The sequence below is a fragment of the Serratia sp. H402Y genome (assembly GCF_051172415.1).
GTDB lineage: Bacteria > Pseudomonadota > Gammaproteobacteria > Enterobacterales > Enterobacteriaceae > Serratia > Serratia ureilytica.
Map to the genome: position 1 here is coordinate 2,705,088 of NZ_JBPIYZ010000001.1, position 54,865 is coordinate 2,759,952.

General features: G+C 60.9%; 58 protein-coding genes (1 of these 58 running past the window's edge). 15 read left to right on the forward strand and 43 right to left on the reverse strand.

The window, feature by feature from the left end; all coding sequences use genetic code 11:
- The 4 genes from ACSBQS_RS13030 to yfbV form a co-directional block, all read right to left on the reverse strand.
- Nucleotides 1–597, reverse strand: the beginning of a protein-coding gene (locus ACSBQS_RS13030) for an SLC13 family permease (protein WP_033643862.1). It extends 1,236 nt beyond the left edge of the window; the window shows 597 of its 1,833 coding nt (coding positions 1–597); the start codon lies at nt 595–597; its stop codon lies off the left edge, out of view.
- Nucleotides 598–694: 97 nt separating this feature from the next.
- Complete coding sequence (locus ACSBQS_RS13035) at nt 695–1,351, reverse strand: sugar phosphatase (RefSeq protein WP_033643863.1); 657 nt, start codon at nt 1,349–1,351, stop codon at nt 695–697.
- A 17-nt stretch (nt 1,352–1,368) separates the two neighbouring features.
- Nucleotides 1,369–1,863, reverse strand: coding sequence for a YfbU family protein (locus tag ACSBQS_RS13040; protein WP_033643864.1), 495 nt, complete (start codon nt 1,861–1,863; stop codon nt 1,369–1,371).
- A 140-nt stretch (nt 1,864–2,003) separates the two neighbouring features.
- On the reverse strand, nt 2,004–2,459 hold the full coding sequence (gene yfbV, locus ACSBQS_RS13045) for a terminus macrodomain insulation protein YfbV (RefSeq protein ID WP_434990741.1): 456 nt from the start codon (nt 2,457–2,459) through the stop codon (nt 2,004–2,006).
- Nucleotides 2,460–2,817: 358 nt separating this feature from the next.
- Between yfbV and ackA the strand changes: the two genes are divergently transcribed.
- Nucleotides 2,818–4,020 carry an acetate kinase gene (gene ackA / locus ACSBQS_RS13050; protein WP_434990742.1) on the forward strand — a complete coding sequence of 401 codons (1,203 nt, stop codon included), beginning with the start codon at nt 2,818–2,820 and terminating at the stop codon, nt 4,018–4,020.
- Between the two features lie 74 nt (nt 4,021–4,094).
- Nucleotides 4,095–6,254, forward strand: coding sequence for a phosphate acetyltransferase (gene pta / locus ACSBQS_RS13055; protein ID WP_004936066.1), 2,160 nt, complete (start codon nt 4,095–4,097; stop codon nt 6,252–6,254).
- A gap of 111 nt (nt 6,255–6,365) precedes the next feature.
- On the opposite strand, the gene ACSBQS_RS13060 is transcribed toward pta, so the two are convergent.
- From ACSBQS_RS13060 to ACSBQS_RS13095, 8 genes are all read right to left on the reverse strand, one after another.
- Nucleotides 6,366–6,812 (reverse strand): hypothetical protein, encoded by a 447-nt coding sequence (locus ACSBQS_RS13060; RefSeq protein WP_047025468.1) that lies wholly within the window; start codon nt 6,810–6,812, stop codon nt 6,366–6,368.
- Nucleotides 6,790–7,182, reverse strand: coding sequence for a polymorphic toxin type 44 domain-containing protein (locus ACSBQS_RS13065; protein ID WP_071997811.1), 393 nt, complete (start codon nt 7,180–7,182; stop codon nt 6,790–6,792). Before ACSBQS_RS13065 ends, ACSBQS_RS13060 begins: the two co-directional genes overlap by 23 nt.
- Before the next feature lie 132 nt (nt 7,183–7,314).
- Complete coding sequence (locus ACSBQS_RS13070) at nt 7,315–7,791, reverse strand: putative T6SS immunity periplasmic lipoprotein (RefSeq protein WP_116403467.1); 477 nt, start codon at nt 7,789–7,791, stop codon at nt 7,315–7,317.
- 223 nt (nt 7,792–8,014) lie between these two features.
- Nucleotides 8,015–8,974 carry a transketolase family protein gene (locus ACSBQS_RS13075; protein ID WP_434990744.1) on the reverse strand — a complete coding sequence of 320 codons (960 nt, stop codon included), beginning with the start codon at nt 8,972–8,974 and terminating at the stop codon, nt 8,015–8,017.
- Nucleotides 8,967–9,818, reverse strand: a complete 852-nt coding sequence (locus ACSBQS_RS13080; protein ID WP_033643868.1) for a transketolase — start codon at nt 9,816–9,818, stop codon at nt 8,967–8,969. Before ACSBQS_RS13080 ends, ACSBQS_RS13075 begins: the two co-directional genes overlap by 8 nt.
- Nucleotides 9,819–9,831: 13 nt before the next feature.
- Nucleotides 9,832–11,211 (reverse strand): PTS ascorbate transporter subunit IIC, encoded by a 1,380-nt coding sequence (locus ACSBQS_RS13085; protein WP_004936074.1) that lies wholly within the window; start codon nt 11,209–11,211, stop codon nt 9,832–9,834.
- A gap of 23 nt (nt 11,212–11,234) precedes the next feature.
- Nucleotides 11,235–11,516 carry a PTS sugar transporter subunit IIB gene (locus ACSBQS_RS13090; RefSeq protein WP_025303676.1) on the reverse strand — a complete coding sequence of 94 codons (282 nt, stop codon included), beginning with the start codon at nt 11,514–11,516 and terminating at the stop codon, nt 11,235–11,237.
- Between the two features lie 92 nt (nt 11,517–11,608).
- A complete protein-coding gene (locus ACSBQS_RS13095) occupies nt 11,609–12,052 on the reverse strand; it encodes a PTS sugar transporter subunit IIA (RefSeq protein ID WP_099782589.1) in 444 nt (147 codons plus the stop codon).
- A 310-nt stretch (nt 12,053–12,362) separates the two neighbouring features.
- On the opposite strand from ACSBQS_RS13095, the gene ACSBQS_RS13100 reads away from it, so the two are divergent.
- Entirely contained in the window at nt 12,363–13,382 is a 1,020-nt protein-coding gene (locus ACSBQS_RS13100) for a LacI family DNA-binding transcriptional regulator (protein ID WP_033651947.1), read from the forward strand.
- Between the two features lie 53 nt (nt 13,383–13,435).
- On the opposite strand, the gene yfcD is transcribed toward ACSBQS_RS13100, so the two are convergent.
- Nucleotides 13,436–13,981 (reverse strand): NUDIX hydrolase YfcD, encoded by a 546-nt coding sequence (gene yfcD, locus ACSBQS_RS13105; protein ID WP_004936086.1) that lies wholly within the window; start codon nt 13,979–13,981, stop codon nt 13,436–13,438.
- A gap of 100 nt (nt 13,982–14,081) precedes the next feature.
- Nucleotides 14,082–14,633 (reverse strand): phosphodiesterase, encoded by a 552-nt coding sequence (gene yfcE, locus ACSBQS_RS13110; protein ID WP_033643871.1) that lies wholly within the window; start codon nt 14,631–14,633, stop codon nt 14,082–14,084.
- 233 nt (nt 14,634–14,866) lie between these two features.
- On the opposite strand from yfcE, the gene yfcG reads away from it, so the two are divergent.
- The 3 genes from yfcG to ACSBQS_RS13125 all read left to right on the forward strand — a co-directional run bounded on the left by yfcG (nt 14,867) and on the right by ACSBQS_RS13125 (nt 16,910).
- The gene (gene yfcG, locus ACSBQS_RS13115) at nt 14,867–15,496 is read left to right on the forward strand and encodes a GSH-dependent disulfide bond oxidoreductase (RefSeq protein WP_016926886.1); all 630 of its coding nucleotides are present in this window, start codon (nt 14,867–14,869) and stop codon (nt 15,494–15,496) included.
- Nucleotides 15,497–15,607: 111 nt separating this feature from the next.
- On the forward strand, nt 15,608–15,979 hold the full coding sequence (gene folX / locus ACSBQS_RS13120; RefSeq protein WP_025303682.1) for a dihydroneopterin triphosphate 2'-epimerase: 372 nt from the start codon (nt 15,608–15,610) through the stop codon (nt 15,977–15,979).
- A 16-nt stretch (nt 15,980–15,995) separates the two neighbouring features.
- Entirely contained in the window at nt 15,996–16,910 is a 915-nt protein-coding gene (locus ACSBQS_RS13125) for a TIGR01777 family oxidoreductase (RefSeq protein WP_197749435.1), read from the forward strand.
- A gap of 7 nt (nt 16,911–16,917) precedes the next feature.
- Here the strand turns inward: ACSBQS_RS13125 and hisP are convergent, their stop codons facing one another.
- The 15 genes from hisP to ACSBQS_RS13200 all read right to left on the reverse strand — a co-directional run bounded on the left by hisP (nt 16,918) and on the right by ACSBQS_RS13200 (nt 31,238).
- Complete coding sequence (gene hisP / locus ACSBQS_RS13130; RefSeq protein ID WP_004936098.1) at nt 16,918–17,691, reverse strand: histidine ABC transporter ATP-binding protein HisP; 774 nt, start codon at nt 17,689–17,691, stop codon at nt 16,918–16,920.
- Between the two features lie 21 nt (nt 17,692–17,712).
- Nucleotides 17,713–18,417, reverse strand: coding sequence for an ABC transporter permease (locus ACSBQS_RS13135; RefSeq protein WP_033643875.1), 705 nt, complete (start codon nt 18,415–18,417; stop codon nt 17,713–17,715).
- Nucleotides 18,414–19,100 carry a histidine ABC transporter permease HisQ gene (locus ACSBQS_RS13140; protein WP_033635345.1) on the reverse strand — a complete coding sequence of 229 codons (687 nt, stop codon included), beginning with the start codon at nt 19,098–19,100 and terminating at the stop codon, nt 18,414–18,416. The genes ACSBQS_RS13135 and ACSBQS_RS13140 overlap by 4 nt, the downstream gene beginning before the upstream one ends.
- Before the next feature lie 82 nt (nt 19,101–19,182).
- Entirely contained in the window at nt 19,183–19,965 is a 783-nt protein-coding gene (gene hisJ, locus ACSBQS_RS13145) for a histidine ABC transporter substrate-binding protein HisJ (protein WP_033643876.1), read from the reverse strand.
- A 304-nt stretch (nt 19,966–20,269) separates the two neighbouring features.
- Entirely contained in the window at nt 20,270–20,842 is a 573-nt protein-coding gene (locus tag ACSBQS_RS13150) for a UbiX family flavin prenyltransferase (protein WP_033643877.1), read from the reverse strand.
- Nucleotides 20,843–20,981: 139 nt separating this feature from the next.
- Nucleotides 20,982–22,499, reverse strand: a complete 1,518-nt coding sequence (purF, locus tag ACSBQS_RS13155; protein ID WP_033632500.1) for an amidophosphoribosyltransferase — start codon at nt 22,497–22,499, stop codon at nt 20,982–20,984.
- Nucleotides 22,500–22,520: 21 nt separating this feature from the next.
- Nucleotides 22,521–23,021 carry a colicin V production protein gene (gene cvpA / locus ACSBQS_RS13160; protein WP_004936119.1) on the reverse strand — a complete coding sequence of 167 codons (501 nt, stop codon included), beginning with the start codon at nt 23,019–23,021 and terminating at the stop codon, nt 22,521–22,523.
- Between the two features lie 234 nt (nt 23,022–23,255).
- On the reverse strand, nt 23,256–24,008 hold the full coding sequence (gene dedD / locus ACSBQS_RS13165; RefSeq protein WP_033643878.1) for a cell division protein DedD: 753 nt from the start codon (nt 24,006–24,008) through the stop codon (nt 23,256–23,258).
- A complete protein-coding gene (gene folC, locus ACSBQS_RS13170; RefSeq protein ID WP_033643879.1) occupies nt 24,009–25,274 on the reverse strand; it encodes a bifunctional tetrahydrofolate synthase/dihydrofolate synthase in 1,266 nt (421 codons plus the stop codon).
- A gap of 191 nt (nt 25,275–25,465) precedes the next feature.
- The gene (accD, locus tag ACSBQS_RS13175; RefSeq protein ID WP_033643880.1) at nt 25,466–26,374 is read right to left on the reverse strand and encodes an acetyl-CoA carboxylase, carboxyltransferase subunit beta; all 909 of its coding nucleotides are present in this window, start codon (nt 26,372–26,374) and stop codon (nt 25,466–25,468) included.
- Between the two features lie 232 nt (nt 26,375–26,606).
- Entirely contained in the window at nt 26,607–27,269 is a 663-nt protein-coding gene (locus ACSBQS_RS13180) for a DedA family protein (RefSeq protein ID WP_004936130.1), read from the reverse strand.
- 78 nt (nt 27,270–27,347) lie between these two features.
- The gene (gene truA, locus ACSBQS_RS13185; protein WP_033651950.1) at nt 27,348–28,169 is read right to left on the reverse strand and encodes a tRNA pseudouridine(38-40) synthase TruA; all 822 of its coding nucleotides are present in this window, start codon (nt 28,167–28,169) and stop codon (nt 27,348–27,350) included.
- Nucleotides 28,169–29,179 (reverse strand): aspartate-semialdehyde dehydrogenase, encoded by a 1,011-nt coding sequence (locus ACSBQS_RS13190; RefSeq protein ID WP_033643883.1) that lies wholly within the window; start codon nt 29,177–29,179, stop codon nt 28,169–28,171. Before ACSBQS_RS13190 ends, truA begins: the two co-directional genes overlap by 1 nt.
- A gap of 110 nt (nt 29,180–29,289) precedes the next feature.
- Nucleotides 29,290–30,411, reverse strand: coding sequence for a 4-phosphoerythronate dehydrogenase PdxB (gene pdxB / locus ACSBQS_RS13195; RefSeq protein ID WP_033651952.1), 1,122 nt, complete (start codon nt 30,409–30,411; stop codon nt 29,290–29,292).
- A 53-nt stretch (nt 30,412–30,464) separates the two neighbouring features.
- Nucleotides 30,465–31,238: an AraC family transcriptional regulator gene (locus tag ACSBQS_RS13200; RefSeq protein WP_033643885.1), complete on the reverse strand. Its 774-nt coding sequence runs from the start codon at nt 31,236–31,238 to the stop codon at nt 30,465–30,467.
- 117 nt (nt 31,239–31,355) lie between these two features.
- Between ACSBQS_RS13200 and ACSBQS_RS13205 the strand changes: the two genes are divergently transcribed.
- Nucleotides 31,356–32,276, forward strand: a complete 921-nt coding sequence (locus tag ACSBQS_RS13205) for a DMT family transporter (RefSeq protein ID WP_033651953.1) — start codon at nt 31,356–31,358, stop codon at nt 32,274–32,276.
- Here ACSBQS_RS13205 and ACSBQS_RS13210 read toward each other — a convergent pair.
- The 3 genes from ACSBQS_RS13210 to ACSBQS_RS13220 all read right to left on the reverse strand — a co-directional run bounded on the left by ACSBQS_RS13210 (nt 32,273) and on the right by ACSBQS_RS13220 (nt 34,849).
- Nucleotides 32,273–33,691 carry a sensor histidine kinase gene (locus ACSBQS_RS13210; protein WP_033651954.1) on the reverse strand — a complete coding sequence of 473 codons (1,419 nt, stop codon included), beginning with the start codon at nt 33,689–33,691 and terminating at the stop codon, nt 32,273–32,275. The genes ACSBQS_RS13205 and ACSBQS_RS13210 overlap by 4 nt on opposite strands.
- Nucleotides 33,678–34,352, reverse strand: a complete 675-nt coding sequence (gene tctD, locus ACSBQS_RS13215) for a transcriptional regulator TctD (protein ID WP_033643888.1) — start codon at nt 34,350–34,352, stop codon at nt 33,678–33,680. Before tctD ends, ACSBQS_RS13210 begins: the two co-directional genes overlap by 14 nt.
- Before the next feature lie 167 nt (nt 34,353–34,519).
- Nucleotides 34,520–34,849, reverse strand: coding sequence for a hypothetical protein (locus ACSBQS_RS13220; protein ID WP_047025296.1), 330 nt, complete (start codon nt 34,847–34,849; stop codon nt 34,520–34,522).
- 274 nt (nt 34,850–35,123) lie between these two features.
- Here ACSBQS_RS13220 and ACSBQS_RS13225 point away from each other — a divergent pair, with 274 nt between their 5' ends.
- The 3 genes from ACSBQS_RS13225 to ACSBQS_RS13235 are packed head-to-tail and all read left to right on the forward strand — an operon-like array spanning nt 35,124 to nt 38,080.
- Entirely contained in the window at nt 35,124–36,104 is a 981-nt protein-coding gene (locus tag ACSBQS_RS13225; RefSeq protein ID WP_033651957.1) for a Bug family tripartite tricarboxylate transporter substrate binding protein, read from the forward strand.
- 15 nt (nt 36,105–36,119) lie between these two features.
- Nucleotides 36,120–36,551, forward strand: coding sequence for a tripartite tricarboxylate transporter TctB family protein (locus tag ACSBQS_RS13230; RefSeq protein ID WP_033643891.1), 432 nt, complete (start codon nt 36,120–36,122; stop codon nt 36,549–36,551).
- 11 nt (nt 36,552–36,562) lie between these two features.
- On the forward strand, nt 36,563–38,080 hold the full coding sequence (locus ACSBQS_RS13235) for a tripartite tricarboxylate transporter permease (RefSeq protein WP_016926872.1): 1,518 nt from the start codon (nt 36,563–36,565) through the stop codon (nt 38,078–38,080).
- A 34-nt stretch (nt 38,081–38,114) separates the two neighbouring features.
- Here ACSBQS_RS13235 and ACSBQS_RS13240 read toward each other — a convergent pair whose 3' ends face one another.
- Nucleotides 38,115–38,744, reverse strand: coding sequence for a CatB-related O-acetyltransferase (locus ACSBQS_RS13240; protein WP_369605901.1), 630 nt, complete (start codon nt 38,742–38,744; stop codon nt 38,115–38,117).
- Between the two features lie 156 nt (nt 38,745–38,900).
- Nucleotides 38,901–39,896: a DMT family transporter gene (locus ACSBQS_RS13245; protein WP_434990762.1), complete on the reverse strand. Its 996-nt coding sequence runs from the start codon at nt 39,894–39,896 to the stop codon at nt 38,901–38,903.
- Nucleotides 39,897–40,068: 172 nt separating this feature from the next.
- Between ACSBQS_RS13245 and ACSBQS_RS13250 the strand changes: the two genes are divergently transcribed.
- Nucleotides 40,069–41,535, forward strand: coding sequence for a PLP-dependent aminotransferase family protein (locus ACSBQS_RS13250; RefSeq protein WP_434990764.1), 1,467 nt, complete (start codon nt 40,069–40,071; stop codon nt 41,533–41,535).
- Here the strand turns inward: ACSBQS_RS13250 and ACSBQS_RS13255 are convergent.
- The 4 genes from ACSBQS_RS13255 to ACSBQS_RS13270 are packed head-to-tail and all read right to left on the reverse strand — an operon-like array spanning nt 41,532 to nt 45,186.
- On the reverse strand, nt 41,532–42,032 hold the full coding sequence (locus ACSBQS_RS13255) for a protein disulfide oxidoreductase (protein WP_176589555.1): 501 nt from the start codon (nt 42,030–42,032) through the stop codon (nt 41,532–41,534). The genes ACSBQS_RS13250 and ACSBQS_RS13255 overlap by 4 nt on opposite strands.
- Nucleotides 42,025–42,741 carry a DsbA family protein gene (locus ACSBQS_RS13260; protein ID WP_099782568.1) on the reverse strand — a complete coding sequence of 239 codons (717 nt, stop codon included), beginning with the start codon at nt 42,739–42,741 and terminating at the stop codon, nt 42,025–42,027. The genes ACSBQS_RS13255 and ACSBQS_RS13260 overlap by 8 nt, the downstream gene beginning before the upstream one ends.
- Nucleotides 42,738–44,774 carry a protein-disulfide reductase DsbD family protein gene (locus ACSBQS_RS13265; protein ID WP_434990768.1) on the reverse strand — a complete coding sequence of 679 codons (2,037 nt, stop codon included), beginning with the start codon at nt 44,772–44,774 and terminating at the stop codon, nt 42,738–42,740. The genes ACSBQS_RS13260 and ACSBQS_RS13265 overlap by 4 nt, the downstream gene beginning before the upstream one ends.
- 49 nt (nt 44,775–44,823) lie before the next feature.
- Nucleotides 44,824–45,186, reverse strand: coding sequence for a hypothetical protein (locus ACSBQS_RS13270; RefSeq protein WP_033639760.1), 363 nt, complete (start codon nt 45,184–45,186; stop codon nt 44,824–44,826).
- Nucleotides 45,187–45,391: 205 nt separating this feature from the next.
- On the opposite strand from ACSBQS_RS13270, the gene flk reads away from it, so the two are divergent.
- Entirely contained in the window at nt 45,392–46,420 is a 1,029-nt protein-coding gene (gene flk / locus ACSBQS_RS13275; RefSeq protein ID WP_047025290.1) for a flagella biosynthesis regulator Flk, read from the forward strand.
- 4 nt (nt 46,421–46,424) lie between these two features.
- On the opposite strand, the gene ACSBQS_RS13280 is transcribed toward flk, so the two are convergent.
- Nucleotides 46,425–46,880 carry a rhodanese-like domain-containing protein gene (locus ACSBQS_RS13280; protein ID WP_033643902.1) on the reverse strand — a complete coding sequence of 152 codons (456 nt, stop codon included), beginning with the start codon at nt 46,878–46,880 and terminating at the stop codon, nt 46,425–46,427.
- Nucleotides 46,881–46,973: 93 nt separating this feature from the next.
- On the opposite strand from ACSBQS_RS13280, the gene ACSBQS_RS13285 reads away from it, so the two are divergent.
- Nucleotides 46,974–48,407 carry a PLP-dependent aminotransferase family protein gene (locus ACSBQS_RS13285; protein WP_175403940.1) on the forward strand — a complete coding sequence of 478 codons (1,434 nt, stop codon included), beginning with the start codon at nt 46,974–46,976 and terminating at the stop codon, nt 48,405–48,407.
- Between the two features lie 27 nt (nt 48,408–48,434).
- Here the strand turns inward: ACSBQS_RS13285 and ACSBQS_RS13290 are convergent, their stop codons facing one another.
- The gene (locus ACSBQS_RS13290) at nt 48,435–49,331 is read right to left on the reverse strand and encodes an endonuclease/exonuclease/phosphatase family protein (protein WP_016926861.1); all 897 of its coding nucleotides are present in this window, start codon (nt 49,329–49,331) and stop codon (nt 48,435–48,437) included.
- 217 nt (nt 49,332–49,548) lie between these two features.
- Here ACSBQS_RS13290 and pepT point away from each other — a divergent pair, with 217 nt between their 5' ends.
- On the forward strand, nt 49,549–50,796 hold the full coding sequence (gene pepT / locus ACSBQS_RS13295) for a peptidase T (RefSeq protein WP_047025287.1): 1,248 nt from the start codon (nt 49,549–49,551) through the stop codon (nt 50,794–50,796).
- Here pepT and ACSBQS_RS13300 read toward each other — a convergent pair.
- Entirely contained in the window at nt 50,793–51,905 is a 1,113-nt protein-coding gene (locus tag ACSBQS_RS13300; RefSeq protein WP_197665939.1) for an SLC13 family permease, read from the reverse strand. The two genes, pepT and ACSBQS_RS13300, sit on opposite strands and share 4 nt — an antisense overlap.
- Nucleotides 51,906–52,058: 153 nt before the next feature.
- Between ACSBQS_RS13300 and apbE the strand changes: the two genes are divergently transcribed.
- The gene (apbE, locus tag ACSBQS_RS13305; protein WP_342164017.1) at nt 52,059–53,090 is read left to right on the forward strand and encodes an FAD:protein FMN transferase ApbE; all 1,032 of its coding nucleotides are present in this window, start codon (nt 52,059–52,061) and stop codon (nt 53,088–53,090) included.
- Nucleotides 53,091–53,141: 51 nt separating this feature from the next.
- Here apbE and ACSBQS_RS13310 read toward each other — a convergent pair whose 3' ends face one another.
- Both ACSBQS_RS13310 and fabB read right to left on the reverse strand, forming a co-directional pair.
- Nucleotides 53,142–53,363 carry a hypothetical protein gene (locus ACSBQS_RS13310; RefSeq protein WP_004936201.1) on the reverse strand — a complete coding sequence of 74 codons (222 nt, stop codon included), beginning with the start codon at nt 53,361–53,363 and terminating at the stop codon, nt 53,142–53,144.
- Nucleotides 53,364–53,575: 212 nt separating this feature from the next.
- Nucleotides 53,576–54,796 (reverse strand): beta-ketoacyl-ACP synthase I, encoded by a 1,221-nt coding sequence (gene fabB / locus ACSBQS_RS13315; protein ID WP_016926857.1) that lies wholly within the window; start codon nt 54,794–54,796, stop codon nt 53,576–53,578.
- Nucleotides 54,797–54,865: the final 69 nt, after the last annotated feature.

Consider the following 54,865-nt stretch of genomic DNA (forward strand, 5'->3'; position numbering starts at 1 on the left):
CCAACGCCGGGCGATCAGCATGTAGCCGACCCCCAGCGCCAGCACCACCAGGCCGATCGGCGTCACGCTGAAGAAACCGAAACCATGGATGCCTTCGCGCACCAGCTCGCTGTTGACCACCATATTGGGTGGCGTGGCCACCAACGTCATCATGCCGCTGATAAGCCCGGCAAAGCTGAGCGGCATCATCAGCCGCCCCGGCGCGATCTTCATTCTGGCCGTCACGCTGAGCACCACCGGGATAAAGATCGCCACCACGCCGGTCGAGCTCATAAATGCCCCCAGCCCGGCGACCGTCACCATCAGCAGCATCAACATTTTGGTTTCGCTGCTGCCGGCCACTTTCACCAACCAGTCGCCCACCTGATAGGCCACCCCGGTGCGTACCAACCCTTCGCCGATCACGAACAGCGCGGCGATCAGAATCACGTTGGGATCGCTGAACCCGACCGTCGCCTCCTGCAGGCTGAGCGTGCCGCTCAGCACGAAGGCGATGATCACCAACAGCGCCACCACGTCCATGCGCAGCTTGTTGGTGGTAAACAGCACGATGGCAATCAGCAGTAAACTCAGCACCCACAGTAATTCGCTGTTCAAAACGGCCTCATCCGGCAAATGTCCAAGGGCTTAAAAAATAGCATAAAAAAACCCCGCAAAGGCGGGGTCTAATCAATTAGGGTGAAGATAATGCCACTCAGGCCAGTAGGCGAACGATCGCGCCCTGCGCCGTTTTATCAACGGCGATCTGCGCCAGCGAATCCAGCCGCAGGTCAACCTGCTCCAGCTTCGGCGCGTCGGCCGGGGCGTTGACCGCAATCACCTGGCAGCCCGCCGCCAGCCCCGAAAGAATGCCGGCCGGCGCGTCTTCAACCACCACGCACTCGTGCGGCGCCAGCCCCAGACGTTCGGCGCCCAGCAGGTAGGCATCGGGCTGAGGCTTGCCGTGTTTAACCTGCTCGGCGGTGATGAACACCGCCGGCTGCGGCAAACCGCCGGCCTGGCGGCGAGCGCCGGCTACCGGCACCGAACCGGAGGTGACGATCGCCCAAGGGATGCCGAGCGCGTTCAGGCGCTCCAACAACGCGATGGCGCCCGGCAGCGCGCGAACGCCTTCGGTATCCTGCGCTTCCACCTGCTCCAGCAGTTGGAACTCGCGCTGAATTTCCGCTTCGCTTTCACCCGGCATAAAGTGGCGCAGAGAAGTAATGGCCTGTTTACCGTGAATGAAGTCCAGCACCGCTTGCGGATCGACGCCGCGGCGCTCGGCCCAGTGCGTCCAGGCGCGCTCTACCGCCGGCAGCGAATCCACCAGGGTGCCATCAAGATCGAACAGAAAACCCTTACACTCCACAGAAAACCTCTTTTTAATCAAGCATTGATGATTTGCGCTATCTCAACGGCGCTCAAGTGATACTGGCGCGGGCAGGCCAGCCAGATCGCCAGCATACGCTGGTATTTTTCCCACATTTTGGTCTGGGCGTTGAAACCGTGGCTGCCGGAATCGAAGTGAGTATAGCGCCCCTCGGTGTTGACCAGGAAACGCACATAGCTCAGGTAGCGCGCCTCGGTGGCGGCGTCGAAGCCGAGAAACGCCAGGCGGCGCTCGTCCAGCCCCTGCTTCTCTTTCAGATTGCCCCAGGAAACCTGCAGCGCATGGTGCATCTCCATCACGTTGATGATGGTGCGGCATACCTCTTCGCTCAGTTCACCAAAGTCACGATCCAGCTCGCGCATTTGCAAACCGAAGCCGCGTTCGACGATGGTTTGCAACCGGCGATAACGATCGCTGTTGTCCGGATCGAGTAGCGTCATCATCTTGTACTGATTCGACAGGATCAGGCGCTGGGCATGGGTCATTTCCATCAGGATTTCCTCATTTCTGTATGATGGCGGGAGCATCGCACAGCGCAAGAACGCAGGAAATCACAACTCGACCGTTCTTTGATTTAAACCGGGGTTATTGGCGCTTTCACGAGAAAGGCCGCATCAGCGCGGCCTTTTCATTACAGATCGTCGAGGAAGGTTTTATCCAACTGCTTGAAGGCGCGCTTAAGCAGATCGGCCAGCGTCTGATAGGTGGGCGTGCCCTCGAGCGGCGCCACCGCCTGCCCGGCTTCCGTCAGCTTGTTGCGCACCTCATGGAACCATTGCAGCAGCGTCGGCGGCAGCGGCGTAACAGAACGGCGCCCCAGCCACCACAAGCCCTGCATCGGCAGGCTGCAGGCGAACAGCGCGGTGGCGATAGCCGGGCCGAGCTGGCCGCCCAGCGCGATCTGCCAGGTCAGCGTGAAAATCGCCAACGGCGGCATGAAACGGATAGCGAAACGGGTGGCACGCGCAACGCGGTTCTCCGGAAAGACCGGTGTCAGACGTTTGTCTGACGGCCAGGTTTTCATATAATGCTGCCCGCGCTGGAAGACCTGAAACCAGCTTACGGAACCGGACGGTTTGCTCGTCATTGCGTACCTCAACGTCACGTAAAGAAACTAAAAGCGTGCTGCCAGAGCCCATACTAAAAAATTTGAAGCTTTAAATTTATTTTGTGTTTGCACCGGGCTATCGGTATCCTAAGCCGGCCTTGTGGCCGGTAGAAGATGACGTAAATTTTGTCAACTTTTAGCCCTATAAAAATCAAGATTATTTAAACCGCAGAGAAATCATCGGTTTTTCCATCATCCTGTGATTTGTGCACTTCACATGATGTTAATCATAAATGTCATCGGCACTATGCGCTACGCTTGTTGTCTGATTGACGATTAATTCACCACGTGTGTTCGATTTTCTTTTAACAACACGACTATTTAAGTAGGTACTTCCATGTCGAGTAAGCTAGTACTGGTTCTTAACTGCGGCAGTTCTTCTCTGAAATTCGCCATCATCGATGCCGTTAACGGCGACGAATTCCTCTCCGGTTTGGCCGAGTGTTTCCACCTGCCTGAAGCTCGCATCAAGTGGAAAATGGACGGCGCCAAACACGAAGCTGCCCTGGGGGCCGGCGCTGCACACAGCGAAGCGCTGAACTTCATTGTTAATACTATTCTGGCACAAAAACCAGAGCTTTCTGCGCAGCTGACCGCTATCGGCCACCGCATCGTGCACGGCGGCGAGAAGTTCACCGCTTCCGCCGTGATCAACGACGAAGTTCTGCAGGGTATCAAAGATTCCGTGCCGTTTGCACCACTGCACAACCCGGCTCACCTGATCGGCATCGCGGAAGCGCTGAAATCCTTCCCTCACTTGGCTGACAAGAACGTTGCCGTGTTCGACACCGCGTTCCACCAGACCATGCCGGAAGAATCTTACCTGTACGCCCTGCCGTACAGCCTGTACCGCGACCACGGCGTTCGCCGCTACGGCGCACACGGCACCAGCCACTTCTACGTGACTCAAGAAGCCGCGAAGATGCTGAACAAGCCGGTGGAAGAAGTGAACGTAATCACTTGCCACCTGGGCAACGGCGGCTCCGTCACCGCAGTGCGCAACGGCCAGTGCGTTGACACCTCCATGGGTCTGACCCCGCTGGAAGGCCTGGTGATGGGCACCCGCAGCGGTGACATCGATCCGGCTATCATCTTCCACCTGCACGATTCTCTGGGCATGAGCGTTGACCAGATCAACAAGATGCTGACCAAAGAATCCGGCCTGCTGGGCCTGACCGAAGTCACCAGCGACTGCCGTTACGTTGAAGACAACTACGACAGCAAAGCCGACGCCAAACGTGCCATGGACGTGTTCTGCCACCGTCTGGCCAAATACGTCGGTGCCTACAGCGCGCTGATGGAAGGCCGTCTGGACGCGGTGATCTTCACCGGCGGCATCGGCGAGAACGCCGGCATGGTGCGTGAGCTGACCCTGAACAAACTGGGCCTGCTGGGCTTCGAAATCGACCACGACCGCAACATGGCCGCTCGCTTCGGCAAATCCGGCACCATCACCAAAGACGGCAGCCGCCTGGCGCTGGTGATCCCGACCAACGAAGAGTTGGTCATCGCGCAGGACGCATCCCGCCTGACCGCGTAATGCTCTCAAAACACCGTCAGCCCAGGCTGACGGTGTTGTTTTAGCCTCATGTTAATCGTGAAGAGGACTATTCTGTGTCACGTACTATTATGTTGATCCCCACCGGCACCAGCGTCGGCCTGACCAGCGTCAGCCTGGGTGTCATCCGCTCCATGGAGCAAAAAGGCGTTCGTCTGAGCGTGTTCAAACCTATCGCTCAACCGCGCACCGGCGACAACGCACTCGACCAGACCACCACCATCATCCGCAGCAACTCCACCATTCCGGCGGCCGAACCGCTGCGCATGGACTACGTTGAGGGCCTGCTGAGCTCCAACCAGCAAGACGTGCTGATGGAAGAGATCGTGGCGCGTTACCACGAGAACACCAAAGACGCGGAAGTGGTGCTGATCGAAGGCCTGGTGCCAACCCGCAAGCATCAGTTCGCCAACGCGCTGAACTACGAGATCGCCAAAACCCTGAACGCCGAGATCGTCTTCGTGCTGGCGCTGGGCAACGACTCCCCGGCGCAGCTGAAAGAGCGCATCGAACTGGCGCGCACCAGCTTCGGCGGCAGCAAGAACAAAAACATCACCGGCGTTATCATCAACAAGCTGAACGCGCCGGTCGACGATCAGGGCCGCACCCGTCCTGACCTGTCCGAAATCTTCGACGACTCCACCAAGGCCAGCATCGCCCACGTCGATCCTGCACAGCTGTTCGCCAACAGCCCACTGCCGGTTCTGGGCTGCGTGCCGTGGAGTTTCGATCTGATCGCCACCCGCGCCATCGACATGGCTCGCCACCTGAAGGCCCGCGTGGTCAACGAAGGCGACATCATGACCCGCCGCGTGAAGTCCGTGACTTTCTGTGCGCGCAGCATCCCACACATGCTGGAACACTTCCGCCCAGGCTCCCTGCTGGTGACCTCCGCAGACCGCCCTGACGTGCTGGTCTCCGCCTGCCTGGCCGCGATGAACGGCGTGGAAATCGGCGCCATCCTGCTGACCGGCGGCTACGCCATCGACGAGCCGATCAAGAAGCTGTGCGAACGCGCCTTCCAAACCGGCCTGCCGGTGTTCATGGTTGATACCAACACCTGGCAAACCTCGCTGAGTCTGCAGAGCTTCAACCTCGAAGTGCCGGCGGACGACCACCAGCGCATCGAGAAAGTGCAGAACTACGTGGCCAGCCACATCAGCACCGAGTGGATCGACTCGCTGACCGCTACCTCTGAGCGTTCACGCCGCCTGTCTCCACCGGCGTTCCGTTACGAACTGACCGAGCTGGCGCGTAAAGCCGGCAAGCGCATCGTGCTGCCGGAAGGCGACGAGCCGCGCACCGTGAAAGCGGCGGCCATCTGCGCCGAACGCGGCATCGCGGAATGCGTGCTGCTCGGCAACCCGGACGAGATCCAGCGCGTCGCGGCAGCCCAAGGCGTTGAGCTGGGCAAAGGCATCGAAATCGTCGATCCGGTCGCCGTGCGTGAAAACTACGTGCCGCGTCTGGTTGAGCTGCGTAAGAGCAAGGGCATGACCGAAGTGGTCGCGCGCGAGCAGCTGGAAGACAACGTGGTGCTCGGCACCCTGATGCTGGAACAAGGCGAAGTCGACGGCCTGGTCTCCGGTGCGGTTCACACCACCGCCAACACCATCCGTCCGCCGTTGCAGCTGATCAAAACCGCACCGGGCAGCTCGCTGGTGTCCTCCGTGTTCTTCATGCTGCTGCCTGACCAGGTACTGGTCTACGGCGACTGCGCGATCAACCCGGATCCGACCGCCGAGCAGCTGTCTGAAATCGCCATCCAGTCTGCGGATTCCGCCGCGGCCTTCGGCATCGAGCCGCGCGTGGCGATGATCTCCTACTCCACCGGCAACTCCGGTGCGGGCAGCGACGTAGAGAAAGTGCGCGAAGCGACCCGTCTGGCGCAGGAAAAACGCCCGGATTTGATCATCGACGGCCCGCTGCAGTACGACGCCGCCATCATGGCCGACGTCGCCAAGTCCAAGGCGCCGAACTCACCGGTGGCCGGCCAGGCGACCGTGTTCATCTTCCCGGATCTGAACACCGGCAACACCACCTACAAAGCGGTACAGCGCTCCGCTGACCTGGTCTCCATCGGGCCGATGCTGCAAGGCATGCGCAAGCCGGTGAACGACCTGTCGCGCGGCGCACTGGTTGACGATATCGTCTACACCGTCGCGCTGACGGCGATCCAGTCTTCCCAGGCTGACGCTGCCGCCGCCAAGGCGTAATAAACCGTTAAAAAAAGCCAGTCAGGTAATCCTGACTGGCTTTTTTATGCCTGATATTCTTGATGATGATGCTGTTTTAGACAATACCCGCCAAATCCGCAGCACCCACCATCATCGCCAAGCGCTGACGCCCCGTGCAGAAAAATCAATGGTAGGCATGATGGGGGTTTGGCTGTTCGTGGCATAGAAAAATGCCGAATTCGTAAAGGAATACACCTTCCCGGAAAAATTGATGGTGACGCGGTTGCCCTCGCCGCGGATAGTTGCATCAGCCCGATCCGCCGTCAAAATTGGCGCGCTTTGACTCAGCACGTTGATAGGGTCGCCATCCAAGCTTCCGTTCAAATAGTAACGATACACATCCGTGTCGGTGGCCCCCGCATTCTGGTACTCGGTGACATAGAGCCAAATCTCGTCGGTCAACTGCTTTTTGCTGTAGAGCTTATCGTCATAAGTCGCGCGGGTGGCATACCAATACCCCGCAAAGCCAACGACAATAACCAACAAAACCGTCGTCAATAGCCGATGAGCCCATTTAGTAACCATGCCGAGTTGCATAATCAATTCCTTGTTTGATCCAATATTGATCCCGAGGGTCATCACCATACGGCGGGCGTTGATACCAATGACTCCATTCTAACCGCGATGTTCCTGCACGTGACTGAGCAAATCCAGCGCCCATCAACAAAATATCTGCGGGAATTCCAGCCGCGGTACCGGTTGCACCATAATTGAAATTACCAAAGTTAGCCAAGGCGCGATTTTGCTGTTTGTAATCCCAGGGGCCCCGATTTTTTACCTGATGGTAGAACCAATAGTAAGTACCAGGCAACGCCATGTTGCGCGGTTGCCCCTGCCTGCGCGCCTCGCGCAAGTTTCTGGCAAGAACAGTAAAACCGCCTGGCGGCAGTAATGGAACCACGGCCATAATCTCCTCCTTGAGAGCCGAATGTAATTTATGGTGCAGAAACCCAACGGCACTCTCTCAAGCGTTATGCCTATCACTTCGCTTCACACACATTGCCGTTCTTGTCATTTCATTCATCCCTCTTTGGCTTTATTACTCCGCGCTGGCAATAACCTGCAAAATCTTGCCGTCGCTGATTTTCAGCGAGAAACTGCGCTGCCAGAAACGTTTGGAATCTGCATCCTGAGGATCTACGGTGCTGATTGCCACGGTGTAGGGCACATTGCTCTCAAATGCCTTGAACGAGTATGGGATACATTGGCCGGGCGTAATAGTCTCAACGGGCTTCGGTGGTAGAGTGCTCCTGCGCCAGAGTTCATGCGTTTGGCTATCCAACCGTTGTTCAATAGCGATACTGACCAGACTGACCCTGCCACTCTGTGTTGGGTAGGTTTGCGGTAAAGAAAAACAGAGATCATTTCCCCGCAGCGTAATATCCGTAGTGTAAAAACGTTGCTTTTCAAGCATACAGCCACTGAGCAACATCATCATGATGAGGGTATAGAGAGAGCGGGATAGCGTGATCTCGCCTAGCGTCAGCCTTCTGAATGAGCCTCTTGCTGTTATCATTATTCACTCCATGAATATAACTCATTGTATTTATTGCGATATTTTTATTATCTCTTTTTACCCAAGCATTGGCCACCTATTATTCACCGAAAACAAAAAGCCCCCTAAGGGGCTTATCCGTTAATAATACGTGAGTCATGACTCAAATTCCGGGTCGGAAGGTATATGCTTTCTCCAGAGCACCGAGCCTCATTCGTTACAGCAGTTGTTATTGACTCAAGAACTACTTTTGCAGCAACTGCCCGGCAGCCTCCAGAATGTGCTCGGCGGTCAGGCCGTACTCCTGCTGTAAAAACGCCTGGGTGCCCACCTGGCCGTAACGCTCCTTCACCCCCACGCGCCGCATCGGCGTCGGGCATTCCTCCGCCAATACCTCCGCCACCGCCGACCCCAGCCCGTTATGAATGCTGTGGTTTTCACAGGTGACGATGCGTCCGGTCTTGGCCGCGTAGATTTTGATCAGTTCACGGTCAATAGGCTTGAGGGTGAACATATCGATCACCGCCGCGCTGAGGCCCTGCCGCGCCAGCATCTCCGCCGCCTTCAGCGCCTCCGCCACCATGATGCCGTTGGCGATCAGCGTGATATCGTCGCCGTCGCGCAGCAGATTGCCCTTGCCGATGGTAAAGCGCGAGCCGTCCTGGTAGATGCGCGTCGCCTGCTTGCGGATGGTGCGCACCCAGTAGAAGCCGCGCAGATCCATCAGCTGGCGCAGAATGTCGGCGAACATGGTGGCGTCGGTCACTTCCAGCACCACCGAGTGCGCCAGCCCGCGCACGATGCCCATATCCTCGAACGACATGTGGGTGCCGCCGTTGTGGCAGGCGCTCACCCCGGCGTCGGAAGCGATCACCTTGACGTTGTTTCGCTGATAATCCAGCGACATGAACAGCTGATCGAAACAGCGGCGGCTGGCGAAGGCGGTAAAGGTGTGCACGAACGGCACCCGGCCGGTCAGCGACAGCCCGGCGGCGACGCCGATCACGTTGGCCTCCATGATGCCGCAGTTAATCACGTGCTGCGGGTGATCCTTATGCACGCCGTCCATCGCCATGGAGCTCATCAGATCCGCCTCCAGCGCGATGATCGGCGCGCCCGCTTCAATCTGCCGCCGGACCGCGCCGGCATAGACTTTGCGCATTTCGACGGCGTCGTTTTCCAACTGCGTCACTACGTTAAACATGGGCGGCCTCCAGTTCGGCGATGGCTTTTTCAATCTCCTGCTGCACGTCCGGCGTCAGGCGCAGGTGGTGTGAGTTCGACAGGTTTTCCAAATAGGTCACCCCCTGTCCTTTGATGCTGTCGAGCACGATCGCCAGCGGCCGCTGTTCTCCGCCGCGCGCCGGCCTCACCGCCGCCAGCAGCGCCGCAATGTCGTCGCCCTTGATGGTTTGCACCTCAAAGCCGAAAGCGCGGAACTTGGCGGCCAGATCGAACGGTTGGATCACCTCGTCCAGCGCGCCGTCCAGCTGTTGTTTGTTGTAATCGATAAACAGCGTCAGGTTGTTCAGATTGTGGTGGGCGATAAACTGGAACGCCTCCCAGCACTGCCCTTCGTTCAGTTCACCGTCGCCGAGGATGCTGAACACCCGATTGCGGCGCCCCGCCAGCCGATGGGATAGCGCCATGCCGGCGGCGATCGACACGCCCTGCCCCAGCGAGCCGGTAGTGGCGTCCACGCCGCGCGTGCGCAGCCGGTCCGGATGGCTCGGCAGGCGCGTGCCGTTCTGATTGAGGGTTTGCAACTCCGCCAGCGGGAAGTAGCCCTTGATCGCCAGCGTGCTGTACAGCGCCGGGCCGGCGTGCCCCTTCGACAGCACGAAGTCATCGCGCTCCGGCCAGTCCGGATCCGCCGGATCGATGCGCATCACGCCGCCGTACAATACCGCCAGCGTCTCGACCACCGACATGCAACCGCCGTAGTGGCCGAACCCCAGCCCGGTCAACGCCTTCAATGTTTCCAGGCGGATGGCGCGCGCCAGGGCGCGCAGCTCTTCAATTTCCGTTTCGCTCGTTGTGTCGTTCATCACTCTGCCCTCATTATTTCTCGACGCGGTCAGCGGCCGGCGCGCCTTTGCGTTTTCCCAGGAAGTTATGCGCCACCAGCAGCGCAAACACGGCGACAATCGCCAGCATGATCATCTCTTTCGACATAAAGCGCGCCATGTTGCCCAGCAGGATGCCGATCGCGCCGAAGTCGGCGTCGGAGAAGGTGGTGTTGGCAAAGCCCAGCGCCCCCAGCACCGGCAGTAGCAGCACCGGCAGGAAGGTGATCAACAGACCGTTCGCGAAAGCGCCCAGCATCGCACCGCGCCGCCCGCCGGTGGCGTTGCCGAACACCCCGGCGGTAGCGCCGGTGAAGAAATGCGGCACTACGCCGGGCAGGATCAGCACCATCTTCAGTTGCCCCAGCAGGAACAGCCCGGCCAACCCGCCGAGGAAGCTGAACAGGAAGCCGATCAGCACCGCGTTGGGGGCATAGGGGTAAACCACCGGGCAATCCAGCGCCGGCCGCGCGTTAGGCACCAGTTTTTCCGAGAAGCCGGTGAACGCCGGCACGATCTCCGCCAGAATCAAGCGCACGCCCTGCAGGATAATGAATACCCCGGCGGCGAAGGTGATAGCCTGGATAATCGAATACACCAGGTAGTTCTGGCCGCCGCTGAGCTCGCTTTCCACATAGGCCCGCCCGGCGCAGATCGCCAGGATCAGGTAGATGACGATCATGGTCATCGAGATCGAAATGGAGCTGTCGCGCAGGAAACTGAGGTTTTTCGGCAGGTTCATCTCTTCGGTCGAGCGCGAGTTTTTCCCCACTTTCGAGCCGATCCAACCGGACAGCACATAGCCCAGGGTGCCGAAGTGGCCGAAGGCGATATCGTCGTTGCCGGTGATGCGGCGCATATAGCGCTGGGCGATCGCCGGGAAGAACGCCATCACCAGCCCCAGGGTCAGCGCGCCGGTGAACACCAACTGTACGCCCTCGAAGCCCGCTACTGTCAGGATGATGCCGATCATGCAGGCCATGTAGAAGGTGTGGTGGCCGGTGAGGAAGATGTATTTCAATCGGGTAAAGCGCGCCACCACGATATTCGCCACCATGCCGAACGCCATGATCAGCGCGGTGGAAGCGCCGTATTTCTCCAGCGCGATGGAGACGATGGCTTCGTTATTCGGAATGATGCCCTGAATATTAAACGCGTGTTCGAACATGCCGCCCAGCGGATTGAGCGATCCGACCAATACCGTGGCGCCGCCGCCCAAAACGATAAAGCCGAGAATGGTTTTTACCGTGCCTTTCACCACGTCGGAAAACGATTTCTTTTGCGCCAGCAAACCGATCAGCGCAATAAGCCCGACCAGTACCGAAGGCACCTTTAATATATCCACCACAAACTTAAGCGTTTCCTGGATAAACATATCCACCTCGCCAATCGTTTTATTCAGATGATTGAGTGGGCTTCGAAGTAAGCGCGCAGCTTGGCTTCCAGCTCATTAATGTCGATGATGTTGCTGATCACCACCAGCTGCTCGGCCGGTACACTGGCGCTGTCGGCGATGTCTTTCGCCATCACGAACACGTCGGCGGCGCCGGGAGTGGCGGACGACAGATCGGAGTGTTCGACCTCGGCCTCCACCCCCATCTTTTTCAGCACCTTTTTAATGTTCATTTCCACCATAAAGCTGCTGCCGAGACCTGAACCGCAAATCGCCATGATTTTCATGATATCCACCTGTTGAATTTAGCGTGTAGGGTAGCGCCGCCGGGAATATTCCCGACGTTATGGGCATTAATAATGTTCCTGGTGATTAAACGTTAATAGCGGGCGATAATATCCTCAATTTGCCGTTTGTCTGTGGCGTGAAATAACGCCTCCATCGCCGTGTTATCGGAAAATAATTCCGCCAACTGCGAAATCATTTCAATGTGACTGTTGCCGTCGGGTGCGGAAAGCATCACCACCACCTGAACCGGATCGTTATCCGCAGAATGAAAATTCACGCCCTGGTGGATCTTCAACAGCGACAGCCCCAGCGCGTTGGCGCCCTGCTCCGGCCGCGCGTGCGGCATGGCGATGCCCGGCGCCAGGACGAAGTAGGGGCCAAGCTGCTCCTGCTGATGAAAGATGGCCGTCAGGTAATTCGGCGTAATCACGCCGCGTTGCAGCAGCGGTTGCGCGCTCAGCGTTACCGCCTGGCGCCAGTCCTCCACCCGTTTGCACAGCTGGATATGGTCGGCGGTCAGCCATTCTTTCAGCACGTTACCCTCCCAAGCGTTGATGGTTTCGGCCGGTGATTAATTCACCGACGACGGTAAAACTTTAATCAACCCCTCTCGGCTGCACAGTGATTGGCATCACAAAGATAGCGCTACCAAAGCGCTATCATGCAGAACTGTGATAGCGCTATCAAAACACCATGCCGCGGCGCGGCGTTAACCACAATTTTTTCTCGCTCTTCCGGGTTACGGGGTAGAATGTGCCGCATACTGGGATCGTCGAAGCCGCGCCGTCGGCTTCCCACCATCACAATCTTTATGCGCCGCGCGCGCATTTCAGTCGGGATTAGGCATGTCGATCGGTAAAAAACGCCGCAGCACAGGCAGGGTGACGTTGGCTGACGTAGCGCAGCTGGCGGGCGTCGGCACCATGACGGTGTCGCGCGCGCTGCGCACGCCGGAACAGGTTTCGGACAAACTGCGCGAGAAGATAGACGCGGCGGTAAACGAGCTGGGCTATCTGCCCAACCTGGCCGCCAGCTCGCTGGCCTCGGCCTCGTCCTACACCATCGCCATGGTGGTGCCCAGCCTGTCCGAATCCGGCTGCGCCGAGATGTTCGCCGGCCTGCAGAAAGTGCTGCAGCCCGCCGGCTATCACATCATGCTGGCGGAGTCGCAGCACCACCTGGAACGCGAGGAGAAACTGCTGGAGACGCTGCTCTCTTACAACCTGGCGGCGGCGGTGCTGCTCAGCGTCGAGCATTCGCAAAATGCCCGCAACGCGTTGATCGCCGCCAACATTCCGGTGGTGGAGATCGGCGCCGTACGCGCCGATCCGATCGACATGAGCATCGGCATCGATTACGTGGCGGCCATGTATCAGCTGACGCAAACGGTGATCGCCAGCGGTTACCAGAATATCGGGCTGCTGTGCGCCAATCAGGAGCAGTGGATTTTCCAGCAGCACCTGCAGGGCTGGCACAAGGCGCTGCTGCGCAACCATATGTCGCCGCATCGGGTCATCAACGCCGCGCAGCCCGCCAGCTTCAGCACCGGCGCGCAGCAGCTGCCGGAATTCTTGCTGGCCTGGCCGGAGCTGGACGCGCTGGTGTGCGCGTCGGACGAACTGGCGGGCGGCGTGCTGTATGAATGCCAGCGGCGGCGCATCAAGGTGCCGGATAATCTGGCGGTGGTGGGCTTCGGCAACAGCGAGTTCAGCCGGGTGTGCCAGCCGCCGCTGACCACCATGACCATTCCGCATCGCGACATCGGCATTCAGGCCGGCCAGGCGCTGCTGGCGCGGCTGAACGAGCATCCCTGGCAGCCGCCAGGCTCCCTGCCCGCCACGCTGTGCCGCCGCGACAGCTGCTGAATCCGCCCGTAAAAAAAGCCGGTCGATGACCGGCTTTTCCATGCGCAGGCGGCTCAGTGATTGTCGAGCGGCTTGCCGTAATCCTGTTCATTGTTGCGCGTCAGCCACAGCGACAGCGCCTTCAGCGAATCCGGGGTAAACTCGTCGCAGCGGGCGGTGATCTCTTCCGGCGTCAGCCAGCACACCTCGGCCACTTCTTCTTCCTGCAGCGCGAACGGCCCGTGCGATACGCAGCTGAACAGCGCCCCCCACACCCGGCACTGCTCTTCCTCGAAGTAGAACAGACCGTGCTCGGCGAAAGGCACGCCGGCGATACCCAGCTCCTCTTCCGCCTCGCGGCGCGCCGAATCCAGCACGTTTTCACCGCTTTGCACTACGCCGCCCGCCGTCGCGTCCAGCCAGCCCGGGTAGAAGTCCTTGATCTCGGTGCGACGCTGCACCAGAATTTTTCCCATCCCATCATGCACCACAATATAGGTAGCACGATGACGCAGCCGCTCCGCCCGCATCTGTTGACGACTGGATTGAGCAATCACCTCGTTTTGCTCGTCGACGATATCAACCCACTCGGTATCTGCAGCCTGACCCTGTTCCGCCATCCTCTAAAACCTTCTATTTTGGCGCGATGCAATCCCGCGCGCTGGTTAATCAATGAGTGTTTTTCAAAGATTTTTATTGTGTGTGTATAAATTAGTGCGTTTAGCGTGTTAACGCCACCTCCGCGACGACCTTGCCGTCGTCGAGCGTCAGCACGCGCAAAGTGCCGCTTTCCAACATGCCGTAGCTGGCGGGAAAGCCCCCTTTCGGGATGCTGACCGAGCCCGGATTGAAGCAATAGATCTCACCCTGCCGCTCCGCCTGCGGCAGATGCGTATGGCCATAGGCCAAGACGTCACCGCAGGATAACGGCGGCAGTGCCGAGGGATGATAAAGGTGACCGTGGGTCAAAAACAATCGTCTTTTTTGCAGTAAAACCTGTTGCCAGGGCGCCTCGATGGGAAACGTCAGCAGCATCTGATCGACCTCGCTGTCGCAATTGCCGCGAACAGCGATGATCTTGTCGCTATAGCGATTCAATCGTTCGGCAACCTGAGCGGGCTGATACCCGGCGGGCAGCGCGTTGCGCGGGCCGTGATTCAGCAAATCACCCAGAAGAATCAACCAGTCGGCGCCGTGTTGTGCGAACAATTCCAGCACGCGTTCGGTCGCCGGCAGCGAACCGTGGATATCCGAGGCGAACATCAGCTTCATAACCTTGTCCTATAGAGGGAAATAAGCGCCATTTTACCGCGCCGGCGCCGTGCGGCAAACCGCCGCCCGCCCCGGTGGAGAATTGTGATCCAACTGCGCAGATAGCATCGGACGAATCCCACATAGCCTGCTATCCTTAGCTGCTATTGTTGGATCTCTGATATACCTTTGTGCGCGGCGAAGACCGCAGCAACGTGTAATGAATTACAGATCACCTTACCGCAGGAGGCAACATGATTGACCTGTATTACGCGCCTACTCCCAATGGTCACAAGATCACCTTGTTTTTGGAAGAGGTCGGCTTACCCTACCGTATCCATCGCGTAAACATCAGCGCCGGCGAGCAGTTCAAACCGGACTTTCTGAGCATTTCTCCCAACAACAAAATCCCGGCGATCGTCGATCAGCAACCGGTGGACGGCGGCGCGCCGATCAGCCTGTTCGAATCCGGGGAAATCCTGCTGTATCTGGCGGAGAAGACCGGCAAGCTGCTGAGCAAGGGCCTGCGCGAACGCGCCGCTACCCTGCAGTGGCTGTTCTGGCAAGTGGCCGGATTCGGGCCGATGCTCGGGCAGAATCACCACTTTAACCACTACGCGCCGCAGCCGGTGCCTTACGCCATCGAGCGTTACCATCTGGAGACCAAGCGGCTGTACGGCGTGCTGGAAGCTGAACTGCAAAAACACCCGTACCTGGGCGGCGATAACTACAGCATCGCCGATATCGCCACCTACCCGTGGGTCGTATCGCATCCGCGCCAGCGCATCGATCTGGCGGATTACCCGGCGGTGCGCAACTGGTTCGAGCGCATCAGCAATCGCCCGGCGACCGAGCGCGCCTACAAACTGGCCGAACAAGCCTAAGTGCCTCCCCCGACTCCCCGTCGGCCGGGGAGTCACATTGTCCCTGCGTTATCATTTCCCTACTTTCCGTGTATTCTGAACGCTAATAATCAGACCTATGGAGAATCTCTGATGTCTTTCAGTCAACCCGACGCCGTTATTCGCATTAAAAATCTGCGGCTGCGCACGTTCATCGGTATCAAGGAAGAGGAAATCAACAACCGACAGGACGTCCTGATCAACGTGGTGATCCACTACCCGGCGGACAAGGCGCGCAACAGCGAAGATATCGCCGATGCGCTCAACTACCGCACCATCACCAAAGCGATCATCCGCCATGTGGAAGATAACCGTTTCGCGTTGCTGGAAAAATTAACGCAGGATGTGCTCGATATCGTAAAAGAACACGCCTGGGTGACCTATGCTGAAGTGGAGATAGATAAACTTCTGGCCCTGCGCTACGCCGACTCGGTTTCCATGACCATGAGCTACCGCCGGGACTAATTCAGGGAGGTCGACCATGCGGATCCTGATCACCGGCGCAACGGGATTGATAGGCAGCAGCCTGACGGCAAGACTGCTGGCGCTTTCTCACCACATTACGGTGCTGACCCGAGACGAACGGCGAGCCCGAGTCCGGCTGGGCGACCGGCCGAGCTATTGGCGAACGCTGGACGACCGGCAATCGCTGGATGAATTTGACGCGGTGATCAACCTGGCCGGCGAACCTATCGCCGACAAGCGCTGGAGCGCGCAGCAGAAAGAGCGGCTGTGCCGCAGCCGCTGGGATCTGACCGAACGCTTGGCGAAGCTGATCAAGGCCGGCAGCACGCCCCCCGGCGTGTTGATTTCCGGTTCCGCCGTCGGCTACTACGGCGATCAGGGGCAGGCGGTGGTGACCGAAGAGGAGCCGCCGCACGACGAATTCACCCACCAGCTGTGTCAACGCTGGGAAGCGCTGGCGCTGCAGGCGCAAAGCGACGCCACCCGCGTCTGCCTGCTGCGCACCGGCGTGGTGCTGGCGCCACAGGGCGGCGCGCTGGCCAAAATGCTGCCGCCGTTCCGCTTCGGGCTCGGCGGCCCGATCGGCGACGGTCGCCAATACCTGCCGTGGATCCACCTCGAAGACATGGTCAACGGCATTATTTATCTGCTGGATCACGCCACCCTGAGCGGCCCGTTCAACATGGTCGCTCCCTACCCGGTGCACAACGAGCAATTCGCCGCCCAATTGGCCAACGTGCTCGATCGCCCGGCGTTTCTGCGGGTGCCGGCGTTCGTCATGCGGCTGTTGATGGGGGAAGCGGCGGTGCTGGTGCTCGGCGGCCAGCGGGCGGTGCCGAAGCGCCTGGAAGAGGCCGGTTTCCACTTCCGTTATCTGGAGCTGGAACAGGCATTGGATGACGTTGTCAATCAGCGGGCCGAAGCCCGCTGATCTGAGGTTACTTCAACGCGCCGGACAGGAACTGCTGCAGGCGCGGGCTTTTGGGATTGCCGAACAGCTCGGCCGGCGGGCCCTGCTCTTCGATCAACCCTTTGTGCAGGAAGATCACGTGGTTCGAAACGTGGCGCGCAAATTCCATTTCGTGCGTCACCACCACCATGGTTTTTCCCTCCTCCGCCAGCTTCTGCATGATGCGCAGCACCTCGCCCACCAACTCGGGATCCAGCGCCGACGTCGGTTCGTCAAACAGCAGCACTTCCGGCTCCATCGCCAATGCGCGGGCAATGGAGACGCGCTGCTGCTGGCCGCCCGACAGGTGCACCGGGTACTTGCCGCGCGCCCGCTCGTCGATGCCCACTTTATCCAGGTAGCGCACCGCGCGCTCGTGCGCGTCGGCCTTGCTCAGCCCCAGCACCTGCACCGGCGCCTCCATCACGTTCTCCAGCACCGTCATATGGCTCCACAGGTTAAAATGCTGGAACACCATGGTCAGGCGGGTGCGCAGCAGCTGCAGCTGCTTCTTGTCGAATACCTTCAGCTGGCCGTCCTTGTCGCGCACCATGCGAATATCTTCGTTGTTCAGGCTGATCGAGCCTTCGCTCGGCTTCTCGAGGAAGTTGATGCAGCGCAGAAAGGTGCTTTTGCCGGAGCCGGAGGAGCCGATGATGCTGATCACATCCCCGGCGTTGGCCGCCAGCGAGACGCCCTTCAGCACCTCGTGATCGCCATAGCGTTTGTGCAGTTCCGTGACGGCTAATTTATTCTCAGACATGGTTTTTCTTCCCGTCATTTATCAGTGACTAACGTGTGCCATCCAGCGTTTTTCAGCTTTGCGGAACAGGCTGATTAACACGTAGGAGATGATCAGGTACAACACCGCCGCAATGCCGAAAGCGTAAAACGGCTGATAGGTCGCGGCATTGATGTCGCGCGCAATCTTCAGCAGGTCCGGCACGGTGGCGGTAAACGCCAGCGCGGTGGAGTGCAGCATCAGGATCACTTCGTTGCTGTAGGCCGGCAGCGCGGTGCGCAGCGCCGAAGGCAAAATGATGCAGCGATACATCTTGAAGCGCGAGAAACCGTAAGCGTTGGCGGCCTCGATTTCACCGTGCGGCACCGAGCGGATCGCCCCGGCGAAAATCTCGGTGGTATATGCGCAGGTGTTGAGCGTCAGCGCCAGGATGGTGCAGTTGAGCCCGCTGCGGAAAAACGCGTTGAGAAACTCGCTGCCGCGCACGATTTCCAGGCTGTACATGCCGGAGTAGAACACCAGCAACTGCACGTACAGCGGCGTGCCGCGAAACACGTAGGTGTAGAGCCACACCGGGAAACGCACCCAGCGAAGGGAAGAGACGCGCGCCACCGCCATCGGGATCGCCAGCAGCCCGCCCATCACCACGGAGGCGATCAGCAGCCACAGCGTGACCGCCACGCCGGTGAAACGGTAGCCGTCGCTCCACAGCAGCGACTGCCAATACTGTTGCAAAATCTCGATCATAGCTCGGCCCTCTTGACGCCCAGTGAGTAACGCCGTTCAAGCCACAACAGCACGCCGTTGGAAACGGTAGTGAAAATCAGGTAAACCACGCCGGCTACGATGGCGAAGAAGAACGGCTGATAGGTGCCTTTCCCCGCCAACTGCGTGGCTTTCACCACGTCGTTCAGGCCAAGGATAGACACCAGCGCCGTTGCCTTCAGGATCACCTGCCAGTTGTTGCCGATGCCCGGCAAGGCGAAGCGCATCATCGCCGGGAACAAAATGCGCCGAAAGATCTGCGCGCCGCTGAAGCCGTAGGCCGTCGCCGCCTCAATCTGCCCTTTCGGCACCGCCAAGTAGGCGCCGCGGAAGGTTTCGGTAAAGTACGCGCCGTAAATAAAGCCGAGGGTAATGATGCCGGCGCCGAGCGGGTCAATATCGATCTGCGAGAAACCGAGCAGCGTGGTGATGTTGTTCAAGGCGATTTGCAGGCCATAAAAAATCAGCAGCATCAGCACCAGATCGGGCACGCCGCGGATCAGCGTGGTGTAAGCGCCGAACAGGCCGGAAATAAGGGGGTTGTGGGAGAGTTTGCCGCCGGCGCCGATCAACCCGATCACCACCGCCAACAATACGGAACTGAGGGCCAACTCCAGCGTCACCAGAGCCCCCTCGAAAATCAGTTGGGAATAGCCTTGCAGCATCTACTTCACCCTGTCGTCTAGGATCCGAACCATCGGAGCCGGCGCACCGGCCCCGCAGTCACAGCATGGAACGGTTAGCGGATTAGCCGCCGTAGACGTCGAAGTCGAAGTACTTTTTCGCGTATTTATCGTAGGTGCCGTCTTTGCGCATCTCGGCGAAGGCTTTGTCCAGCGCCGCTTTCAGCTCGGTATCGGTTTTGCGCAGCCCCATGCCGGTGCCGACGCCAAAGAATTTGTCATCCTTCACCGATTCGCCGGCGAACGCATAGTCTTTGCCCGGCGGCTGTTTCAGGAAGCCATCGCTGCCCGCCACTTCATCCTGGAAGGCGGCGTCGATGCGCCCGGAGGCCAGATCGGCGTAGACCAGATCCTGGTTCTGATAAGGCACCACGGTGACGCCCTTCGGCTGCCACATGGCGTTGGCGTAGGCTTCCTGGGTCGTGCCCTGCAGCACGCCCACGCTCTTGCCTTTCAACGCATCCACGGTAGGCAACAGCTTAGACCCCTTCGGCGCGATCAGGCGGGCGTTGGCGGCATACAGCTTGTCGGTAAAGGCGATTTCCTGCTGGCGTTTTTCGGTGATGGACAGCGAAGAGATGATAGCGTCGATCTTTTTCGCCTTGAGGGATGGGATCAGCGCGTCAAAGTCGCTCTCCACGAAGGTGCATTGGGTATTTATGCGTTTGCACAGCTCTTTGGCCAAATCGATATCGAAGCCGACCAGCTCGCCTTTGGCGTTTTTGGATTCAAACGGCGCATAAGTCGGATCGGTGCCAATCTTCAATGTCGATGGGATAGCGGCGAATGCGCTGTTTGCGGCCGCCAAAGCCAAGACTAAAGGAAGAACCTTAACCAGCTTTTTCATAAATTACCCTCAAATTGATTTTTTTGATGCCACTACGGGCATTACTTTTCCCCACCAAATCAATTTGCAGTAATCGTGCCACATTAGGTGCTACGGGCGGAGGGAACGGCTCCGGCCTTCACAATACTGTTTCCTGGGACGATAACCGCAAAATTAAATCGGCCGCTCGGGGCCGCGCCACTGGCAGCCGCGACAGGACGGCGCCATGAAACAGTGAACGTGATGAAGTGGGATCATTATGGTGCATGCGCCGCCCTAATTCAGTGCGGTGTTGCACAAATGTACCAATTTGGGGATGAAAATGTTAATCAGCACCCTGCCAACGGGTGAACAGATCGGCCGGCAATTCGATATCAAACTGATCGATCACCCGATTGACGGTCTGATCGATGATGTCTTCCACGCTTTTCGGCTGGTGATAAAACGCCGGCACCGGGGGCATGATCACCGCGCCCATTTCCACCGCCTGCGTCATCAGCCGCAGGTGCCCAAGGTGCAACGGCGTTTCACGCACGCACAATACCAGGCGGCGGCGTTCTTTCAGCACCACGTCGGCGGCGCGGGTCAGCAGTCCGTCGCTGTAGCTGTTGACGATGCCGGACAGCGTTTTGACTGAACAAGGCAAAATCGCCATGCCCAGGGTTTTGAAGGAACCGGAAGAGATGGCGGCGGCGATATCGCGCGCATCGTGAACCACATCGGCCAGCGCCTGCACTTCACGCAGACTGTACGGCGTTTCCAGCGCCAGCGTCTGCCTTGCAGCGTTGCTCATCACCAGATGAGTTTCCACCTCTGCGACGTCGCGCAAGACCTGCAACAGGCGCACGCCGTAGATCGCGCCGCTGGCGCCGGAAATGCCGATGATGAGTCGTTTCATGAAGAATGGCCTCTGCCGTAAAAAGTAAAAAATAAGATCAGGCAGACTTTGCCGCAATGGCGAGGGATAAGCAAGTTCACAGGAGCAAGGCGCACCGCCGCAGACGCGACGATGCCCCCTGATGGATCAACACAGGCGGTTAGCCTTCGTTATGCAGTTCCAGATTTTCCGCTTCGGTTTGTCCCCGCAGCGCCTTGGCGTCGTCGTTGCGCAGCGACTCCAGGTATTCCAGATAGCTTTGATCGACGTCTTTGGTCACGTAGATGCCGTTGAATACCGAGCATTCGAACTGGGTGATGTCCGGGTTTTCTTCACGCACCGCTTCGATCAGATCGTCGAGGTCCTGGAAGATCAGCCCATCGGCGCCGATGATTTGGCGGATTTCATCCACTTCGCGCCCGTGGGCGATCAGTTCGTTGGCGCTCGGCATGTCGATGCCGTAGACGTTAGGGAAACGCACTTCCGGCGCGGCGGAAGCCAGGTACACGCGCTTGGCGCCCGCTTCGCGCGCCATCTCGACGATCTGCTCTGAGGTCGTGCCGCGCACGATGGAATCATCCACCAGCAGCACGTTCTTGTCGCGGAACTCGGCGCGGTTGGCGTTCAGCTTGCGGCGCACCGACTGACGACGCGCCTGCTGGCCCGGCATGATGAAGGTGCGGCCGACGTAGCGGTTCTTCACAAAGCCCTGGCGGTAGGGTTTGTCGAGAATGCGCGCGATCTCCAGCGCGATGTCGCAGGAGGTTTCCGGAATCGGGATCACCACGTCGATGTCCAGATCTTCCCATTCGCGGGCAATCTTCTCGCCCAGCTTCTGGCCCATGCGCACGCGGGCGCTGTAGACCGAGATCTTGTCCATAAAGGAGTCCGGGCGCGCGAAATAGACGTATTCGAACAGGCACGGATTGGTTTTCGGATTCTCTGCGCACTGGCGGGTGAACAGCTGGCCTTTGGTGGTGATGTACACCGCTTCGCCCGGCGCCACGTCGCGCAGGAATTCAAAGCCCAGGGTATCCAGCGCCACGCTCTCGGAAGCCACCATATACTCGCTGCGGCCATCTTCCAGCGTGCGTTTGCCGATCACCAGCGGACGAATGCCGTACGGGTCGCGGAACGCCAGCAGGCCGTGGCCGATAATCATCGCCACGCAGGCGTAAGCGCCGCGCAGTTGCTGATGCATGGCGGCGACCGCGGTAAAGATGTTGTCGGCCTCCAGCGGATAATGCGGGAAGCGATCCAGCTCGCTGGCCAGCACGTTCAGCAGGATTTCCGAGTCGGAGGTGGTGTTGACATGGCGGCGGCCGCTTTCGAACAGCTTTTGGCGCAGCTCATGGGCGTTGGTCAGGTTGCCGTTGTGGGCCAACGTAATGCCGAACGGCGAGTTGACGTAGAAAGGCTGGGCCTCAGAGGCGCTCGAGCTGCCGGCCGTCGGGTAACGCACATGGCCAATGCCCATGTTGCCCTGCAAGCGTTGCATATGGCGCGCCTCAAATACATCCTTCACCAGGCCGTTGGCTTTGCGCAAACGGAACCCGTTGTGGGCGTCAATGGTGACGATGCCTGCGGCATCCTGGCCACGGTGCTGAAGCACCGTCAGCGCATCATAAATCGACTGGTTTACCGGCATAAAACCGGCGATACCGACAATACCGCACATGTTGTCTTTTCCTCATCAGCGCTACCGCCCCGGCAATTGGGTCGGCAAGAAACTCGACGTGCTCTGCAGGTAGTCAAAGAACCACCTGATGACGTAACTGAACTGGGGAATCAGCTGCGACTGTTTCCAGTCGGCACTTTGTGAAAAGCCGGTAAAGGTATCCAGGAAGAACAGGATCGCCGCAACGATCAACACGCCGCGCAATGCGCCGAAGCAGATGCCCAGCACCCTGTCGGTGCCCGACAGCCCGGTTTTCTCTACCAGTGAGCTAATCACATAGTTAACAATAGCCCCTACGATCAGGGTCGCGATGAACAAAATCGCGATCGCGATGCCGTTTCGCACCAGTTCATCTTCAAAACGAGTGAAATAGACCGCAAGGTAAGAGTAGAAATGGCTGGCAACAAAAAACGCACATCCCCATGTCACAAGTGACAATGCTTCGCGAACAAACCCTCGGATCAGGCTCACCAGAGCCGAAAATCCAATCACCGCTATAATGACGTAATCAATCCAGACCATGAACTATTCCAATGATGAATCGCCCCTGCATCCAATTCGCGGCGAATTCTAACAGAAAAAGAAAACGTTTGCGTAGGGGATTTCCTACCACGTTACAAATAAAAAGCGGCGATTAAAAAATTCCCAATCGCCGCGCCTACATAGGTGATTTCGCCTGTAAAAGGCGCGGTTTCTCTCGAGATCTCTCCACCACTCCTTAATTCAGGGGCGCATCCTGCTGCGCCCCTGCGGGGTTTAACGACCGTACGGCTTCACCTGCCCGCTCAGCCCGCTGATCGAGTTCAGCGACGGCAATGCCGCCTGCAGCTTCTGCTTGGAAGCATCCGGGCCGACGTAGATGCGGGTGATCTGCCCTTGCACCGGCGTTGACGGCACAGTGAAGGCGCGATAGCCCGAAAGACGCAGCGAAGCGACAATCTCGTTCGCCTTGGCGGCATTCTTCAACGCCCCGAGCTGCACGACATAGGCTTGCCCGGCCGGCGCTTTTTCTTCCGCCGGTTTCGGCTGCGGTGCCGGCTCAGGCTTCGGCGTCGGTTCAGGTTTCGGCTCCGGCTTAGGCGTCGGTTTCACTTCCACCGGCTTCGGCTGCGGCGCCGGTTTCGGTTTCACCTCTACCGGTTTGGTTTCCACCGGTTTCGGCTTAGGCTGCTGCTGCACCGGCTGAGGACGCGTCTCGACCGGCGGCGGCGCCACCTGCGTCGGTTGCTGAGCATTCTGTCGCACCGCCTGTTGCGCCGCCGCTTCGTTGGCCGCCTGCTGCTCGACCAGCGCCCCCGCCCCTTCCGGCGGCTGCGCCGGCAACGGCTGCGTCACCGGCGGCAACACGTCGTTCTCTTCGACGTCGCCCGCCTTCGGCACCAAAGGAATGGCCGCGAATTCATCCTCGTAATGCTTCTTTTTGCCGTCCAGCAACCCTGGCAGGATGATCACCCCCAGCGCCACCAGAATCACGGTTCCGACCAGTCGGTTCTGAAATTTACTCGCCACTCACACTCCCCGCATCTCGTCTGACGCCGCCATCACCTGCGCAACGGTGTGGAACGATCCACAGACGATCACAATATCCTGTTTATCAGCATCCTGCATAGCCTGCCGCCAGGCAGTTTCGACATCATTAAAGCGTCGCGGTTCCGCCAGATGTTGCGCCAGCAGTTCGACGCTGGCGCCGCGCGGGCCGTCGAGCGGTGCGCAGTACCATTCATCCACCTGCTCGCTCAGGCAGGCCAGCGTACCGGCGATGTCCTTGTCCGACAGCATGCCCACCACCGCGCGCACCTTGCCGCCGTCGCGCGGCAGCTTGGCCAGACGCCCGGCGAGATAGCCGGCGGCGTGCGGGTTGTGCGCCACATCGAGGATCAGCATCGGCTCCCGCCGCACGATCTGGAAACGCCCCGGCAGCGTCGCCTGCTGCAGCCCAGTGAAGATCGCGCGCTCGTCGATTTCCAGCGGGGAACAGTTCAGCGCCGCCAGCGCGGTAGCGGCGTTGGCCAGCGGCACGTTCGGCGTCGGCAGATCGGTCAGCAGCGTGTCGCCGCCCTGCCACTGCCAGCGATCGCCCTGCTCGCTGAAGCTCCAGGCTTCACCACGGCGATACAGCGGCGCGCCCAGCGTTTCGGCGACCTGGCGAATGCTGTCCGGCATGTCGGGTTCACCCACTACCGCCGGCTTGCCGCTGCGGAAAATGCCGGCCTTTTCTCGGCCGATGCTTTCGCGATCGTTGCCCAGCCAGTCGGTGTGATCGAGCGCGATGCTGGTGATCACTGCCACGCTCGGATCGACGATGTTGGTGGCGTCGAGACGCCCGCCCAAGCCGACTTCCAGGATCACCACGTCCAGCCGCGCCTGTTTGAACAGCTGCAGCGCCGACAGGGTGCCGAATTCGAAATAGGTCAGCGACGTTTCGCCGCGGCCGGCTTCAATGGCGGCAAACGAGCGGCTGTGCTCCGCTTCGCTCAGCTCTTCCCCCTGAATGCGCACGCGTTCGGTGTAGCGCACCAGATGCGGTGAGCTGTAAACGCCGACGCGCAGGCCGGCGGCCAGCAGAATGGCTTCAAGGGTGCGACAGGTCGTGCCTTTGCCGTTAGTGCCGGCAACGGTGAACACCGTGGGAGCGGGGGTCAGTAAGTCCAGATGCGCCGCGACGCGCTGTACGCGCTCGAGGCCGAGTTCGATCGCCTGGCTGTGCAGACGTTCCAGATAGTAAAGCCACGAGCTCAATGGCGACGTGGCTTGGGGAATTTGGTGGTTTTGCATGAGTCCCATCACTGAACTTGGGTTCATTAATCCATCAGGGCACCACCCTCACCGCGGTAAAGGCGATGCGCTTCGTCACTGCCGCCCACCTGCAAACCGCAACGTCATAGGCTGCGGCCGGCAGGGAACGGGCATCAGCCGTCACTTAGCCACAAAGTGGCGGCTGAACCCGGGCGGGATCCGTCTTTGCCTCAGGCGTCGGCCTGCTGCTCCGGCTCAATGACCGGCGCGGCCTCATCGAAATGCGGCTGCGGCTGGTTGGTCAGCTTGGACAGAATGCTCGCCAGCGTTTGGCGCATTTCCGGGCGGCGAACGATCATATCGATCGCGCCTTTTTCGATCAGGAACTCGCTGCGCTGGAAGCCCGGCGGCAGTTTCTCGCGCACGGTCTGCTCGATCACGCGCGGGCCGGCAAAGCCGATCAGCGCTTTCGGCTCGGCGATGTTGATGTCGCCCAGCATCGCCAGGCTGGCGGAGACGCCGCCCATGGTCGGGTCGGTCAGCACGGAGATGTACGGCAAGCCGCGCTCCTGCATTTTGGCCAACGCCGCGCTGGTTTTCGCCATCTGCATCAGCGACATCAGCGCTTCCTGCATGCGCGCGCCGCCGCTGGCGGAGAAGCACACCAGCGGACAGTTGTCCTCCAGCGCCTGCTCAACCGCACGCACGAAACGCGCGCCAACCACGGAAGACATCGAACCGCCGATGAAGGCGAATTCAAAGGACGCCGCGACGATCGGCATGCCGTACAGCGTGCCCTTCATCACCACCAGCGCATCTTTCTCGCCGGTCGCTTTCTGTGCGGCGACCAGACGATCTTTATAGCGCTTGGAATCCTTGAATTTCAGAACGTCTTTCGGCTCCAGATCGCTGCCCAGCTCCACTTCGCTGCCTTCATCCAGCAGGGTATGCAGACGCGCGCGCGCGCTCATACGCATATGGTGGTCGCACTTCGGACACACTTCCAGATTACGCTCCAGCTCGGCGCGGTAGAGAACCTGGCCGCAGCTGTCGCATTTGGTCCAGACCCCTTCAGGAATGCTCGCCTTACGGGTTTGTGTGATATTGCTCTTGTTAAGAATTCGTTCAATCCAGCTCATCGATGACCTTTCTGTTTGAACCTGGCACACGCCAGTCCGCTGTTCATGCTTTAACAATCCCCCTGAAAACACCCCCAATGAAAAAATGCCCGTTCGCCGCGCGGCAAGCGCGCGACCGAGGCATCGGCTTCAGGGTTGTTCGCAGGAACAGACCATAATGTCGCTCATTAAACCATATCGGCCCGACGCTGTGGACAAAAAACTGGTCGAACCGACAGGTTGAGCGATGTTTTTATTGTTTTTGCTGGCGGGCGGCGGCGCGCTTGTGGCGCCAAATTTCAATCACGCCCGGCAGAATCGAAACGATGATGATCCCGACGATCAGCAGTTTCAGGTTCTCCTGTACCACCGGCAGATCGCCGAACAGGTAGCCAGCATAAGTGAAGAGCAGCACCCAAACCAGTGCGCCAATCACGTTGTAGGCGGCGAAGTGGCGATAGGACATATGCCCCATGCCGGCGACGAACGGCGCAAAAGTACGCACGATCGGCACGAATCGCGCCAGAATAATCGTTTTCCCGCCGTGCTTCTCATAAAACTGATGCGTTTTATCCAGGTAGCTGCGGCGGAAGATTTTCGAATTCGGGTTGCTGAACAGCTTCTCGCCGAACAACCGCCCGATAGTGTAGTTCACCGCATCGCCGATGATCGCCGCCACGGCCATCAACGCCACCATGGTGTGCACGTTCAGATCGTTGGTCGGCAAAGCCGCCAGCGCGCCGGCGACGAACAGCAAAGAATCCCCCGGCAGGAACGGCGTCACCACCAAACCGGTCTCGCAAAACAGGATCAGGAACAGAATAGCGTAGACCCACATGCCGTATTGTGCGACCAGTTCGGCCAGGTGCACATCAATATGCAGAATGAAATCAATAATAAACTTGATGATGTCCATAAATTCTCTCATTGATACCGGGCGTTTCAATCACCCGGCAGAAGCACAAGGGAGCGACGCTTTCAGGCGTGCCGGCGTTTAATCGTCGGGTAAAAACAGCGGCCCCATCGGCGGCCGCGGGATGCCAAAGTGGTCGGGATAGTCCACGGAAACCAGATACAGCCCCTCGGCTCGCGCCGTCGCCGCCGCCAGATTGCGATCCTTCAGCGCCAGCAACTCGGCCATCCAGTTCTCATCCTGATTGCCGCAGCCGATCTCCATCAGGCTGCCGACGATGTTGCGAACCATGTGATGCACGAAGGCATTCGCCTTGATATCTACCACAATATATTCGCCGTAGCGCGTAACCTTAACGTGTTTTACGCAGCGCCACGGGGTGCGCGACTGGCATTGCACCGCGCGAAACGAGGTAAAGTCGTTCTCGCCCAGCAATGCCTGCGCCGCCCGATGCATGCGGTCCGCGTCCAGCGGGTGATAAAAATGCGTCACCCCCTGTTGCAACACCGCCGGCCGGTAGCGATGGTTGAAAATAATATAGCGGTAACGGCGCGCGGTGGCGCTGAAACGCGCGTGAAAATCATCGGCGACGGGGCTCACCCAGCGCACCGCGATGTCCGGCGGCAAATGGGTGTTGACGCCCATCGTCCAGGCGGCGTCCTTGCGGCGCGCGGTGGTTTCGAAGTGCACCACCTGCCCGGTGGCGTGCACCCCGGCGTCGGTGCGCCCGGCGCACAGCACGTTGATCGGCGCATCCGCCACCTTGCTCAACGCCTGCTCCAGCCGTTCCTGCACGCTGGCCACTTCTTGCTGCCGCTGCCAGCCGTAGTAACGGCTGCCGTCATATTCGATGCCCAGCGCTACCTTCAGCGTCGGCTGAGCGGGCGAGACCACCTCAGACATCAGTACATCTGCTCCTGCACCAGACGCTCGGCGGTTTCGATCGCCATCAACGCGCCGCCGAAGCGGACGTTGTCCGCCACCGTCCAGAACTGCAACAGCTCGGGGATGCCGTAATCGTTGCGCAGACACCCGATGCTGAGCGCATCGCTGCCGGAAGCTTCGGTGACCTGAGTCGGGTAATCATCCTCTTCACTCAGTTGAACGTCTTCGACCTCTTCAAGCTCGCTGCGCGCCTCTTCGGCGGACAGCGGACGCAGCGCTTCCAGATGCACGACCTGGGCGTGGCCATAAAACACCGGCGACTGGATACAGCTCACCGAAATCGGCAACCCTTCGTCCTGCAGCACCTTGCGCACCTGATCGACGATCAGGCGCTCTTCGCGCACGCTGCCCTGCTCGTCGGCGACAAGCGGCAGCATATTAAACGCCAGCTGTTTAGTGAAAACGCCTTCTTCGGCCGGGATGCCGTTCAACAGCCGCGCGCTCTGGCCGGCCAGATCGTCCACCGCCGCCTTGCCGCGCGAGGATACCGACATCAGCGTCGTGACGTGCAGGCGCGACAGCCCCGCCTGTTCGGTCAGCGGTTTGATCGCCGTCAGCAGTTGGCTGACCATGCTGTCGGCCACCGCGACGATGTTGCGGTTGCGGTAATCCGCCAGCACCTGCGGGTTAACGCCAGGCACCACCAGCGGCACATCCGGTTCCATGGCGAACAGGCCGCTAGTGTCGATCACCAGACAGCCCATGTTGCCGGCCTCTTCGGCATAGCGCGCTGAAGCGTCGCTGCCGGCGACGAAGAAGGCCAGCTGCGCCTGCGACCAATCGAACTCTTCGGCGTTTTGCACCAGAAGAGACTTGCCGTTGAAGCGCACATTGGCGCCCGCGCTGCGTTCGCTTGCCAGAGGATAGAGCTCACCCACCGGGAACTGGCGTTCCTGCAACAATTCCAGCAACGCTTCACCTACCGCGCCAGTGGCGCCGAGCAGCGCGATATTCCAGCCGTCAGACATTGGGTTTTCTCCAGAGTATTTCATTCATAAAAGCAGACGGGCAGTGCAGCCACCGCCCGATAATCTTTGCCGCTCACTGTAGCGGCGTTGGCTTAAGACAACCTTACGCGCTACGCGATGCTGAAGCCCAACTTGCCGAGCAGCTCGGCGCTGGCGCTGTCATCGCATTGCACCGCCAGCGAAGACCACTCGCGGCGTTCCTGGTAGTGCTTGCGCAGGCGATCGAACTCGCCCGGTTGCCCGGCGACTTTGCGCAGCGGCGCATCATCGCGGCGCACATCATACACCAAGTGCATCAATCGTTTTAACCGCGCTTCATCCAGCGGGCCGTTGAGACGGATCTGGCTGAACTCCGGCACCGGCAGCAGCGAGGCCAGCGCCACCTGTTGCGGCTGCCCCAGATGGCGGCTGAACGCTTCGAACACCTGGGTGGTGCCGCGCGCCTTGCCTTCCAGCGTATACCCGGCGATGTGCGCGGTGCCGATATCCACCCGCGCCAACAGCGGCAAGGCGAGATCCGGCTCCGGTTCCCACACGTCCAGCACCGTGCTCAGCTTTTTGCCTTTTTCCAGCGCCTGCAGCAACGCGGCGTTATCCACCACCGGCCCACGACAGGCGTTGATCAGAATGCGATTGTCCGGCAACGCCGCCAGCAGCTCGGCGTCCGCCAGGTGCAATGAATGATACGGGCCGGATTTATTCAGCGGCGTATGGAAGGTCAGCACGTCGGCCTCGGCCACCAATTTCTCCAGTGGCCAGAATTCCCCGGCGTCGCCGCGATCGGCGCGCGGTGGATCGCACAGTAGCGTGCGCACGCCCAGCGCTTTGAGGCGCGCGTCCAGACGCGAACCGACGTTGCCCACGCCGACGATGCCGACGGTTTTATCCCGCAATTGGAAGCCGTCGCGCTCGGCCAGCAGCATCAATGCGGAGAACACATACTCGACCACCGCGATGGCGTTGCAGCCCGGCGCGGCGGAAAACCCGATGCCCTGCCGTTGCAGCCAGGCATCATCGACGTGATCGGTGCCGGCGGTAGCGGTGCCGACAAAGCCGATGCGGCTGCCGGCCAACAAGGCTTCATTGACCTTGGTGACCGAACGCACCATCAGCGCGTCGGCATCCGCCAGCGCCTCAAGCGGGATCGGACGCCCCGGCACCGCCCGCACGTCGCCCAGGCGGCTGAACAGCTCGGCCGCATACGGCATATTTTCATCAACCAGAATTTTCACTGCGTTCTCCGACGGTTTACGGCTATTTGTCTGCGAAATAGTGTGCCACTGAATCAGGCACGGCGAAAGCGCTCAGGGGTGGTGCCGGCGATCTGCTGGAACATGACGATAAAGGCCGACGCGGAGCTGTAACCGACCTCCAGCGCCACGTCCTGCACGGTTTTGCCCTGTTCGAGCAGCGACACGGCGTGCAGGAAGCGCAGGCGCTGGCGCCATTCGCTGAACGGCATGCCCAAATCCTGCTGGCAGCGGCGAGACAGCGTGCGCTCGGTGGTGTATACCCGCTTCGCCCACGTCGCCAGCGAAGTGTTGTCCGCCGGGCAATGTTCCAGCGCTTCCAGCACCGGCGCCAAAAATTTGTCGTCCGACGACGGCAGATAGGTTTGCTGGCGCGGCGACAGATGCAGTTGGTCGATCAGCACCTGGCAGAGGCGCAAATCCGCCTCCGCCTGCGGAATGTACTGTTTGCGCGCATAGAAATCCTCGGCGATGGCGCGAAAGATCGGCGTCACATTGACCAGGCAAGGATCGGCCGGCATGCCGGCGCACAGCGCCGGCGCGATGTCCACCATGCGGCACTGCGCCAACCGCTGGTTGTAACAGGAATGTTCGATGCCCGCCGGCGTCCACAGCACGTACTCCGGTGGCGCCAGAAAGCGCTGCCCGCCGATGCGCAGCACCATCACCCCGGCTTTGACCCACATCAATTGGCCCCAGGTATGGCTGTGCGGCTGGAATTCGGTGCGGACGTTGAACTCCTCGCAACGAAACTGCACCGGGTTTGGCGCCGGGATCAGCGACTCGGGAAAATGGCGGATTTCTGGCATGGTTTCGTCTCGTGATTTGTCTTATTTACGCCGATTTTTGTCTGAATATCGTTATATATGATAAACCGGACACGCGTAGACTAGCCAGCATGTTGGACGCTATTGAGAATAATTGTCATGAATATGCTTTTCCCCCTGCTGGCCGTGCTGATTTGGTCGATTAACGCCGTCGTCAGCAAACTCTCCGCCACCGCCATCGATCCGGCGGCCATCTCGCTCTACCGCTGGCTGCTGGCGCTGATCGCCCTGACGCCGTTTGTGCTGCCGGGCGTGCTTCGCAACTGGGCGCAGGTGCGCGCCAACTGGTGGAAGCTGATGATCCTCGGCTTGCTCGGCATGGTGCTGTATCAAAGCCTGGCCTATTACGCGGCGCACAGCGTCAGCGCGCTGTTTATGGGCATCATCGTGTCGCTGATCCCACTGCTGACCATCCTGATCAGCATCGTACTGCTGCGCATTGCGCCGACCGTCGGCGTGCTGCTCGGCAGCATTCTCTCCTTCTGCGGTTTGATCTGGCTGGTCAGCGGCGGTCAGCCCGGCGCGCTGTTGCAGCACGGTATCGGCAAAGGGGAATTGATGATGCTGCTCGCCACCGCCTCTTACGCGCTGTATGGCGTGTTGACCAAACGCTGGGCCATCGCGCTGCCGAACTGGCAATCGCTCTACGTGCAGATCCTGTTCGGCGTGCTGTTGCTGCTGCCGAATTTCCTGATGGCGCAGGATGTCGGCTTGAACGGCCATAACCTGCCGCTGGTGCTGTTCGCCGGCATTCCGGCCTCGATCATCGCGCCGTACCTGTGGATTCAGGGCGTCCTGCGCCTGGGCGCCAACACCACCTCGATCTTCATGAACCTGGCGCCGGTGTTTACCGCCGCTATCGCGGTGCTGTTCCTGCATGAACAATTGCACGGTTACCACCTGATCGGTGGCGGCATCACCCTGCTGGGCGTGATCCTGTCGCAGCGGCTGCGCACGCCGCTGACGCGTAAAGCCAAAGCCCCGGCGGCAGGCGCAGATTCCTGCAAAGAACAGGCCTAAGCCAACAACCTGAAACGCACCCGCACCAACAGGCCGCCCAGCGCGGCGGAGCTCAACAGCTCCGGGCGGGTGCCGTGATACGCGGTGATGTCCTTCACCAACGCCAATCCCAAACCGGCGCCCGGCTGATCGCCCACGTTGTCCAAACGATGAAACGGCTGCAGCGCCAACGCCTTGTCCTGCAAGGCGATGCCCGGGCCGCTGTCTTCTATCTCCAGCACCCCTTCCCCCGTAGCCTTGTCCCGCGTAAGGCGGGCGGTCACCACGCCCTGACGCGGCGTGTATTTCAGCGCGTTGTCCAGCAGATTGGCACACAGCTCGGCCAACAGCAGCGGCTCCCCCGCGACCTGACATGCCGCTTCACCCTCGAAACCGAGATCGATCTGTTTGCTGCGCGCCTGCGGCAAGCGAGAGAAACAGGCGTCGCGCAGCACCTGCGCCAAATTGACCGGCTGCAGCTTGCGATCGGCGCTGTGCTCGCTGGCTTTCAGGCGCGAGAGGTGCAGCAGACGGTCGGTGAGCGCCACGGTGTTATCCAGCGTCGCGCTCATCGCCTGCAGACTTTCGCGCCACTGCTGCGGCCGATCGCTGGCCAGCGCCACCCCGACCTGGGTCTTCAGCACCGCCAGCGGGGTGCGCAGCTGGTGAGAGGCGTCGGCGCTGAAGCGTTCCTGACGCGCCACCATCAGCCGCAGCCGTTCGATGTAACGATTAAAGGCCACCAGCAGCGGCTGCATCTCCGACCAGGGAAGAACCCGCGGCAAAGGCGTCAGTTCGCCCGGATCGCGCCGCAGCATGATGCCGGAGAGTTTACGCATCGGCTTCAACACCCGCTTGAGCAGCGCGAACGCCAGGATCAGGGTCAACACCACCACCGTGCCCTGGCTCAACAGCGCCGCGATCATCATCTGCCGCGCCAGGTAACGACGCGATTCCAGGGTTTCCGCCACCAGAATGGTCGCCATGCCGCTCACGCCCGACTCGTTGACCGGTTGAAACAGCGCCGCCACGCGGATCGGCCGGCCAAGGTATTCCGCATCGTAGAAATGCACCAATGCCGGATAGAGGGTGGAGCGTGGAATGTGGGGCGGCAACGACGGCAAATCGTCATAGCCCGAGATGCTTTTCCCCTGTGGCGAGATCACCTCGTAATAGAGCTGATCGTTCATGTTGCGCTCGAAGCTGTCGAGCACCACATAAGGCACATCGACCGCCAGCTTGCCTTCGCGCACCACCAGCCGCTCCGCCACGGTGCGCGCCGACGCCAGCAGCGTGCGGTCGTAGGCCAGGGTGGCGGCGCTCATGGCGCTGAAGTAGTGGGTGTAGATAGAGATGCCGCCCAGCGCCAGCAGCGGCAGGCCAAAAAACAGCAGCAGTTGATAAAACAGCGAACGCGGCGCGTTAAACCACCGCATTGCACAGTTCCAGGCTGTAGCCCAGACCGCGCAGCGTGACGATCGCCACGTCGCTGCCCTGCAGCTTTTTCCGCAAACGGTGTACGTAAAGCTCAATGCTCTCCGGATTGGCCTCGTCAGACAGCGTAAACACCTGCTCAAACAGCTGCTGCTTGGCCACCGGGCGGCCGCGCCGGTGCATCAGCGCGGTCAGCACCGCCAGCTCGCGCGGCGTCAGCGCCAGCGGTTTGCTCTCCAGCAGGAAATAACCTTCGTCATGATAGGTCAACGCGCCGTATTGCAACGCCGGCTGCGCGGCGCCGACGCTGCGGCGCAGCAACGCCCGAATGCGCGCCTCCAGCTCGTCCAGTTCGAACGGTTTGGTCAGGTAGTCGTCCGCCCCCAGATTCAGGCCTTTCACCCGGTCGGTCACGTCGGTGCGCGCCGTCAGCAACAGCACTGGCAGATCCTGCCCGCGCTTGCGCAGGCGCGCCAGCAAATCGAGACCGTTCAGACGCGGCAACGCCACATCCAGCACCGCCAGCGCATAGCGTTCATTAAGCAACAGGTGGTCGGCGGCCACGCCGTCCGGCGCGACGTCGACGGCAAATCCGGCGCCGGTCAGCGCCTTTTGCAACCAGTGAGACAGCTCGGGGTGATCTTCAACCAATAACAGTCGCATGTTCCCATTCCATTGATTTACCTGAACAACCAGACACCGATGCGGCGTCTGTTAACAGGTCGATAACAGAGAATGGCATGGAAAATAAGGGGATAAAAGAGCGCCGCGCCGCCAGTTTTGGGAGCTGGCACACAATTATGCGTACTGGGGCGCGCTCGTGTGACGCCTCAGATCAGCGTGATGGGGCTATCGGCGAGAGCAAGATCCAACACCGGACGCAGCTTGTCGGCGGTAAACGGCGAAGAAACCAGCACGGAGCGGTTGTTGGCGGCAAACACCAGATCGATGCCGGTCACGCAGGCGGTCATCGGGCAGACATACTTTTCACCGTCGGCGTTGACGAAATGCAGCTCAAATACGCCAATCTCAGGGCGCAAGCGCTTCACACGACACTGCCCGGCTTCTCCCGCCATCTCGGCGTAGACCTCTGGCAAGCGTTTAATCGCACATACCTTGGCGCTGTCCCTGCCGCCAAACAATTTCCCTAACGAAAACATATCACTGCATCTCTATTCATTTTATTACAGATGATTTTAACGTGAATGACTATCGGCAATCCTGACATTACGCAGGGTTTTGGCCGGTTTTGCGCGCTGTTCTCTGCGCCCATTCTATGTTAGCGCACCCGCCGTTCGCTCGCGACAAGAGACCCTAATCACAGACTGGAAACTTTTCCGGCCACTGAAAGGTAAATGAAAGGTTGTTGTTTTAACAATTCCGCAACCGCATTCGGCGGGATTCACCATCAGACAATACCGAGGGTAAGTCACAATGAAAAAAATAATGACCCGTACCTTTACCGCCGCCGCCCTGTTGCTGGCGGCCTCTCAGGCCTTTGCCGTGGAAGCGCCCAAACGCACCGAATGCATTGCGCCGGCCAAACCCGGCGGCGGCTTCGATCTGACCTGCAAACTGATTCAGGTATCGCTGCAGGACACCAAGGCCATTGATAAACCGATGCGCGTCACCTATATGCCCGGCGGCGTCGGCGCGGTGGCCTACAACGCCATCGTCGCGCAACGCCCGGCGGAGTTCGGCACCGTGGTGGCCTTCTCCGGCGGTTCGCTGCTCAACCTGGCTCAGGGCAAGTTCGGCCGCTACAACGTGGACGACGTGAAATGGCTGGCGGCGGTCGGTACCGACTACGGCATGATCGCGGTGCGCGCCGACTCGCCTTACAAAACCTTGAAAGACTTGATGGACGCTTTCCAAAAAGATCCCAACAGCGTGGTGTTCGGCGCCGGCGCCTCGATCGGCAGCCAGGACTGGATGAAAACCGCGCTGCTGGCGCGCGAAGTCGGCGTGGATCCGCGCAAGATGCGCTACGTGGCGTTCGAGGGCGGCGGGGAACCGGTCACCGCGCTGCTGGGCAACCACATCCAGGCGGTATCCGGCGATCTGAGCGAAATGGTGCCTTACCTGCAGGGCGACAAGATCCGCGTGCTGGCGGTGTATGCCGAGCAACGTCTGCCGGGCCAGTTGGCCGATATTCCCACCGCCAAAGAGCAAGGATACAGCCTGGTGTGGCCGATCATTCGCGGCTTCTACGTCGGGCCGAAAGTCAGCGATGAAGAGTATCAGTGGTGGATCGACACCTTCCAGAAAATGATGGCGACCGACGAATTCAAGCAGCAGCGCGATCTGCGCGGCCTGTTCGAATTCAACCTGACCGGCAAAGAGCTGGACGCCTACGTGAAGAATCAGGTTGCCCAATACCGTGAGCAGGCGAAAGTGTTCGGCCTGGCCAAATAACCGCAGGGGAAAACCATGAGCGATCGTATTTTTGCCGGCTTTTGGCTGCTGCTGTGTATCGGCGGGCTGTTCATCGGCTGGGGCATCCAGAGCGAATACAGCTATGAACCGCTGGGGCCGCGCCCTTTCCCGCTGGCGATCCTCAGCCTGATGGCGCTGTGCGCGGCGCTGCTGTTGCTGCGCCGCCCGCAGGCGGTGGAATGGCCGCACCACAAGGTGATGCAGCGGCTGCTGGTGCTGGTGATCACCCTGGTGCTGTATGCCTGGGGGTTTGAATGGCTCGGCTTTCCGCTGGCGACCGCGCTGCTGACGTTCAGCATCGGCCTGCTGTTTCAGGCCAGCCTGCCGGCGGCGGCCATCTCCGGCGTCATCATGGGCGCAGCGTTGTACTACGCCTTTGACCAACTTCTCGATGTCACACTGCCGCTCGGCGCCTGGCTGAGCTAACGGGAGCGATGATGGATACCTGGATGTATTTGACCCAAGGGTTTGAAGTGGCGCTGGTGCCGCAAAACCTGATTATCGCCCTGATCGGCTGCTTCGTCGGCACCATCGTCGGCCTGTTGCCGGGGTTGGGGCCGATCAACGGCGTGGCGATCCTGCTGCCGCTGGCGTTCGCCCTCAAACTGCCGGCCGAATCGGCGCTGATCCTGCTGGCGACGGTGTATATCGGCTGCGAATACGGCGGGCGCATCTCGTCAATTCTGCTCAACGTGCCGGGCGATGCGGCGGCGATCATGACCGCGCTGGACGGCTACCCGATGGCGCAGCAGGGGCGCGCCGGCGTGGCGCTGTCCATCTCGGCGGTCAGCTCGTTCGTCGGCTCGATGATCGCCATCGGCGGCATTATTCTGTTCGCGCCGCTGCTGGCCCGCTGGTCGCTGGCCTTCGGCCCGGCGGAGTATTTTGCCCTGATGGTGTTCGCCATCGCCTGCCTCGGCAGCATGATGAGCCAAAACCCGCTGAAATCCCTGCTGGCGGCGCTGATCGGCCTGGGGCTGGCGACGGTGGGCGTCGACGCCAACACCGGCGTTTACCGCTTTACCTTTGACAGCGTGCACCTCTCCGACGGCGTGCAGTTTATCGTGGTGGTGATCGGCCTGTTCTCGGTCAGCGAGATCCTGCTGATGCTGGAAAGCACCAGCGCCGGGCAAAAGCTGGTGCGTAAAACCGGCCGGTTGCTGTTCAACCGCAAAGAGGCGGCGCAGTGCGCAGGCCCTACCCTGCGCTCGTCGGTGATCGGCTTCTTCGTCGGCATTCTGCCGGGCGCCGGCGCCACCATCGCCAGCGCGCTGACCTACATGACCGAAAAGAAAATCAGCGGCAACAGCGACACCTTCGGCAAGGGCGACATCCGCGGCGTAGCGGCGCCGGAAGCGGCCAACAACGCCTCGGCCTGCGGTTCGTTCATTCCGATGCTGACGCTGGGAGTGCCGGGTTCCGGCACCACGGCGGTGATGATGGGCGCGCTGACGCTGTACAACATCACCCCCGGCCCGGCGATGTTCACCGAACAGCCGGATATCGTCTGGGGGCTGATCGCCGCGCTGCTGATCGCTAACGTCATCTTGCTGATCATGAACCTGCCGCTGGTTGGCCTGTTCACCCGCATGCTGACCATCCCGCTGTGGTTCCTGGTGCCGGCGATCGCCGCGGTATCGGCGGTGGGGGTTTATGCGGTGCACAGTACCACCTTCGACCTGCTGCTGATGGTCGGGTTGGGCGTGTTCGGCTACATCCTGCGTAAAATGCACTTTCCGATGTCGCCGCTGATTCTGGGCTTCGTGCTGGGTGAGATGCTGGAGCAGAATCTGCGTCGCGCGCTGTCGATCAGCAACGGTGAATTCGGCATCCTGTGGAGCAGCAGCATCGCGCAAACGCTGCTGGTGCTGGCGGTCGCGGTGCTGGCGCTGCCGCCGCTGCTGCGCCTGATGCGCAAACGCCGCCAACCGGCGGCCGAGGCCAAGGCCGAGTAACGCGTAACGGGCGGGAATTTCCCGCCCGTTGTGTTTAACGGCCCAGGGCCGCGATCCCCCTTTCCAGCGCCCCGATATCGTCATCGACGAGCAGGGGCTGAATCACCGCAAAGTCCGCCTCAGGCAACTCATAGAGCCGCAAGGCGAGCAAGCGCGCGATAACTTCCGGCGCGAATCGCCAACGGATAAACCTCGCCGGATTGCCGCCGACGATGGCATAAGGTTCAACGTCGCCGGTCACCACGCTGCCGGCGGCGACGATCGCCCCTTCGCCTATCGATACCCCTGGCATCAACATCGCCCGCATGCCAATCCAGCAACCGTCACCCAGCCGGGTATCGCCTTTGGGGCGGTACGCCTGTTTGATGGTTGCCATAAACGGGTACAGGCTCAACCAGTCGATGCGATGGGTGTGATTGCCCCCCATCAGGATCACCGCTTCGGCCGCGATGCACACGTAATCGCCGATCAGCAGGCGATCTATTTCGCCCAGCGGCTGCCATTGCCGGCTGACCGCGTCGCCGTGCAGATAGCGCACCACCGAGCGTTCGAAACCGTTATCCCAGCAGTCGCTGTAGTAGCTGTGGGTGCCTTTGACGATAATATTCGGGTTAGTCACCGTCTGATGCAGCAGCTCGGTGTTGGACCAGTGTTTTTCGGACATGGCGTATTCTCTTGTTACGGGAATAAAAGCCACGGAACGGAATGTCTGTGGCCGTGTTGTCGTTCACTCAACACGGCCATTCAAGCGATAAGCGCTCGTTTCAATCTCGGGTTATTCATGATTACCGCCTCTCTTGCGAGGCGAAATGGTAACCGATCACGCCTCGGCGGTCTTGCTTTTCAACAGCAGCACCCCACCCATGACCAACGCGCTGCCCAGCAGCTGCAGCTGATTCATGTTTTCCCCCAGCAGGAAATAGGCGATCACCGCGGTGAAAACCAGCTCCAACGACAGGATCAGGTTGGCTACGGCCAGCGGCAGCGTTTTCAGGCTGATGTTATACAACCCGAAGCCCAACAGCGTCGGCCCGGCGGCCAGCGCCAGCAGCAACAGCCAGCCGCTCCACTGAATGCCCTGCGCGCCGTGCGACAGGAACCACAGATCGCCGGCCATGCCGTGGAACGCCGCCAGCGGGAACGCCACCAGCGCCGCGTTGAACACCAGCTGATACAGCGCCGAAAAACCGAAAACGTACAAAATGGTGTTCCACACCGGATAGCCCCGTTCGCTGGCCACCCGCCCGCCGAGGGTATACAGGGTATAGCCGATGCCCGACAGCATCCCCACCAGCAGCCCCAACAAGTCGAAGTGCTGGTTGCCCATGCTGTCGCCGTTGCTGACCAGGAAACAACCGCCCAGGCTGATGGCGATCACCAGCAGTTGGCGCAGCGTCAGGCGTTCGCTGTACATCACCCAGCCGAGGAACACGGTAAAGCCCACCGAACAGTAGGTCAGAATAGTCGCCACCGATGCGCCGTTCAGCGCCACCGACAGCGTCCACAGGCTGTTGAACAGCGCCAGCAGCAGCCCGTAAAGCGCGTAGAACAATACCTGTTCACGGCGCAGGCGCGCCCACTGCGGTTTCACCAGCAACAGCAGCGGTAACAGCACCAACGCCACCAGCGCCGCGCGCCAGAACGCCAGCACGAAGGTCGGCAGGTGATAGTATTCGGTCAGCGCGCGGATGATGATGGCGGTAAAGGCCAGCAGCATGGCGCTGATAATGGCGATGACGTAACCCTGGCGGCTGCCCTGAAAGAGACGCGCGCCGGGCAGCAAAGGCCGGGCGGAAACGCCTGACGGTAATGACATGAGATCCTCGGGAAAATGGCGACATAAATGCTCAGGCGCACAGTGTAACGCGGCCATTTTTTCTCACTATAGCCACTTTACGGCGTTGTCATGCAGGCCACTTTTCTGCGCTTGAAGCCCTGTTGACATGGGGTATAGTAAAAAGCTCTCTCCATAACCGGGCCAATTTCGCATGCATATCCCGTTGGATCGCGAGCAGGACGTTCCGCTCTATTTACAGATCGAAGAAGCGCTGCGGCGCGCCATCCTCACCGGCGTGTTCGTGGATGGCGACAAGCTGCCCTCAACGCGCACGCTGGCGGCCGAACTGGCGGTCAGCCGTTTGACGGTGGATAACGCCTATGCCGAACTGGCGGCCAAGGGCTTTTTGCATCAGCGGCGCGGCAGCGGCGCCTACGTTGCGCACCCGCAGGCGCAAACGCGCCCGGCCCGGCCGACCAGCGATGCCCCCTTCCCGCAGGAGAGCTTCACCACCCTCACCTCGCGGCTGGACGGCTACACCGACGCCCCGCTGCCGGAGGGGCTGATCAACTTCGCCGCCGGCGTCGGCAGCCCTAAGGTGTTTCCGCTGGAGGCGTTTCGCAAAGTGCTGCTGTCGGTGCTCAGCCGCCACGCGGAAGAGGCCTTCAGCTACGGGGAATACTGCGGCTACTACCCGCTGCGCGATACGCTGAGCCGCATTCTCAGCGCGCAGGGCATCCCCACGCAGGCGGAACAGGTGCTGATCACCAACGGCTCGCAGCATGCCATCAGCCTGGTGGTGCAAAGCCTGCTGGCGCCGGGCGATACGGTGATCGTCGAAGAACCGACCTACGCCGAAGCGCTGGGCCTGCTGCGCCAGCACCGCATCAATATCGTCACCGTGCCCGGCGATCGCCACGGCATGCTGGTCGAACGATTGCCCGAGTTGCTGGAACGCCACCGCCCCAAATTGATCTACACCATCCCCAACTTTCACAATCCGACCGGCCGTTGCCTGAGCGAAGCTCGCCGGCGGCGCCTGCTGGCGATCGCCCAACAGGCCGGCGTGGTGATCCTGGAAGATGACTTCGTCGGCGATCTGCGTTACCAGGGCAAACAGCTGCCGTCGCTGCGTGCGCTGGCGCAGCCGGGCGCGGTGATCTACGTCAGCACCTTCTCCAAGATGCTGCTGCCCAGCATGCGCATCGGCTATCTGGTGGCGGACAGCGAGCACTATCAGCGCTTCGCGCGGCGCAAGCACGTTGACAGCTTCACCAGTTCCAGCCTGATCCAGCGGGCGCTGGACGCGTTTGTCACCGTCGGCCGTTACGACAAGCAGCTGCGCCGCGCCGGGCGCGTCTATCGCCTGCATCTGGAAGTGATGATCGACGCGTTGCAACGGCGGTTGCCGCCGGGATGCCGTTTCGAAACGCCGCAAGGCGGCTTGTTTATCTGGCTGACGCTGCCCGCGACGGTGACCACCACCGAGCTGATGCCGGTGGCCTGGCGGCACGGCGTCACTTTCGCGCGCGGCGAATGCTTTTATGCCCAGGAACAGCTGGGCGCGCACAGTCTGCGGCTAAACTTCGCCGCCAACTCGCCGCCGCAGATTGAAGAAGGTATCGCCCGGCTTAGCCGGGCGATTGAGGAAGTGATAGCAGAGAAAAACGCCGGTTAGACGGCGGCCCACCACAGCCGCAGCTTCATCCCCCAGTAGCTGGTCCAGCCGGTGGTGCTCTGCACCACCTTGCCCTGCGAGACCACCACGAAGGTCGGCGTCACGCCAATCTGCCACTGCGCCGACAGCGTACCGGCCGGATCGTTGACCACCGGCAGCGCCAGCCGTTTGCGTACCAGCCACTGTTTCACCTGGGTATCGTCGCCCGATCGCAGCGCGACGGTCAGCACGTTGCCGCCCGCCGCCTGCAAACGGGCGACGTCCGGCGTGGTGAAACGACAAACGCCGCACCAGCTGGCCCAGAAGTAAACAAGCAGCGGCCGCTCATGACTGAGCTGCGCCAACGACACGCGCTCGCCGTCCAACGTGGTCAGCGTCTGGGCATCGAAGGCCGGCGGCGCCTGCGGCGCGTTCAGCCAATCCATCACCGTGATCACCGCCAGTGCGATCAGCGCCAGCAGCAGCAACTCGCGCCCCCAGCGCTTGAGCTTAGCCATGGTTGGCCTTCGCCAGCTGCTGCTTCACCATCGTTTCCAGCTCTTCATAGGACACCGCCCCCGGCAGCATCCGATCGCCGATCAGCGTCGCCGGCGTCCCTTGTACGCCCAGTTGTTCCGCCAATTCCATATTGGTGCGCAGCGTGGTCATGCTCTGTTCGCTCGGCGCCACCGCCTTGACGCCGGTTTTCTCCTGCGCGGCGGCGATACTGGCCTTGTCGTGGAAGCCCTTTTTCGCCATCAGCCGCTGATGCAAGGCCCAGAATTGCTCCGGGTGCTGCTGCCAGGTGGTGAGCGCCACGCGCGCCGAACTGACCGAACTTTCGCCCTTGAACGGCAACAGCTTCACCACCAGCGCCACATCCGGGTATTGCTTGACGATTTTCTCCAGCATCGGATCAAACCGCTTGCAGTACGGGCAGTTATAGTCGGTAAAGGTCACCAGCGTCAGCTTGGCGTTGGCGGCACCGAGGCGCGGGCTGGCCGGATCCTGATACAGCGTTTTGGCATTCTGCTTGATAGCCTGGCTGATTTGCTGGCTTGCGGTTTGCTGCTGCCAGGCGTCCACCGCCTGCGCCAGAATGTCCGGGTTGGACACCAGCGTTTCGCGGATCATCTCTTTGATACGCGCCTCTTGCGCCGGGGTGAAAGGCTCGGCGGCCCACACTGGGGCGGCGATGATCATCAGTAAAATCAGTAGCTTTTTCATTGTTCGGTTCCTTTGGCATGGGAGAGCGTTTGCAGCACGGCGTCACGGGTCAACAGCGGGGATAACACCTCGCCGTCCGGGCTGCCGGGGCCATAGATTTGGTTGAAAGGCACGGCGACGCTGCCGCGCTTTTGCAGGAAGGCGCTGATGTCGGCCGACGGGCGGCTCCAGTCGCCGCGCAGCGCGACCACGTCATCGGCGCTCAACGCCCGCTGTACGTCATCGCGCAGCAGCACATTGAATTTGTTGGCTTTACAGGTCACGCACCAATCGGCGGTCACGTCGACGAACACCCGCTTATGTTGCGCCAGCGCCTCGGCGATCGCCTGTTCGCTCAGCGGTTGCCACTGCACCCGATCCTGCAACGGCTGGTGCCACAGACCGGCGGTCAGCGAACCGGCCAGCAAGGCCACACCCGCCAGCACCATAGTGCCCGCCGCCAGCTTGGCCGCCAAGCGTGCCCCCTGCCGGCGCCACACCGCCAGCAGCAGTGCCAGCAGCGCCAACCCCCCCAGCCACAGCGTAGCCTGCACGCCGATATGATTGCTCAGCAGACTCAGCAACCACAGCGACGACGCCAGCATCAGCAATCCCATCGCCAGCTTGACGGTATTCATCCAGCGGCCGGGGCGCGGCAACCGCAGCGCCAGCGAAGGCCAGGCGGCGATCAGCAGCCACGGCAGGCTCATGCCGATGCCGAGCGCGATGAACATGCCCCACAGCACCGGCAGCGACGCCGCCAGCGCGAAGGCCACCGCCGTGCCGAGAAACGGCGCCGAGCACGGCGTCGCCAGCAGCGTGGCGAAGGCGCCCTGCCAGAAATGGCCGCTCAGGCCGTGCCCGTTATGGGTGGCCAGCGAGGTATTCAGATCGGAAGAGAGGCGCAGATGGAACAGGCCGAACAGGTTTGCGCTGAACAGCAGCGTCACCAGCACCATAAAGCCGATAAACCACGGATTCTGGAACTGAATGCCCCAGCCGAGCGCGTGGTTGCCGAGCCGCAGCAGCGTCATCAGCAGGGCCAACGCCATAAACGAGGCGACGATGCCCAGCGACGATGCCAGGAACTGCAGCCGTACGCAGCGCCGATCGCGCCGCTCCACCTGCAGGATGGAACCGAGCTTGATGCCCAACACCGGCAGGACGCACGGCATCAGATTGAGGATCAACCCGCCCGCCAGCGCCATCAATACCGCCTGCCATAACGGGAACGCCGCACCGGCCGGCGCGGCCAGCGGCTCGCCGATCGGCAGCGTTATCTGCTGAGCCATGCCGCCGTCGTCGATCACCAGCGTCAGCGTTTTGCCGCGCAGATCCGGCGCCGCCTCTCCCCAGCCATCGCTGACCGGGACTCGCGCCAACAGCTGAGCGCCGTCGGTTTCAACCTGCGGCTTGCCGAGATCGGCATCCGCCAGCGTATCGAAGAACAGCGCGGGCCGCTGCCAACCGTCGGCGCGTTCGGCGGCAATCTGCAGCTCGCCGCTGCGATACCCGGCCTTGACGTTATCCGTCAACCCGGCGGCGATCGGCACTTGCCCCATCGCCTGCGCGAAGTCGTGATTAAACTGCGGATCGTTCGGCGCCGTCAGATCCAGACTGAACGGGTAGTCGGTCAGAATGCAGACGTTGCTGCAGGTGGACAGCGTCAGGGTACCCGCCAGCGGGCCGGATACCGGGCCTGGCATCACAATCGGCAGCGTGACCCGATCGTGATAGCCCTGGGTGGAAATGCCGGCCACCTCAAAACGCTGCGGCGTCGGCCAGTGCCAGGTCGCCGGCGGTGGGTGGCCTTGCCAGACGATAGCCGGCGCGATGCCGCCTTCGCCCGGGGAACGCCAGTAAGTTTTCCAGCCTTTTTGCAGCTCGACCGACAGCAGCAGACGGGTCTCTCCCGGCTGTGACGTGTCGGCGCGCAGCCGCACCTTGGCATGATCGTTGGCCGGATTTTGCAGCCAGCCGCTGTCCGCCGCCTGCAAGGCGGGCAGCCACAGCATAAACAGGCAAGCACAGGCCAGCCTGATAATTTTCAACATGTTAATTCTCCATAAATGATTAATTCACCGCGAAAAACGGGCGATTAACTCATTCACGGAAGACGCATAATCGAAGGTGCACCCTGAGGGTGGGCGGAGAAATGGCGCGAGGAGGAGGAATGCGCAGACGCGCGGCAATGGTCGGCGCCAACAGCGCCAGCAGCAGGCCCAGACCGAACAGCACGGTTTCGAACATTACCGGCGGCGCGGCCAGCAATGATTTGGCGCTCAGTTCACAGGGCGTCGGCTGCGCTTCGGCGGCGGCGTCGCTGGATTGAACGGCGGTGGCGGCCGGGATCCCCAGCGTTTGCTGCAACGCATGCAGGCCCGCCATGCGCTGGGTCATGCACGTCAGCACCACCAGGCAAGCCAGGCATAAAAACCATTTTGCAATCCGCTGCCGTTTAACCATGCCATCCTCATGTTCAGATCTGGGGTTATCTTAGCGGCGCAGACGCGATTAGCAACGTTTTGTCGGTAAAGAAATGTCTGAGCGGCGGTATTGATGGCGGCGAATTACAGGTATCATAGAGGGTAAGCCTGCGCTTTTCGCCGGGTACGATGACGATTCTCTCCTCCAGACACACTGCGGGGATACACAGCGAAGGACTGGTGATATGCAACCTTTGAGTGGGCCGGGCACCCCAATCGCCGGCGAGCGCCTCCCTTCCCCGGGCAAAACGGCGGCCACTGACGATCAACCCCTCTCTCCGGCGCAGCGCACAACGCTGGAAAAACTGATCGTGAAAATCATGACGCTCAGCCCGGTAAAATCGGCGGAGATCTGGGCGTCTCTGCGTCACGATCTCGGCGCCGACAAAGGCGGCGAACTGCTGGCGCGCCATTTTCAACCGGCGGAACAGCTGCTGCAAACGCGTCTGACGCAGGCGCAGCAAAACCATGCCGGGCGCCAACTGCTGCAACAGCTGGCCGAGTTGCTGCCGCAGGGCAATAATCGCCAGGCGGTCAGTGACTTTATTCGTCAACGGTTCGGCCATACGGTGTTGAGCCAGTTAAGCCCGCCGCAGCTGCAGCAGGTGCTGAATCTGTTGCAGACCGGCGGCCTGACCATTCCCCAACCGCAGCAAACCGCCACCAGCGATCGCCCGCTGCTGCCCGCAGAGCATCAAAGCCTGCAGCAGCAGGTTACCAAACTCAGCGCCGCGACCGGCGAAGCGCCGGCTAAAATTTGGCAAACGCTGTTCGATCTGGCGGGCGTGAAAACCAACGATCCGCTGCCGGCGCGCCACTTCCAGCTGCTGAACCAGTTTTTACAGGTGAAGGTGGCGCTCAGCCCGCAGAACGCGCCAACGCTGAACAACCTGCTGGCGGCGCTCAAACAGCCGGCGGATGAGCAAGAACTGCAGCAGATGAACGACTATTGCCAGACGCGCTTCAACTGCGGCGCCAACGCGCCGCTGACGCATCCGCAAATGAGCGACGCCATTCATCAGCTGTTTGCCCGCCGTCTGGAGAAAGCCGGCCAGGCGCAGCCGATCGCCAGCCCCCCTATCGAACCGCAGCCGCTGCTCAACCCGCTGATCGCCGCCCTGCCTCTGCCGCTGCAAAAAGCGCTGAGCAAGCCCGCCGTGGCGCTGATCCTGCTGCTGTTGGCGCTGGCCGTCGTGCTGGCACTGGTGTTTTAACGCCTCAGGCGCAGCCGCAGTCCGCTGCGGCCGCCCGGGAGCGCAGCGACCCCGGCAGTTCGCCGATGGCCAACGGATGGCCGTCGCGCAGCCAGAAATCCAGCCCGCCAATCAACTCCTTCACCCTAAACCCCAACTTCGCCAGCTTGTAGGCGCCTTTGGTGGAACCATTGCAGCCGATGCCGTCGCAGTAGGTCACATACACCTTTTGGCGATCCAGGTGCGCCGTGCCGGCTTCATCCATCAGGCGATGCGGCAAGCTGAGCGCGCCGGGGATATGCCCGGCGGCGTACAGCGCCTCCGCACGGGTGTCGATCACCACCATCCCGTCCACGCCATTGCGCAAATCTTCCGCCACGTCCCAGGCATCCGCATAGCGGCTCAGCTTGGCCGCCAGATAGGCCAGGCTCTCTTCCGGCGCTGCCGGCGGAAAGGCCAGCACCAAGGATTCTTTCGACATATCACTCACTCCCGTTGATCAAGACAGATGACAATAGTGCCCGATTTTGGTCTTATGATTGATACCCATTTTTTACTCATGATAAGACCCATTATGCGGCACACGCTGATCACGCTGTTTCAGCAATCGCCCCAGGCCATCGGCACGCTGCGCGATCGTCTGTGTGCGGCATTGCGGCAGGCCATCCACCACGGCGCATTGAGCGTTGGGCAACGGCTGCCCTCCAGCCGAGTGCTGGCTGGGGATCTGAACCTCTCAAGGGTGACCGTCGAAGCAGCCTACGGCCAGTTGGAGGCGGAGGGGTATTTGCAGCGCCGCGTCGGCCAGGGCACATTTGTGGCTATCCGCATCGCCAAATCGCCGCCGCCGGCGACCCGCACCGCCATGCCGCGCCTTTCGCTGCGCGGCCAACAGATCGTGCACACCGGCGGCTGCCGCGATCCGCAGCATCCTCAGGCCTTCGCAGCCGGCTCGCCGGACCTGCGCGCGTTTCCGCTGGCCCTGTGGAAGCAGTTGACCGCTCAACGCCTGCGCCTGCAGGGGGAAAGCCTGCTGCGCTACGGCGATCCGCAAGGCTATCTGCCGCTGCGCGAAGCCATTGCCACCCACGTCAACCAAACGCGTGGCGTAGTCTGCGATGCGAGCCAGGTTATCGTGCTGACCAGTTCGCAGCAGGCGCTGCAAATGATCGCCACCTTACTGTTGGACAGCGGCGACAGCGTCTGGATGGAAGAGCCGGGTTACGCCGGGGCGAGAAACGCCTTTATCAGCGCCGGCGCCACGCTGACGCCGGTGGCGGTAGACGGCGATGGCCTGCGAGCAGAACCTTCCTTGCCCGATCCGCGTTTGATTTATCTGACGCCCTCGCACCAATACCCGACCGGCGCGGCCCTCAGCCTGGCACGCCGCTTAGCGTTGCTGGCGCAGGCGGAGCGGCAACAGGCCTGGATCATTGAGGACGATTACGACAGCGAGTTTCACTACGACGGGCTGCCGATTCCGGCGATGCAAGGCCTGGATCGCCATGGCCGGGTGCTCTATCTCGGCACCTTCTCCAAATCGTTGTTCCCTTCGCTGCGGCTGGCGTACCTGATCGTGCCGCCCGCGCTGGTCGCCCCCTTCGTCACCGCACGCACGGTCTATGACGGCCACAGCGCGCAATTGATGCAGGCGGTGACCGCCGAGTTCATCCGCCAGGGGCACTTCGCCGCGCATATTCGTTACATGCGCCAGCTCTACCACAGCCGGCGCGATGTGCTGCTGACGGAAGTGCGCGAAAAGCTGAGCCACTTCGCCACGGCCGCTCCCGCCGCCGGCGGCCTGCAGCTCAGCGTTTGGCTGCCGCCCGGCCGGGAGGCGGCGCTCAGCCAACAGGCGCGGCGGCTCGGCGTCCTTACGCCCGGGTTAACGGCGCAATACCAAACGGTTCAGGCCCAGCGCGACGGCTGGCTGCTGGGTTTTTCGGCCCTGACGCCGGGCGAGATCCGCAGCGCCGTCGAGCGGCTGGCTCGGATCGCCGCGGCTTAGCCCTGCCCCGGAGAGACGCCGGCCGGCTTATTGCTCGGTCAGGCGCATCTCCGCCACCAGCGGCAGGTGATCGCTCACCGCCGGCCAGTGCACGCCGTTCCAATCGCCGCTGGCGTTCGGCACCGTCAGGCTGTCCAGATGCCAACGCTGCGCATTGCCGCTAAAGATGTAATCCACCTTGATTTCGGCGTTTTCCGCCGGCCAGCTGCGGCCATCTTGCCCATTGGGCATGATATCGTTCCAATAGCGGCTCAGCTCCAGCCAGGTGACGCTGCCCGGCACGTCGTTCATGTCGCCGAACAGCAGTTTGATGCCGCGCACTTCGATGGTGCGATCGTTCAGCTCCCGCACCTGATCCAGACGCATCGTCGGATCTTCCTTGGTATCGAGGTGGGTGTTGAACAGGGTGATCGGCGTCGGGAACTCCGGCACATCAACCTTGGCGCTGAAGGCGATGCGCTGCTCGCGCTGGCCGGACGGCAACGGATAGATCACGGCGTCGTGCAGCGGATACTTCGAGAGAAACGCCAGGCCGTATTCACCGCCGTCGAAATCGATCGCCCGGCCGAACACCGCCTGCATGCCGGTCAGCTTCGCCAGTTCCGCCGCCTGATCGACCCGCCCGCTGCGGGCGGTGAGTTTATCCACCTCCTGCAGCGCCACCACGTCGACGTTCATCGCGCGAATCGCCTTGGCGATAGCGGTCATGTCGCTGACCTTGCCGGCGGCGATATTGAAGCTGGCGACGCGGATCTTCGGCGCCTGTTCCAGTTCGTAGGTTTTGTTCTTCAGGCCGCCCAACGCGCTGGCCACCTCGCGGCTGTTGGCGTTGCTGTTGGCGTGCCCGGTATCGGCGGACGACCAGGCGCTGTGAGAGATGCCCAGGGACAGTAAGGTGATGAGCAAAGCGTGACCGGTGTGCATGAATTCTCCTTGAGGGACAGATAAGTGTTATGCGGGCGCTTCCCGGCCCACAGCTAACACCGATTTTGCCGCAGAAACCTGCGACTATTTCCTAGTTGCACCGCTATTTTTCGTTTCTGCGCGATGCTTCGCATTCTGGCGGTTTACGCATTGCGCCGTTGGACAATCGGCTGATTTCGTTTTAAAACCGGTAGATTGCCAACCGCGAGGAGTTCCGATGACCAGCCCGATTGCCGAACAGCTTACCGAACGTTTCTTCCGCTATCTGGCGGTGACCAGCCAGAGCGACGCCGCCGCAACCGCCCTGCCCAGCACGCCGGGGCAGCATGAGATGGCGCAACTGTTGGCGGACGAGCTGCGCCGGCTCGGCCTGGCCGACGTTCAAATCGACGAGCACGCCACCGTGACCGCCCGCAAGCCCGGCACCCAACCCGGCGCGCCGCGCATCGGCTTCATCACGCATATCGACACCGTGGACGTCGGCCTGTCGCCCGAGATTCGCCCGCAGCGCCTGCGCTTCACCGGCGAGGATTTATGCCTGAATGCCGAGCAGGACATCTGGCTGCGTACCGCCGAGCATCCGGAGATCCTGCCCTACCGGAACGAAGAGATCCTGTTCAGCGACGGCACCAGCGTGCTGGGCGCCGACAATAAGGCGGCAGTCACCGTGGTGATGACGCTGCTGGCCAACCTGACCGCGGCCGATCGCCACGGCGATATCGTGGTGGCGTTCGTGCCGGACGAAGAAATCGGCCTGCGCGGCGCCAAGGCGCTGGATCTGCAGCGTTTCCCCGTCGATTTCGCCTACACCATCGACTGCTGCGAACTGGGTGAAGTGGTGTACGAGAATTTCAACGCGGCGGCGGCGGAGATCCGCATCGAGGGGGTGACCGCCCACCCGATGTCGGCGAAAAACGTATTAATCAACCCGATACGCATCGCCAACGACATCATTAACCGATTCGATGTGCAGGATACTCCGGAGCACACCGAAGGGCGCGAGGGCTATTTCTGGTTCACCGATCTGGCCGCCAACGCCAATCAGGCGACGCTGAAGGTGTCGATTCGCGACTTCGATCGCGCGGCGTTCGAGGTGCGCAAGGCCCGCCTTGAGGAGACGGTGCGCCAGGTGGCGGCCAACTATCCGCGGGCCAACGTCAGCTGCAGCGTCAGCGACATCTACAGCAACATCAGCAACGCCATCGGCGAGGACCGGCGCGCCATCGATCTGATCTTCGGCGCCCTCGCCGCCCACGGCATCCCGCCGAAGGTGATCCCGATGCGCGGCGGCACCGACGGCGCGGCGCTCTCCAGCCGTGGCATCCTGACGCCCAATTACTTCACCGGCGCGCATAACTTCCACTCGCGCTTCGAGTTTTTACCCGTCAGCGCCTTCGTGAAATCCTATCAGGTGACCCGCAGCATTTGCCTGCTGGCCGCGCGACAAAGCGGCCAACCGGCTTAGCTCATCACCCAGCCGAGCAGCGCGGCCCATACCAACAGCGGCAGCGAATAATAGTGGAAGCGCAACCAGATCTTGCGCTCCCCCGCCATGCGCAGCGCAATCAGGTTGGCGAGCGATCCGATCGCCAACCCGAAGCCGCCGGCGTTGACCGCATAGGCCAACTGAGCGCTCGAGGGCACATAGTTGAGCAACAGTATGGTGGCCGGCACGTTGCTGACGATCTGCGACAGCCCGACGCCCAACGCATACACGCTCCCCTCGCTCAGCCCGGCGATGGCGGCGAACGCCGGCTGAAGCGGCGGCAAACGGGTAAACAGGCCGACATCGATGAACATGGCGGCGAACACGAAAATCAGACTCCAGTCGATCTGCAACAGCACTCGGCGCGCCAGCAGCAAGAAACCGGCGAACACCGCCAGCAGCCCGTACAACGGCAGATCGAAATCGAGACACAGCAGGAAAACCGCATACAGCCCTACACAGCTCAGCAACAGCGGCCGCTGGTAGGGATACCCCTCGGTATTCGGCGTTTTCACGATGTCGCGCGCCGGGAAGCTGAACCAGGTCAGCGCCAGCAGGCTCAACATCATTGCGACGCCAAACGGCGCCATCTGGCCGATGAAACCGAGGAAAGAGAGGCCGGAGCGGCTCCACAGCAGGATATTTTGCGGGTTGCCGATCGGCGTCAGCAACGAACCGGCGTTCACCGCCAGCGCCTGGAAGATGATCAAGCGGCCAACCGGCAGCGCCGACAGCTTTTTTAGCGTGATGGTGAGCGGAATGACGATAAACAGCGCCACATCGTTGGTCAGAAACGACGACAGCAGCGCGGCGGAAAACACCAGGAACAGCGCCAGCCGCCGTTCGCTGTGCAAGCGGTTGATAATCTTGCGGCCGACAAAATCGAAGTAGCCGCTGACCTCCACCCCTTTGGTCAGCAGCATCAGCCCCAACAGGGTGATGAGGGTACGGCCGTCGATGAAACCACCCAGCGCCGACAGCGGTTGCGGATGAAAAGCGAACATCACCACGCCGGCCAGCAGCAATGCATGCAAGAAGCGATCTTTGACAAAGGGGTGGATAAGCCGAGAAATGGCGGTTGAACTCATAGCGGCAGTGTGAACCTCACCGAAAAGAATGGGCAGACGTTAGCTCAGACGCGGCTTCAGCGCCAGCAAAATGCTATTTTACCTTTATCCGCTTTTCATTTGCCGCGCTTTACTTTATTTGTAGCGGCTTTCACGGTTTTCAAAGGACATGTTATGGCTTCCCTGCTCGCTAAAGGGGCGTTGCTCAGCGCCTTATGCGCCCTGCTCGCCGCCTGTGACGATCCCGCCTCTCGCCCGCAAATCGATATCGACGGCAAGACCATGGGCACCTTCTACAGCGTTAAGGTCAGCGGTGACGTCGCGATCGGCAAACAAGAGCTGCAGCGGCAGATCGACACGGTGCTCGAACGGGCCAACGACGATATCTCTACCTACCGCGCCGATTCGGTGCTGTCGCGGTTTAACCGCAGCGCCAGCCTCGAGCCGCAGCCTATCCCGCGCGGCATGGCGGACATCGTATTGATGGCCCAACGCATCGGCCGCGATACCGGCGGCGCCATGGACATCACCGTCGGCCCACTGGTGAACCTGTGGGGGTTCGGCCCAGACAAGCATCCGGTCAAGGTGCCGGAACAGACGCAGATCGACGCGGCGAAGCAGAACATCGGCCTGCAGCACCTGAAGCTGATCAGCGACAATCGCGGGGAGTGGCTGCAAAAAGATCTGCCGGGCATGTATGTCGATCTCTCGACGCTGGGCGAAGGCTATGGTGCCGATGAGCTGGTGCGCCTGATGAACCGTCACGGCATTACCAACTACCTGGTGTCGGTAGGCGGCGCGGTCTCTTCACGCGGCGTCAACGGCCAGGGCAAACCCTGGCGGGTGGCGATCCAAAAGCCGACCGACCGTGAAAATGCGGTGCAGGCGCTGGTGGATCTGCACGGTTACGGCATCAGCACCGCCGGCAGCTACCGCAACTACTTCGAACAAAACGGCCAGCGTTACTCCCATGTCATCGATCCGACCACCGGCAGGCCGATCAACCACCGGCTGGTTTCCGCCACGGTGATCGCCCCGACCGCACTCGAGGCCGACGGCTGGGATACCGGCTTGATGGTGCTGGGCCCGGAGAAAGCGTTGCAGCTCGCAGAAGAGAAAGGGCTGGCGGTCTACCTGATCAGCAAAACCGACGACGGTTTCAGCGCCGTGATGACGCCGCAGTTCAAAGCATTTTTAGTGCAGTGAGATAAAAAAGCCCGGCGCGCAATGGCCGGGCTTATTCCTGTTCCGCGCCGATCACTTGGTCAGCGCGATGATACCGAGGGTCAGACCGGCAACCGCCGCCGCACCGCCGGCGATCGCGCCCGCGGTTTCCCAGTTATCCTGAGTGGTGCCCTTCATACAGGTGTTGGTGTGCACCAGACGCCCCTGGTCATCGTAGACCGGCACGCAGGGAGAATCGGTGGCGCATCCGGCCAACACGGCCGACAGTAACCCAACCGCAATTAACTTTTTCATACTTCTTGCCTCAATGTTCGATCACTTTAGAAAGCTACGCCGAGCGATAATCACGCTACCTGGCTATTGTATGCCCAACGCGTGTAATGGCGAGGTAATGATGTGTCAGGGGATGTGATTTGGGAAAACTCCGAGCGCCCGGCCGGTGGGCTTCGGGCAGTAAAAAGCCCGCGAAAACGCGGGCTTGTTGGCGGAATGACGCGCCGGCGGGATTATTTCGCCAGTTTGCGCATCACCAGCGTGGCGTTGGTGCCGCCGAAGCCGAAGCTGTTGGACATCACGGTGGTCAGCTCGCGCTGGGTCGGCTGAGTCACGATGTTCATGCCAGCCGCCTGTTCATCCAGGGTTTCGATGTTGATGCTCGGTGCGATAAAGCCGTGCTCCAGCATCAGCAGGCTGTAGATCGCTTCCTGCACGCCCGCAGCGCCCAGCGAGTGGCCGGTCATCGCCTTGGTGGAGGAGATGGCCGGGGTATTGTCGCCGAACACTTCACGAATGGCACCCAGCTCTTTCACGTCGCCTACCGGCGTAGAGGTGCCGTGCACGTTGATGTAATCGATCGGCGCATCCAGATCCTGCATCGCCATCTTCATACAGCGCACTGCGCCTTCACCCGAAGGGGCAACCATGTCGGCGCCGTCGGAAGTCGCGCCGTAGCCGACGATTTCCGCATAGATGTGCGCGCCGCGCGCCAGTGCGTGCTCCAGCTCTTCAACCACCACCATGCCGCCGCCGCCGGCGATGACGAAACCGTCACGATCGGCGTCATAGGTGCGGGACGCTTTTTCCGGCGTGTCGTTGTATTTGGTGGACAACGCGCCCATCGCATCGAACTCGCAGGCCATTTCCCAGCACAGCTCTTCGCCGCCGCCGGCGAATACGATGTCCTGTTTGCCCAGCTGGATTTGCTCAACCGCGTTGCCGATGCAGTGCGCGGAGGTCGCGCAAGCGGAGCTGATGGAGTAGTTCACGCCGTGGATTTTGAACGGCGTTGCCAGGCAGGCGGAAACGCCGGAAGCCATGGCCTTGGTCACCACGTACGGGCCAACCGCTTTCAGGCCGCGCGGGCTGCGCATCGCATCGGCGCCGAACACCTGGAAGCGCGGAGAACCGCCGCCGGAACCGGCGATCAGGCCCACGCGCGGGTTGTTTTGATACTCTTCTTCCTTCAGGCCGGAAGACGCGATCGCTTCTTGCATCGCCAGGAAGGCATAAATGGAAGCGTCGCTCATGAAACGCACCGCCTTGCGGTCGATCAGGCCGGTAGTGTCGAGCTTAACTTGCCCCCATACGTGACTACGCATGCCGGAATCTTTCAGCTCCTGGGAGAAAGTGATCCCAGAACGTCCTTCCTGCAGGCTTGCCAGGACCTCCTGCTGGTTATTACCAATGCTGGAGACAACTCCCAGGCCAGTAATCACTGCACGTTTCATTCAATACCTCTTCCACTATTTACCTACGGGATTTTGCATCGCACTTTAGCGTACAGATGTAAGCCGAAC

What these genes read in the sequence shown, in the direction of transcription:
- ACSBQS_RS13240 (WP_369605901.1), bottom strand. Translation starts at nt 38,744, where the DNA reads ATGTCCGAAAAACACTGGTCCAACACCGAGCTGCTGCATCAGACGGTG.
- yfcE (WP_033643871.1), bottom strand. Translation starts at nt 14,633, where the DNA reads ATGAAGCTGATGTTCGCCTCGGATATCCACGGTTCGCTGCCGGCGACC.
- yfcD (WP_004936086.1), bottom strand. Translation starts at nt 13,981, where the DNA reads ATGGCGGAACAGGGTCAGGCTGCAGATACCGAGTGGGTTGATATCGTC.
- ACSBQS_RS13310 (WP_004936201.1), bottom strand. Translation starts at nt 53,363, where the DNA reads ATGAAAAAGTTAATTGCGGTTGGGTTACTGTCGGCCGTGTTGGCCGGA.
- ACSBQS_RS13100 (WP_033651947.1), top strand. Translation starts at nt 12,363, where the DNA reads ATGTCGATCGGTAAAAAACGCCGCAGCACAGGCAGGGTGACGTTGGCT.
- ACSBQS_RS13080 (WP_033643868.1), bottom strand. Translation starts at nt 9,818, where the DNA reads ATGAACGACACAACGAGCGAAACGGAAATTGAAGAGCTGCGCGCCCTG.
- cvpA (WP_004936119.1), bottom strand. Translation starts at nt 23,021, where the DNA reads ATGGTCTGGATTGATTACGTCATTATAGCGGTGATTGGATTTTCGGCT.
- ACSBQS_RS13260 (WP_099782568.1), bottom strand. Translation starts at nt 42,741, where the DNA reads ATGAAAAAGCTACTGATTTTACTGATGATCATCGCCGCCCCAGTGTGG.
- ACSBQS_RS13250 (WP_434990764.1), top strand. Translation starts at nt 40,069, where the DNA reads ATGCATATCCCGTTGGATCGCGAGCAGGACGTTCCGCTCTATTTACAG.
- ACSBQS_RS13280 (WP_033643902.1), bottom strand. Translation starts at nt 46,880, where the DNA reads ATGTCGAAAGAATCCTTGGTGCTGGCCTTTCCGCCGGCAGCGCCGGAA.
- ACSBQS_RS13200 (WP_033643885.1), bottom strand. Translation starts at nt 31,238, where the DNA reads ATGCCAGAAATCCGCCATTTTCCCGAGTCGCTGATCCCGGCGCCAAAC.
- fabB (WP_016926857.1), bottom strand. Translation starts at nt 54,796, where the DNA reads ATGAAACGTGCAGTGATTACTGGCCTGGGAGTTGTCTCCAGCATTGGT.
- pepT (WP_047025287.1), top strand. Translation starts at nt 49,549, where the DNA reads ATGACCAGCCCGATTGCCGAACAGCTTACCGAACGTTTCTTCCGCTAT.
- flk (WP_047025290.1), top strand. Translation starts at nt 45,392, where the DNA reads ATGCAACCTTTGAGTGGGCCGGGCACCCCAATCGCCGGCGAGCGCCTC.
- yfcG (WP_016926886.1), top strand. Translation starts at nt 14,867, where the DNA reads ATGATTGACCTGTATTACGCGCCTACTCCCAATGGTCACAAGATCACC.
- ACSBQS_RS13300 (WP_197665939.1), bottom strand. Translation starts at nt 51,905, where the DNA reads ATGAGTTCAACCGCCATTTCTCGGCTTATCCACCCCTTTGTCAAAGAT.
- ACSBQS_RS13225 (WP_033651957.1), top strand. Translation starts at nt 35,124, where the DNA reads ATGAAAAAAATAATGACCCGTACCTTTACCGCCGCCGCCCTGTTGCTG.
- ACSBQS_RS13075 (WP_434990744.1), bottom strand. Translation starts at nt 8,974, where the DNA reads ATGTTTAACGTAGTGACGCAGTTGGAAAACGACGCCGTCGAAATGCGC.
- ACSBQS_RS13245 (WP_434990762.1), bottom strand. Translation starts at nt 39,896, where the DNA reads ATGTCATTACCGTCAGGCGTTTCCGCCCGGCCTTTGCTGCCCGGCGCG.
- ACSBQS_RS13125 (WP_197749435.1), top strand. Translation starts at nt 15,996, where the DNA reads ATGCGGATCCTGATCACCGGCGCAACGGGATTGATAGGCAGCAGCCTG.
- ACSBQS_RS13180 (WP_004936130.1), bottom strand. Translation starts at nt 27,269, where the DNA reads ATGGACATCATCAAGTTTATTATTGATTTCATTCTGCATATTGATGTG.
- ACSBQS_RS13090 (WP_025303676.1), bottom strand. Translation starts at nt 11,516, where the DNA reads ATGAAAATCATGGCGATTTGCGGTTCAGGTCTCGGCAGCAGCTTTATG.
- ACSBQS_RS13060 (WP_047025468.1), bottom strand. Translation starts at nt 6,812, where the DNA reads ATGCAACTCGGCATGGTTACTAAATGGGCTCATCGGCTATTGACGACG.
- hisP (WP_004936098.1), bottom strand. Translation starts at nt 17,691, where the DNA reads ATGTCTGAGAATAAATTAGCCGTCACGGAACTGCACAAACGCTATGGC.
- accD (WP_033643880.1), bottom strand. Translation starts at nt 26,374, where the DNA reads ATGAGCTGGATTGAACGAATTCTTAACAAGAGCAATATCACACAAACC.
- apbE (WP_342164017.1), top strand. Translation starts at nt 52,059, where the DNA reads ATGGCTTCCCTGCTCGCTAAAGGGGCGTTGCTCAGCGCCTTATGCGCC.
- ACSBQS_RS13230 (WP_033643891.1), top strand. Translation starts at nt 36,120, where the DNA reads ATGAGCGATCGTATTTTTGCCGGCTTTTGGCTGCTGCTGTGTATCGGC.
- ACSBQS_RS13290 (WP_016926861.1), bottom strand. Translation starts at nt 49,331, where the DNA reads ATGCACACCGGTCACGCTTTGCTCATCACCTTACTGTCCCTGGGCATC.
- ACSBQS_RS13265 (WP_434990768.1), bottom strand. Translation starts at nt 44,774, where the DNA reads ATGTTGAAAATTATCAGGCTGGCCTGTGCTTGCCTGTTTATGCTGTGG.
- ACSBQS_RS13235 (WP_016926872.1), top strand. Translation starts at nt 36,563, where the DNA reads ATGGATACCTGGATGTATTTGACCCAAGGGTTTGAAGTGGCGCTGGTG.
- folC (WP_033643879.1), bottom strand. Translation starts at nt 25,274, where the DNA reads ATGCAAAACCACCAAATTCCCCAAGCCACGTCGCCATTGAGCTCGTGG.
- ACSBQS_RS13040 (WP_033643864.1), bottom strand. Translation starts at nt 1,863, where the DNA reads ATGGAAATGACCCATGCCCAGCGCCTGATCCTGTCGAATCAGTACAAG.
- ACSBQS_RS13150 (WP_033643877.1), bottom strand. Translation starts at nt 20,842, where the DNA reads ATGAAACGACTCATCATCGGCATTTCCGGCGCCAGCGGCGCGATCTAC.
- ACSBQS_RS13270 (WP_033639760.1), bottom strand. Translation starts at nt 45,186, where the DNA reads ATGGTTAAACGGCAGCGGATTGCAAAATGGTTTTTATGCCTGGCTTGC.
- ACSBQS_RS13140 (WP_033635345.1), bottom strand. Translation starts at nt 19,100, where the DNA reads ATGCTGCAAGGCTATTCCCAACTGATTTTCGAGGGGGCTCTGGTGACG.
- ACSBQS_RS13190 (WP_033643883.1), bottom strand. Translation starts at nt 29,179, where the DNA reads ATGTCTGACGGCTGGAATATCGCGCTGCTCGGCGCCACTGGCGCGGTA.
- ackA (WP_434990742.1), top strand. Translation starts at nt 2,818, where the DNA reads ATGTCGAGTAAGCTAGTACTGGTTCTTAACTGCGGCAGTTCTTCTCTG.
- ACSBQS_RS13255 (WP_176589555.1), bottom strand. Translation starts at nt 42,032, where the DNA reads ATGGCTAAGCTCAAGCGCTGGGGGCGCGAGTTGCTGCTGCTGGCGCTG.
- ACSBQS_RS13210 (WP_033651954.1), bottom strand. Translation starts at nt 33,691, where the DNA reads ATGCGGTGGTTTAACGCGCCGCGTTCGCTGTTTTATCAACTGCTGCTG.
- ACSBQS_RS13205 (WP_033651953.1), top strand. Translation starts at nt 31,356, where the DNA reads ATGAATATGCTTTTCCCCCTGCTGGCCGTGCTGATTTGGTCGATTAAC.
- yfbV (WP_434990741.1), bottom strand. Translation starts at nt 2,459, where the DNA reads ATGACGAGCAAACCGTCCGGTTCCGTAAGCTGGTTTCAGGTCTTCCAG.
- ACSBQS_RS13065 (WP_071997811.1), bottom strand. Translation starts at nt 7,182, where the DNA reads ATGGCCGTGGTTCCATTACTGCCGCCAGGCGGTTTTACTGTTCTTGCC.
- ACSBQS_RS13085 (WP_004936074.1), bottom strand. Translation starts at nt 11,211, where the DNA reads ATGTTTATCCAGGAAACGCTTAAGTTTGTGGTGGATATATTAAAGGTG.
- truA (WP_033651950.1), bottom strand. Translation starts at nt 28,169, where the DNA reads ATGTCTGAGGTGGTCTCGCCCGCTCAGCCGACGCTGAAGGTAGCGCTG.
- folX (WP_025303682.1), top strand. Translation starts at nt 15,608, where the DNA reads ATGTCTTTCAGTCAACCCGACGCCGTTATTCGCATTAAAAATCTGCGG.
- ACSBQS_RS13070 (WP_116403467.1), bottom strand. Translation starts at nt 7,791, where the DNA reads ATGATAACAGCAAGAGGCTCATTCAGAAGGCTGACGCTAGGCGAGATC.
- hisJ (WP_033643876.1), bottom strand. Translation starts at nt 19,965, where the DNA reads ATGAAAAAGCTGGTTAAGGTTCTTCCTTTAGTCTTGGCTTTGGCGGCC.
- ACSBQS_RS13220 (WP_047025296.1), bottom strand. Translation starts at nt 34,849, where the DNA reads ATGTTTTCGTTAGGGAAATTGTTTGGCGGCAGGGACAGCGCCAAGGTA.
- ACSBQS_RS13285 (WP_175403940.1), top strand. Translation starts at nt 46,974, where the DNA reads ATGCGGCACACGCTGATCACGCTGTTTCAGCAATCGCCCCAGGCCATC.
- tctD (WP_033643888.1), bottom strand. Translation starts at nt 34,352, where the DNA reads ATGCGACTGTTATTGGTTGAAGATCACCCCGAGCTGTCTCACTGGTTG.
- ACSBQS_RS13135 (WP_033643875.1), bottom strand. Translation starts at nt 18,417, where the DNA reads ATGATCGAGATTTTGCAACAGTATTGGCAGTCGCTGCTGTGGAGCGAC.
- purF (WP_033632500.1), bottom strand. Translation starts at nt 22,499, where the DNA reads ATGTGCGGTATTGTCGGTATCGCCGGTTTTATGCCGGTAAACCAGTCG.